This is a genomic window from Curtobacterium sp. MCBA15_007, from assembly GCF_001864905.1.
Taxonomy (GTDB): Bacteria; Actinomycetota; Actinomycetes; order Actinomycetales; family Microbacteriaceae; genus Curtobacterium; species Curtobacterium poinsettiae.
Genome location: NZ_MJGM01000078.1, coordinates 57,672 through 115,342 on the forward strand (window position 1 = coordinate 57,672; position 57,671 = coordinate 115,342).

The following is a 57,671-nucleotide window of genomic DNA, read 5'->3' on the forward strand; positions in this document are numbered from 1 at the left end:
AGCGAGTCGACCTGCCAGGCGAGCGGGTTCTCCTCGTCGTCCGCCTCGGGACGTCGGACCCCGGGGACGCCGAGCGCCACGGGATCGACGTGCCAGTCCTCCGGAACTCCGGCGTGGAACTCGGAACCGTTCACCCTGATCACCCCTGCCGCCTCGACAACGAACCCCAACTCTTGCGGCCGCTGCCTGTAATTACAGCGGTGTCATTCGCCTGAGTCAAGTCGCGGATCATAGAAGGCACTGACCGCTCCAGCGTGTCATGTCCCCCGTTTGGGCGTGTCGCGCCGCTCGGGTGGGCCTTCCGGGGGACAACTGACTCGTCCTCAGGCGCTCAGGAGGCGCTGCGGCGGGCCTCCCACGCGCTCGAGACCATCTCGTCTAGGGAGTGCCGCATCGCCCACTCGAGGTCTCGGGCGGCGGCTTCGCCGGTCGCGACGATGCGGGCCGGGTCGCCGGGGCGCCGCGGTGCGATCTCGGGGTCGAAGGCGATCCCGGTGCCGGCAGCCATCGCGTCCATGATCTGCCGGACGCTCACGCCGTCGCCGCTGCCGAGGTTGTAGGCGCGCTCGAGCGGCTCCCCGGCCTCGAGCTTCCGTGCGGCCACGGCGTGCGAGTGCGCCAGGTCGGCCACGTGCACGTAGTCGCGGACACAGGTGCCGTCCGGGGTGGCGTAGTCGTCGCCGTTGATCCGCGGGGTCCGGCCGGCGAGCAGCGCGTCGAAGACCAGCGGGAACAGGTTGTGCGGGCTGGCGTCGTACAGGTCGGGCTCCCCCGAGCCGACGACGTTGAAGTACCGGAGCGACGTGGTGGCGAAGCCGGCGGCGACCTCCATGTCGCGCAGCAGCCACTCGCCGATGAGCTTCGACTCGCCGTACGGCGACTCCGGGTTCTTCGGGGTGGACTCGACCACGGTCTCGACGTCCGGCGTGCCGTAGACCGCCGCGCTCGACGAGAAGACCGCCTTGGTGACGCCGGTCTCGGCCATCGCGCGGAGCAGGGTCGCCATGCCGGTGACGTTCTGCTCGTAGGTGTGGAGCGGGCGCTCGACGGAGACGCCGGCGTACTTGAACCCCGCGACGTGGACCACGCCGGTGACCTCGTGCTCGCGCAGGGTGCGCGCCACGAGCTCCCCGTCGAGGATCGTGCCCTCGACGAACGGCACGTCGTCCGGCACGAACGCGCGGAAGCCGCTCGAGAGGTCGTCGAACGCGACCGTGTCGATGCCGGCCGAGCGCAGTGCTCGGACGACGTGGGACCCGATGTACCCGGCACCGCCGGTGACCAGCCAACTCATGCTCGCCACGCTAGCGGACGTCGGCGACGCCACGGTGGCGGTGTGCGGGTCCGCGCCGCCGCGTGCGGTTCCGCGCCGGTTCCGCGACGGCGTCCCCGGCCAGGACGCCTGTCCTGGGCGCCGGTCCTAGGCGCCGGTGGCGATGAACACCGTCGACGTGATGCCGTCGGACGAGTCCGCCTCGACGGTCACGTCGCCCTCGTCCGGCGTGATGAAGCACGACTCGCCCTTGCGGAGCAGGGTGGCCGACTGCGCGCCGACGAGCGTGACGACGCCCTCGGTGCAGATCGCGATCGACGGTCCGACGAGCGGCGCGACCCCGCCCGTGCTCAGGCCGGCCGGGCGGCCGTCGCCGTCCACCCGCAGCAGCGCGAAGCCGACGCCGTCCGGTGCGAACCGGTCGACGCCGCCGGCGATGCGCTCCGGCTCGAGGACCGGGGCCGGGTACGCGGTGAAGTCGAGCACCCGCAGGAGCTCCGGCACGTCGACGTGCTTCGGCGTCAGCCCGCCGCGCAGCACGTTGTCCGACGGCGCCATCAGCTCGATGCCGAGCCCGTCGAGGTACGCGTGGATGTTACCGGCGGGCAGGTACATCGCCTGCCCCGCACCGAGCGTCACACGGTGCATGAGCAGGGAGACCACGATGCCGGGGTCGCCCGGCCAGCTGGTCGCCAGGTCGCGGACGGTCGCGGTGTTCGGGGTGAGCAGGTCGTCGTCGAGGGCGACGGCCAGGTCGCTCGCGGCCTGCACCACGGCGAGTGCGGACTCGTCGGCGGTCTCGAGCCAGCGGACGGTGTCCTCGAGCCCGTGCAGCAGGTGCACCTCGAGCGGACCGAGCCGTCCGGTGCCGGCGTCGAGCACGCGCACCTCGGCGAGGGTCTCCTCGACGGGGCGGAAGCCGCTCAGCGCCTCGAACCGCTCGCTCAGCGCGACGACGAGCTCGGGCTTCGGGAACGGGTCCTTGTAGTTGCGAGCCGGGTCGTCGAGCGGGATGCCCTCGCGCTCTTCACGGGCGAAGCCCTCCGCCGCCTGCTCCGGGGTGGGGTGCGCCTGCAGCGAGAGCGGTGCGGCCGCCGCGAGCACCTTGAGCAGGAACGGCAGGTCGGTGCGGTCCGGACCGAGGGCGGTCTCCGGCTCGTCGGCGATCCAGTCGCGGAGCGTGTCGGCTCCGCCCACCATGGCGGGGTTGACGACGACGCTGGGGCTGCCGGCGTGGGCGCCGAGCCAGAGCTCCGCCTGCGGGGCACCCGTGACGGTGCGGCCGAGGAGCTCCGGGATCGCGGTGACCGAGCCCCAGGCGTAGTCGCGGGGGGTGTTCGTGATGCCGAGGAACATGGGCCAGAGCCTACCGGCGCCGCCGAGGGAGTCCTGCGGACGGCGACCGGCCGGTACCCTGGCGTCGTGACGAACACCTGGCCGCTGGCGCGCGGGGCCGTACCGGAGCGCGAGGCGTTCGCCTTCGGGGCGACGACCCTGTTCGTGTTGTTCGCGGGCGACGCCGTGCCGAACACCCTCACCTGGGTCGGGGCCGGTGTCCTCTGGGCCCTCGTCGCCGCCTGGGGCACCACGATCCTGGTCCGGGCGAAGCCGCCGCTCGTCCGCACCCCCTGGGCGCTCTGGGCATTCCTCGGCTGGTGCCTGGTGACGCTGGTCTGGTCGCACTGGCGGTTCGCGACGATCTCGAGCCTGACCGTGCAGGTGATCTGCGCCGCGGTGGCGTTCACGATCGCCTCGACCCTGACGTGGCGGCGGATCACCGACGCCATGAGCCTCGCGCTCCGCTGGGTCCTGATGCTCTCGCTGCTGTTCGAAGCCGTCGTCGCGGTGTTCGTCCGCCACCCGATCGCGCCGATCTGGACCGACTACGGCGACCGCGACGTCCCCGACGCGTTCTACTTCTCGCGCGCCGAGCTCTTCACCGGTGGTCGGATCCAGGGCCTGCCGGGCAACGCGAACCTGCTCGCCATGGTCGCCCTGCTCGTCGCGATCGTGGTCGCCGTGCAGTTCGCCGAGGGCCGGATCCGCCGCAACCAAGCGATCGGCTGGCTCCTCGTCGCCGCACTCGGCTTCGTCCTCACCCGCTCGTCGACGGTCATCGCCGCTGCCCTCGTGGTCGCCGTGGTCGCCCTGGTCGCGGTGTGGATGCGCCGTGTGCCGACCGAGCGCCGCACCCCGCGCTACCTGCTGCTCGCGGTGGGTGCGATCGTCGTCGCCGTCGCCGCGGCCGTGCTGCGTGGTCCGGTCTCCGAGCTGCTCGGCAAGGGCTCGGACGCCACCGGTCGGGGCGAGATCTGGGGCAAGGTGCTCGGGCTGATCGACCAGCACCCCGTGGGCGGCTGGGGCTGGATCGGGTACTGGTGGCCCGGCATCCCGACGCTCGCCGACCTGGCGCACCGCAAGGGTGTCACCTACCTGCAGGCCCACGACGCCTACCTGGACGTCTGGATGCAGACCGGCATCATCGGCCTGGTGCTCTTCGCGATCTACGTGGTGACGACGCTGTCGCGCTCGTGGGCCTGCGCGACCCGCATCGGGTACGACGCCACGCTGCGTCCGCGGTCGTTCGACCCGGTGTCGCTCCTGCCGCTCCTGGTCGTCGTCGCGCTGCTCGTGCAGTCCGTCGCCGAGTCCCGCCTGCTCTACCAGGGGAACTGGGTGCTCTTCGCCCTGCTCGCGATCAAGACCCGCATCGTGCTGACCGGCGAGGAACCCGTGTCCACCGGCGACGGCCCCCGCACGCCGCTGGCCAAGCGCGAGTTCCGCTGGGCCGGCACGCGCTGACCCGGGCGCTCCCTCAGCGCGACAGCCAGGAGCACGCCACCGGGGACGACCACGGGTTCGACCGCACCCGGGCGACCTCGAGCGACGGGTCCTCGTCGCACGCCTCGACCGCCGCCGGCAACTGCCCGGCCCACACCGGGCCGTCGCTGCGCCGCGTGTCCGCCGGCGCGACGTGCAGCACGGCCGACGCGACGACGGCGGTGACCACGCACCAACCGGCCAGCGTGCCGACGAGGCGACCCGCGCCTCCTGTCCCTGCCGCCACACGCGACCAGCGGGGCGCGTCCACCAGCGCGGCGGCGGCGACCACCGCGGCGCTCACGAGCAGCAGGCCGGCAGCGGCGGCGTAGCGCTGCGGCGGCAGGGCGGCCATCGCGCTCACCGGCGCGGACCAGCGGACGCCGGCACCGTGGTTGGCGAGGACGGCCACCCACCACACCGCGACCGAACCGGCGGCGAGTGCCGTGACCATCCACCGGGTGCCTGTCGGCCCGACGACCACGGCCGCCACCAGGACGACCAGCAGCAGGGCGGCGGGGACCAGGACCACGGCCCAGCCGTGCTCCACCACCGCCGTCAGCGCGGCGCCGAGGTCCGGACCCCAGGCACCCGCCACGGGACGCAACAGGTACCCGGCGAGCACGTCCACGACCGCCGGCGACCCCGTGGCCAGGGCACGCGGGTTCGTCAGGGCCGTGACGCCCTGCGCGGCCAGGGCGACGACCACGACGACCGTGACGGGCAGCGCGGACCACCGACCGGATGCGCCGGGCGTTCGGCCTCGGGGCGTCCACGCGAGGAGCAGCAGGGGCGCGAACAGTGCGGTGAGGGGTTCGGTGAGCACGGCGACACCAGCGACCACGGCGAGCGCGCCAGCGCCCCACCAGGAGCGGCTGCGGAAGGTGAAGACCCACGGCACCAGGACGAGCAGGAACCAGTGCAGGTTCGCCGCGTTGCCGCTGATCTCGTACGGGGCGAGCGGCAGGACGACGGGGACGGCGGCGAGCACCAGCCGGAACGGCCACGGGCGGACGACGTCGCGGGACAGCACGAACACCAGGGCGCAGACCCCGCCGACCACCGCGCAGGACGCCAGTGCCACCACCTGCGCGTACCGTTCGGGCGGCAGCGCGTAGCCGAGGTCGACGATGAGCCGGGGCAGCAGGTGCAGGTAGCCGGCGTAGGGGTGCAGCAGCGTGTCGACGGGCCCCATCGCGATCCGTTCGCGCAGGAACACGCCGCCGTCCTCGGCCCAGACGGTGTTCCGCGTCACCGGACCGAGGCGGTACCAGGCCAGTGCGGTCGTGAGCAGGCCGACGAGGACCGCGACGAGCGGGACGCCGACGACCCTGCGCGCGACGTCCATTCGGTGAGGATAGATCGCTCATCGCGCATCGTCGATACAGCCACACCGCGATGTGGTGTGCTCGTCACAAGGTCGTGCGCCAAGATGGACGCGTGACGGACGGCCGGGTGAGCAGACAGGTGCTCGGGCGCCGGTACCTCTCCGCCTGGATCGGCTTCTCGGCCGGTGGACGGTTCAGCCAGGCGCTCGCGACGGTCATCGTGCTGTTCGGGTTCGGCCAGCCCACGGTGGAGACACTCGTCGGTCAGGCGGGGACCTGGGCGGTGCTCGTGACGCTGTTCGTGCTCGCGGGGCTGAGCCTGCTGGGACAGCGCTACCGGATCGAGTGGCACGGGGTCCTCCCCCTCTCGCTGTTGGCCTTCGTCGGCTACTGCGCGTTGAGCGTGCTGTGGAGCGAGTACTCCTGGTTCGCGCTCCGCGGGCTCGTGCAGACCGTGTGCTTCATCGGCCTCGGGCTGTACCTGGCGCTCGGCCGCGACCTGGTGCAGGTGATCCGGGCCTCGGGCGACGCCTTCCGGATCCTGCTCGTGACCGCCCTCGGGCTCGAGGTCCTGTCCGGCCTGGTGCTCGACGTCCCGTTCCCGGCGTTCGGCATCCGCGGTGACATCGCGTACGGCGGCCCGATCCAGGGCATCGGCGGCACACGCAACTTCATGGGCTTCATCGCCGCCATGGCACTGGTCACCTTCGTGGTCGAGTTCCTCACCCGGTCCGTCACGCTCTGGCGCGCGATCGCCTCGACCTCGCTCGCCGTCATCGCCCTGATGCTCGTGCAGTCCCCCATCACCGGCCTGGCGATGATCGCACTCGCCGTCACCGCTCTGGCGCTCTGGTCACTCCGGCACGCGCGACCGGCGACCAGACCGGTGGTCAACGGCGTCCTCGGCGCGGTCGTCCTGCTGACCCTGGCCGTCGGGGTGCTCGCGCGGCACCGGCTGCTCGCCGAGATCGGGGCGGCCGGCGGCACCGCGACGCGCACGGACCTGTGGTCCCAGATCCGGGTCCTGGTGGAGCGCTACCCGATCCAGGGCTGGGGCTGGGTGGGGACCTGGCCGACCGAGCCGGTGGTGCCGTACGTGACGCTCATCGACCCCGCCGGCGTCCGCTTCACCTCGGGCCTCAACGCCTTCGTGGACGCCTGGCTGCAGATCGGCTTCGCGGGTACGCTCATCCTCGGGATCACGGCGCTGCTCGCGTTCGCGCGGGCCTGGGTGACGGCGACGACGTTCCCCGGGGTGGCGTACGTGTGGCCGGCCGCGGTACTCGTGCTGCTCGCCGTCACCAGCACGGCGGAGAGCTACCTGCTGCACGGCGCGGGGCTGATGTTCTTCGTGACGGTGCTCGTGATCGCCGCGCGGCGGCGATCGTGGCGCCGGCACCTGCCGCGCGTGTAGCGCCGGACCGGAGGCCCGTGGCGGCCCCGCACCGCGCCTCCAGGCCGTCACGCCGAACGTTCCGGGCCCGCGCATCGTGAGCAGGAACGGTCGCCCCAGTAGACGCGACGCGACCGTTCCTGCGCACGAAGCGAGCGCACGCTCCGGGCCTCGCGCTACGGGCGCGTGCGGCGACCCAGACGGCGCTGCACACCCCACCGGGTGACACGGAGCATCGCCTCGACCACGATGGACCGGCTCATCTTGGAGACCCCGTGCACGCGGTCGCGGAACCGGATCGGCACCTCGACGATGCGGCCGCCGAGGGCGTCCACGCGCAGCGTCATGTCCACCTGGAAGCAGTACCCCTTCGAGTCCACCGACCCGAGGTCCATCCGCGCGATCGCCGACGAGCGGTACACGCGGTACCCGGCGGTGATGTCGCGCACGTCGAGGCCGAGCACCAGGCGGGCGTAGGTGTTCGCCCCGCGGCTGAGCGCCTGGCGTCGGAGCGGCCAGTCGACGACCGAGCCACCCGGCACCCAGCGGGACCCGATCGCGAGCAGGACGTCCTCGGACGCGGTCACGGCGTCGATCATGGCCGGCAACCGGTCGGCCGGGTGCGAGCCGTCGGCGTCCATCTCGACCAGCAGCGGGTAGCCGCGCTCCAGACCCCACCGGAAGCCGGCGACGTACGCCGTGCCGAGCCCGGCCTTGCCGGGGCGCTGCAGCAGGTGCACGCGGTCGTCAGCGGCGGCCAGCGACCGCACGATGTCCCCGGTGCCGTCCGGGCTGCCGTCGTCGACGACGAGCACGTGGGCACCGGGCACCGCCGCCAGCACGGCGGCCGTGATCGCGCGGATGTTCTCGGCCTCGTCGTAGGTCGGGACGATGACGAGGGCGGCGGTGTCCCCCGGGGTCACCGGTTCAGGCGCCGCTTCACCTTGCCTGCGACGCTGCGGGGGCCCTCGGTGCGCAGGTAGTGCACGGCGCGACCGAGGTCGTAGCGGACACCGGAGAGCTTCTTGCGCTCCGGCACGCGGACGCGCATCTTGTGCGGCTCGATCGAGGACGTCGTGTCGCGCACCGACTTGTCCGCAGCGCGGATCGGGTTCCGGCAGAACTCGACGAGCGGGGCGAGGACGTTCTCCCACGTGAACTGCTCGCGCACACGGTCGACGTTGCCGATGAACTCGGTGCGGGCCTTCTTGTCGAAGAGCGCCGTCTCGAGCGCGGTCGCCAGGCCGTCGACGTCCTGCTCGTGCACCGCGATGCCGAGCTTCTGCTCCGCGACGAGGTCACCGAACGAGTCGCCGGCCGTCGTGACGATCGGCAGACGTGCCCACAGGTAGTCGAGGATGCGGGTGCGGAACGAGAACGTCGTCTCGAGGTGCTCGTAGTGCGTCGAGACGCCGGCGTCGGCCTCGAGCAGGTAGGCGCCGCGCTCCTCGTACGGGATCCACTGGTCGTTGAAGAACACGTGCTTGCCGGTGAGCCCGAGGGCGTCCGCCTCGGCGCGGACCTTCGCCACGATGTCCATCTCGGGGACGTCGGGGTTCGGGTGCTGCACACCCATGAAGAAGAGCTTGACCGACGGACGGCGCTCGGCGAGCCGGGCGATCGAGCGGACCAGGGTGATCGGGTCGAACCAGTCGTAGATCCCCCCGCCCCAGACGACGAGCTTGTCGTTCTTGCCGATGCCCGGCACGACGCCCTTGACCCGCTGCTGGTCGTGCACCGGCGGGGTCGAGGACAGGCCGAACGGCACGACGCCGATGAGCGAGCGCAGGTCGGCGTCACGCGAGTACGTGCGGGCGTTCACGCGGCCGGAGCCGGCGAGCTGCCCGAGCCAGAACATCCGCTGACGCTCCGAGGCACAGATGAAGTAGTCGCCGAGCTCGAGCTGGTGGTTCAGCGTGTCCGAGGCGTCGAGGATCTGGCGGTTCCACTTGTCGACGTCGTCGCTGCGGCCCTGTTCGAGCTGCTCGAGGTGCAGCGGGTCGTAGACGTCGACGACCAGGATCTTGCTGGTCGACTCGAGCACGGGGAACAGCCGGAGCGCGTGGCCCTGCACGATGATGACGTCGGCCCAGCCCTCGTGCTCGACCATCTGGCGCGGGTGGCGGTGCGGGACCGTGACGACCTCGTACGAGGGGTCGATCGGCGACGAGCGGGTGAGGCTGACCACGCGGACGTCGTGCTCCGATGCCAGCTGCTTCGCCATCTGGGTGGCACGGATCGCCGGACCGGCCATCTTCGCGCCGATCGAGTCGCCCGTGATGATGAGGACGCGGCGACGGGTGCCGACCTCGAGCACGCCGAGGGAGTGCACGATCTTGTCGTAGCCGGCCAGGTAGTTCTCGATCGGGTACGCGGGCTCGTCGCGGTTGCCGAACAGGCGGAGGAGCTCGCGGTCGGACCGGACACGGGTCGCCTGGATCTGGCGGCGGGACTCGGTCATCGACGGCAGCTGCTCGACGAACTGGTCGACGCCGTAGATGCCCGCCATGCTCGTCTTCGGCACCGGGATGGTGGGGACGCTGTCGTCGCCGGGGTTGCGCAGGTCGAGCTCGGTGGAGTCGAGCTCCCCGCGGCCCACGGCACGGCGGACGGCGAGCGCCAGCGAACCGGGCAGCGCCGCGGCGAGCTGTTCGTCACCGAGGTTCTTGTAGAGCGTGAACAGTGCGTTGCGCTCGAGCAGGTAGGTCTCGCGGAAGTCGCCGAACTTGTTCATCGACGCGTGGTGCTTGTGGAACGCGACGGACTTCGGCTGGTACCGGAAGCGCCAGCCGAGCAGGTTGAGCCGCCAGCCGAGGTCGACGTCCTCGTAGAACATGAAGTAGCGGTCGTCGAAGCCGTCGAGCTGCTCGAAGAGCTCGGCGCGGATGAACATCGCGGCGCCGGTGCCGAACAGGACGTCGGTCTCGCTCTCCCACCGGCCGGTGTCCGGCGACCCGGCGAAGGGCTTGTAGCCCATGCCGTACCAGGTCATCGCGGCCTCGGTGAAGTCGACGTTGACGCCTTCCCAGTCGAGGACCTTCGAGGCGACGGCACCGATGTCGGCACCGGAGGCGAACGTGGCCATGGCCTCGCGCACCCAGCCGGTGTCCGGACGGGCGTCGTTGTTGAGGAACGCCACGACCTCGCCGGAGGACTTCTCGACGCCGAGGTTGCACCCGCCCGTGAACCCGAGGTTCGCACCAGCGTCGATCAGGGTGAAGTCGAGGGACGAGGCCTTCAGCCGACCGAGGTGCTCGGGGCCCGAACCGTTCTCGACGACGATCACCTCGAGCTTGTCCTGCGGCCAGTCCTGCTTGCGGAGCTCCGCGATGCTCGTCAGGGTGTCGTCCGTGCCCTTGTAGTTCACGAGGATGACGGAAACGACTCCCGGCTTGCGCTCTGTCACGCGAGTTCCTCCAGCAGCTGCCGCGCACCGGGCGCGGGTAGGTGGCTCGGCCAGCGGGGTGCCGCGGGCCGATGACACCCTACAAGGCGCGCCCACCGACTCCCTGCCGCCGCTGCGGATTCGTGCAGAATGGCGTGCGTGACCGCTGTGATCCCGAGCACCCCCATGCCCTCCCCCCTCCGCGAGGACTACGCGGCCCTCGCGGCCGACGAGCACGCCGAGGGCCCCCGCGGCACGATCCGCTTCGCGGTCTCGACCGCCGATCCGGCCGAGGGCAAGGGCGACCTGTTCGTCGCGCTCGGCCTCGCGCGGGCACTCCGGGCCGAGGGCTGGGGCGTGGCGATGTGGCCGTTGGCGCGCTGGGGCGAGGAGCTCCCCGCCGACACCGCCGTCGTGGTCAGCATGATCGAGTCCTTCGTGCCCGGCTACGTCCCCGCCGGCACCGCCCTGGTGGCGTGGGTGCGGAACTGGACCGCCAAGTGGGCAGCCCTGCCGTACCTGGACGAGTTCGACGCCGTCTGGACCTCGTCCGAGGCCGCCCGCGACGCGGTCGCCGCGGGCTACAGCGGCCCCGTCGAGGTCGTCCCGATCGGCGTGGACACCGAGCTGTTCACGACCGACGCCACCGCACCGCGCGAACGTACCGACCGCGCCGTCACCACCGTCAACTTCTGGGGTGTCCGCCGCCGCGTGCAGGACGTCCTGGCCGAGGTCGCCCCGACCGAACCGATCGTCTGGTTCGCCGCGAACGTCGACCACGTCGAGGCCTCGGCCGGCGTCGAGCTCCGCCCAGCGGTGTCCTACTTCGCGCTGCCCGAGGTCTACCGCGCAGCCGGTTTCGTCGTCGACGACGTGATCGAGCCGGCCGCCGAGTACGGCACCCTGAACTCCCGCCTGTACGAGTCGCTCGCGTCCGGCGCGCTGCCCGTCACCGACTGCGCGCTCGGGCTCGACGAGCTCGGGCTGTCCGACGTGCCGGTGTTCGACGACGCCGACTCGCTCGAGCGCGTGCTCGCGATGCCCCGCGACGAGCGCACGGCCCTGGTCGCCCGGCTCCGCGCCGTGGTGCTCGAGCGGCACTCGTTCCGCACCCGTGCCGAGCAGGTCGGCCCGTCGCTCGACGCCGCCGTCGCCGCCGCCTCGGGTCGGAGCGGCGAGCGTGGGGCGTTCCTGCGCTGGGCCACCGCCCAGCGCGAGACGCTCCGGCAGGCCGAGCACGACCGCGACGTCCACCTGTCCGGCGTGCACGACATCAACGCACGCCTGGTCGCGTCGGAGCAGCAGGTCGGCGCGTACGACACCGCACGCCGCCGGGCCGAGGCGGAGCGCGACCAGATCGCGGCCCGCTTCGAGGGCCTCACGCGCTCGCCCGAGTACCGGCTGCTGCACGGCGTCGGTCTGATGGCGCGGCGCGCACGCCGCTGACGGCGGTCGACGCGACCAACAGACGGACGGGAGGCCCGGTACCAGCTGGTACCAGGCCTCCCGTCCGTCGTGGTGACCGTCTACTGCACGGTGACGGTCTTGGTGCCGAAGCTCTTGTAGGTGCCGCTCGGCAGGTCCTGGAAGTAGACGCGCACGGTGTGCGTGCCCTTCTTCAGCCCGGTGAACTTCCGCGACAGTCCCACGTCCGACCCCCAGTCCGGGTGCGCGGCCTGCACGTCGGTCCGGGTCGCGTTCGCGGTGCCCGGCGAGACGGCCACGCCGTCCAGGTGGATCTTGTATCCGACCGGGTCCCAGACGTCCGGGTCGATGGCCCAGCCGGCGACCGTGATGGTGCCGACGCCGCCGGTGACCGACTCGTACAGGCCCTTGACCGAACCGGTCTTGCCCGTCTTGCCGGTGGTGGGCGGGTCGGTGACCCGCACGCTCTTCGTGCCGAAGCTCTTGTAGGTGCCGCTCGGCAGCTCCTGGAAGTACACCCGCACCGAGTGGGTGCCGGCGGTCAGCCCGGGGATCTTCAGGGACAGGCCGACGTCGGAACCCCAGGCGGGGTGCACGGCCTCGACGTCGGTCCGCTTCGCGTTCGCGGCTCCGGGGGCGATGGCGACACCGTCGACGTGGATCTTGTACTGCACCGGGTCCCAGACGTCGGGGTCGATCGCCCAGCCGCGCACCGTGGCGCTGTTCACGCCGCCGGTCACGGACTCGTACGCGCCCTTGACCGAACCCGTCTTGCCCGTCTTGCCCGTCGTCCCCGACGCGTCGGGTTCGGCGGACGATGCGGCGGTCACGGTCACGGACTTGGTGCCGAAGCTGACGTACTTGCCGCCCTGCAGGTCCTGGAAGTAGACGCGCACGGTGTGCTTGCCGGCCTTCAGTCCGGTGAGCCGGAGCGTCAGGCCGACGTCCGAGCCCCAGGTGGGGTGATCCGCCGCGACGTCGGTGCGCGTGGCGTCCGCGACACCGCTGTTCGTGCTCACGCCGTCGACGTGGATCTTGTACTTGACCGGGTCCCAGACGTCCGGGTCGATCGCCCAGCCCCGCACGGTGGCCGTGCCGACGCCGCCGGTGACGGAGTCGTACGAGCCGCGGACCTTGCCGGTCTTGCCGGTCTTGCCGGTGGTGGGGGCGTCGACGACGACGGACTTCGACGCGACCTTGACGTACTTCGTACCGGGCTTGTCCACCACGTAGAGCGTCACCGCGCGCTTGCCGGCGGACATCCCACCGATCGTCTTCGAGAAGCCGAGGGTGCTGCCGACGCCCGGGTAGACCTTCGCCACGTCGGTGCGGGTCGTGTCGGCCGTGCCGGTCGCCTTGCTCACGCCGTCGACCAGGATCTTCCACGAGCCGGGCTTCGACGAGTCGGGGTCGAGGACCCAGCCGCTCGCCGAGATCGTGCCGACGCCGCCGGTCACCGAGTCGAGGACGCCCTTCGGCGCTTCGCTCGTGACGGTGCGGGTGTAGCAGCCGAGCAGGGTGTTGCCGCCGCGGCCCTGGTTGATGGCGTACGTGCAGACGTTGTGCTTGCCGAGGCTCAGCCCGGTCAGGGTCGTCGAGAACCCGTGCCGGGTGTTGTTCGCCCCGAGGGTGCCCGCCAGGTCGCTGCGGTTCGCGTCGGCGGTGATGGTCTTCGCGCCGTCGCCGTCGACGTAGAACGCGACGCGCAGGGGGTTCGTCGTGTCGGGGTCGGCGGCCCATCCCCGGACCGTCAGGGTCGAGGTGGCGGTGGCGGTCACCGCGTCGACGTTGCCGACCGGGTTGCCGCTGCCGCTGGAGGCGCCGAACCAGTCGGTGTACATGCGCCAGAAGTTGCGGTTGCCGTAGGCCGAGCAGCCGTCGCCGCTGCCGTAGAGGTTCGACATCGCCGCGGCGTTCGGCGTGTACGGCGTGTAGATGTAGAGCGCCGCGGTGGCCTGGTTCTGGATGTAGACGGACTTGCGGCCGCACGCGGCGTTCGGGTTGAGCAGGATCGAGTTCGTCCGGCCCGCCTGGTACGCCCACGAGGTCGGCGTCGCCTGGTACCGCTTGAACTGCAGCGCGGCGGCGTAGACCTGCTGGCCGAAGCCGAAGTACGCCGGGTCGCACGGGGCGGTGTCCGGGCACGCGAAGCCGGTGGCGTGCAGGTACATGTAGGACGTCGGCGAGGACGTCGTCACGATGCCCTGCTCCTTCTGCAGGAGCACGAGCAGCACCTTCTGGCTGATGCCGCACGCGGCACCGACCTGGGCGATCATCGTCGCGGCGCTCTTGGTGCCGCCGGCGATGGCCTTGCACCGGCCGGAGACCGCGCCGATCGAGCTCATCTTCTGCGAGAAGTCCTTCAGGCAGGCGGGCCCACCCGAGGCCTTGCGGCAGTTCGGTGCGACGCTCGTCAGGAACGACTGCACGGCGGCGGCGCTCATGGCCGAGCCGTTGTAGAAGTTCGCGTCGCTGATGATGTTGCCCGGGTCGAAGTCCGAGGCGACGGCGGCCGACGCCGACCGGGTCGTGGTCTGCTCCGAGAGCACCGTGCCGAAGGTCAGACCGCTCACCGCGACGGCGAGGGACGCCACGAGCGCGAGGGAGCTGCGGAGGGACCGCCGGACGGGGCGGTCATCGCTGTCGGGACGGGGGGAACGGGTGGGGCGCATCACGGGACCTCGGCGGTCAGGGGGTCGGACGTCGTCGACGCGGAGCCGATGGCGTAGGTCAGGGTGACGGACCAGGTGCCGCTCGGCACCTTCGCCGCGGGGAACGACACCTGCGCGCAGTTCACCGACGAGGCACTCGCCTGCGCGGTGCTCGTGGCCTTCCGCGTGACGCCGTTCTTCGTCGCGGTGAAGGTGCACTTCCCGCTCGTGTCGGTGGTGCCGGAGACCAGGCCGCCGGCCTGGAGCGTCTTCGAGCCGGTGTCCCAGCCGGCGTAGGTCACGACGGCCGTGGCCGGGAACTCCGACGGGTCGGTGTCCGGCTGGTTCGTCGCGCCGCTGCCCGGGAACGGACCGGGGGTGTCGTCGTCGCCGGCGCCGGAGTCGGTGCCGCCGTCGCCGGACGCACCGTCGGTCGGCGACGGGGCCGCTCCGGTGGGTGCCGCGGTCGCCGAGGCGTCGCCGGTCGGGGTCGCACTCGGGGTGCGCGTGGCGGAGTCCGACGGCGACGGGGTGGCGTCGTCGCCACCGCCGGAACAACCGGCCACGAGGAGACTGAGTGCACCGACCACCGCGAACGCAGCGATCGGCCTGGATGCGAGGAGCATGCTGACGGGCCGTCCTGAGGATGTTGACAAGGGTCCGGGTTGCAACAACGGTAACTCGAAAGTGAAGGTTGAGGGTTGGATCGGCCGGAATCACCCCCACTCGGGGTGCACGACGGCCGTCGCCCAACCCCGCCACGCGGGCCCGGTGAGTATGCTGTTCCGGTCCTGCCCCCACGAACGAAGAGACGTATGGTCGACCAAGCCCGCATGACCGCGCTCGCGAAGGAACCCCTCGTCGTGATCGGCGCTCCGACGAGCGCCTTCCGCGGAACCTTCCGCGAGCTGCGCGACGTCTTCCGGCAGCGCGAGATGCTCGGCATGCTCGTCCGACGTGACCTGAAGGCCCGGTACAAGGACTCGGCACTCGGGTTCGTCTGGACGCTCGTGCGCCCGCTGACCCAGCTGCTCATCTACTACTTCGTCATCGGCAAGGTCCTCGGCGCCGCCAACGGCATCGACAACTTCGCCATCTACGTCTTCACCGGCCTGACCGCCTACACGCTCTTCAGCGAGATCGTCGCCGGGTCGACGGGCTCGATCGTCGGCAACTCCGGGCTGATCAAGAAGGTCTACGTCCCGCGCGAGGTCTTCCCGCTCGCCAGTGTGGGCGCGGCCCTGGTGAACTTCACCATCCAGTTCGCGATCCTGCTCGCCGCGACGGTCGTGATCGGGGTCTTCCCCTGGCACGAGGGCCTGGTCTACCTGATCCCCTCGCTCGCCGTCATCCTGGTCTACGGCGCGGCCATCGGTCTCGTGCTGTCCGCGCTCAACGTGTACCTGCGCGACGTGCAGTTCGTCATCGACGTCGGCCTGATGGTCCTGCTCTGGGCCTCGCCGATCGTCTACTCCTACGCGCGCGTGGTCGCCACGGTGAACGCCGACTGGCTCATCACCGCGTACACGAACAACCCGCTGACGCTGGCGGTGCTCGGCCTGCAGAACGCGATCTGGCTGCACGACCCGGCCGACGTCACGTACCCGGAACACCTGATGCTGCGGCTGGGGATCGCCTTCGTGATCGGGCTCTTCTGCCTCATCGGTGCGCAGCGGATCTTCTCCCGCCTGCAGGGCAACTTCGCGCAGGAGCTCTAGACCATGGCCATCAGCACCCCCGTCGCCCCGACGACCACCGGCGACACCGCCGACCGTCCCGACGTCATCGTCATCGACCACGTGCGCAAGCGCTTCACGGTGCGCAAGGACAACACCCTGCGCGAGCGCATCGTCACCCTCGGTCGCGCCGGCCGCAAGCACCGCCAGGACTTCTGGGCCCTCGACGACGTCACCGTGTCGATCCAGGCCGGCTCGACCGTCGGACTGATCGGTCAGAACGGCTCCGGCAAGTCGACCCTGCTCAAGGCGATCGGCGGCATCATCCAGCCGACGTCCGGCACGGTGTCCCGCCGCGGTCGCCTCGCCGCGCTGCTCGAGCTCGGCGCCGGGTTCCACCCCGACCTGTCCGGCCGCGAGAACGTGTACCTCAACGCGAGCCTGCTCGGCCTCAGCCGCAAGCAGACCGACGAGAAGTTCGACGACATCCTGGCGTTCTCGGGCATCGGGGACTTCATCGACACCCAGGTGAAGTTCTACTCATCGGGCATGTACGTGCGGCTCGCCTTCGCCGTCGCCGTGCACACCGACCCCGACGTGCTGCTCGTCGACGAGGTCCTGGCGGTCGGTGACGAGGCCTTCCAGCGCAAGTGCCTCGACCGCATCCGCACCTTCCAGGAAGCCGGCAAGACGATCATCATCGTCACGCACTCGCTCAGCCAGGTGCAGGAGATGTGCGACCGCGTCGTCCTGCTCAACAAGGGCAAGGTGCTGCACGACGGCGACCCCGTGCAGGCCGTGAGCATGTTCCGCGAGGTGCTCGAGGAACGCCGCCAGGGCGAGCTCAGCACCGACGTCGCCGTCGGCCGCGGCAAGGTCCTCGGTGCGAGCGTGCACGTCGACGGCAAGGAGCCCCGCGCGGACGTCATGCCCGGCGACGACCTCGTCGTGGACATGGAGTTCGAGCACCTGGACGGCATCGCCGACTGGGAGGCCGCAGTGCAGATCAACAACGCCGGCGGCCAGGTCGTCTACGGCACCACCACCGGCATCATGGGCCTCGAACTGCACCCGCTGCACGGCCGCCGGAAGCTCCGTCTCCGCATCGCGGACACCGCCTTCGGCACCGGCAAGTACTTCATCAACGTGTCGATGATGGACTCCGCGGGCCGCCACCTGCACGACATGCCGGAGTGCGACTCGTTCGAGGTCCCCTCGTTCGGCAACGCCGTCGGCACCGTCTACGCGCAGCCCACGGTCGAGGAGCTCGACTGACCCCGGTCGACGGCGACACCGGGGCCCGTGCCGTCGGCGCTCCCCGAGCTGACGACACGTTGCGCACCGCCGTCGTCGTCGTCAACTGGAACCGCGCCGACCTGACCACCGCGGCCGTCCGCGCCGTGCTCGACGAGGGCACCGCCGAGGACGTCATCGTCGTCGACAACGGGTCGTCGGACGACTCGGTCGCCGTGCTCCGCCAGGCACTGCCGGACGCGACCGTCGTCGCGCGGGACGACAACGGCGGGTTCGCGGCCGGCGCGAACACCGGCATCCGGCACACGGACGCCGACGTCGTCGTGCTCCTGAACAACGACGCCGTGCCCGCGCCGGGCTTCGTCGCGGCGCTCCGCGACCACCTGGCGCACGCCGGGCCCGAGGTCGCGGCGGTGACGGGCCGCATCGTGCTCGCCGGACGCTGGACGGTCCTCCCGGCCGGTGCGGAACCAGCACCCGATGCGCGCGTGCTGCGCGACCACGACGGGCGGCGCTGGACGCCGTCGGCGGACGGCGAGGTCCGGCTCAACTCGACCGGCGTCCGTGTCGACCGCGACGGCAACGGCATGGACCGCGACTGGTTCGCCCCCGTGGACCGGGTCGCCGACGTCGACGTCTTCGGGTTCTCCGGCGGCGCCTCCGCGCTGCGGCGCACGGCCCTGGACGACGTCGGCCTGCTCGACGAGTCGCTCTTCATGTACTACGAGGACACCGAGCTCGCCTGGCGGCTCCGCCGCCGCGGATGGCGCGTCGAGCACGCCGCCGACGCGGTCGTCGAGCACGACCACTCGGCGTCGTCCGGCGTGCAGAGCGACTTGTTCGTCTTCCGGAACGCCCGCAACCGCATCGTCGTCGCCCTCTGGCACGCCCCCTGGCCGACCATCGCGCGGGCGACCGTCCGGACCCTGGTGCGCGGCCTGCGCGGGCTGGCCTCCGGTCGCACCCGCCGGGAGGCGCGGCTCGTCCTGGCGGCGTTCGCGGACGTCGCGGGGACCCTGCCGGTCCACCTCGCGCGCCGGCTGCGCGAGACCCGGCGCGCGTCCGTCCCGCGCCGCCGCGTGGACCCGGGCGCATGAGCGCAGCGGGCTATCCTGGACACTCCCCCGTCGACGGCCACGGCCACGACGCCCCCGCCCGGAAGGAACCACGCGTGCCGCAGCTCACCGTCCTCGTCGACGGGACCGCGGTACCGCAGGCGCTCGGCGGCGTCGGACGCTACGTCGAAGGGGTCGTGTCGCACCTGACTGACCCGTCGCTCGACGTCCACCTGGTCGTCCGTCCCGTGCACGCCGCGCACTTCCGCTCGCTCGCGCCGAACGCCACCGTGCACACGGCGCCGGCGTGGACCGACTCGGTGCCGCTGCGGTTCCTGTGGGAGCAGACCGGACTGCCGGCACTCGGCCGTCGGCTCGGGGCGCGGGTGCTGCACTCCCCGCACTACACGTTCCCGTTCGGCTGGCGCGGTGGGTCCGTCGTCACGCTGCACGACGCCACGTTCTTCTCGAACCCCGAGTGGCACTCGCGCCTGAAGCGCACCTTCTTCACGTGGTGGAGCCGTCGCTCGCTGCGCACCCGGCCCGTCGTCATCGTGCCGAGCGCGGCCACCGCGACCGAGGCCGCCCGGGTCGTCCGCGGCATCCGTGCCGACGTCCGGGTCGCCCCGCTCGGCGTCGACCGCACGGTGTTCCACGAGCCCGACGTCGCCGCGGTCGAGGACGCCCGGATCGCCGCCACCCTGCCCGAGGGCGCTCCGTGGATCGCGTTCCTCGGCACCATCGAACCGCGGAAGAACGTCACCGCGCTGCTCGACGCGTACGCCGCGGTGCGGTCCGCGCGTGCGGCCGGCGGCGCGGACACGCCGTGGCTGGTCCTGTCGGGGGCGCGCGGCTGGGACGAGACCGCGATCGCACGCCTCGACGCCCTGCAGCCCACCGACCACGTCATCGAGGCGGGGTACCTGCCGTTCGAGGACCTCGCCGGCTTCCTCGGCGGTGCGGACTTCGTCGTCTACCCGTCCCTGGGCGAGGGCTTCGGCCTGCCCGTGGTCGAGGCGATGGCCTCCGGCGCCTGCGTCCTGACCACCCGGCGGTTGTCGCTGCCCGAGGTCGGTGGCGACGCGGCCGTCTACACCGAGCCCGACGCGACGGCACTGGCCGCCGCGATGACGGCGCTGCTCGACGACCCGGCGCTCGTGGCCTCGCACCGTGCGGCGGCGCTGGCGCGGGCGGACGAGTTCACCTGGGACGCCACCGCCGCCGTGCACGTCGAGGCGTACGAGTCCGTCGGTGGGGGGACGCGGTGATCCGGGTCGCGGTGCTCACGGTCACCTACAACACCGGTGAGACCATCCGGCCGTTCCTGGCGAGCGTCGCCGGCGCCTCGAAGGACCCGGTCGCCGTCGTCATCGCGGACAACGGCTCGGCCGACATCGACGCGCTCCGGGCGATCGGTGAGTCCTACGGCGCCGTCGTGGTGTCCTCCGGCGGCAACCGCGGGTACGGCGGCGGGATCGACGCAGCCCTGAGCGCCCTCGACGACGTACTGCCCGACGTGCGACCGGAGTTCCTGCTCGTGACGAACCCCGACGTCGTGCTCGGCGAGGGCTCGATCGACGAGCTCGTGGCCGCGGCCGACCGGATGCCGTCCGGTGGGTCGTTCGGCCCCCGGATCCTCGACGACCAGGGCGAGACCTACCCGTCCGCCCGGCAGCTCCCCTCGCTGCGCACCGGCCTCGGCCACGCGGCGTTCTCGCGGTTCTGGCCCGCGAACCCGTGGAGCCAGCGGTACTGGTCCACCACGAAGGTCGTCGAACGCGAGGCCGGCTGGCTCTCGGGTGCGTGCTTCCTCATCCGCACCGACCTGTTCCGCCAGCTCGGGGGCTTCGACGAGTCGTACTTCATGTACTTCGAGGACGTCGACCTCGGGCAGCGCGTCGGTCGTGCCGGCCGGGCGAACGTGTACGTGCCGTCGTCGGTCGTCACCCACACCGGTGCCCACTCGACGTCGTCCAACCGCCGCCGCATGGAGATCGAGCACCACCGGAGCGCGTACCGGTTCCTGTCGCGGAAGTACCGGGCGTGGTGGCTCTGGCCCCTGCGGGTCGCTCTGCACGCAGGCCTGTCGCTCCGCGCCCGCTGGGTGACGCGCAAGTAGCCCCCGCCCACCGGTACCCCGGTCGCCCAGGTCGCCCAGGTCGCCCAGGTCGCCCAGGTCGCAAAACACCGGTGTCCACGTGTTACACCGCGATCTGGGAGTGTTCGACGTGCGAACACCGGTGTCTTGCGGGTACCCGGCGCCACTAGGCTCGGCGCCGTGCAACGTGATCCCGGACCCTGGCTCGGCTGCGGCCCGATCCACTCCGCCCGCCGCTACTGGACCGGAGCCTTCACGTTCCGCAGCGGCCGTGCGAGCCGCGCCGAGTTCTGGTGGGCACGCGGGGCCGACCTGCTCGTGGTCTGGCTCGTGCTCACCCTCGTGCCGATGATCACCGGTGTCCGGGGCGCCGACGACTCGATGACCGACTTCCAGAACACCCCCGGGTTCCTCGGGATCGGACAGTCCGTCCTGACCCTCGAGGGCAGCGACCACGGATGGCGCATCCTCGCCGAGGGCTCCCCGTCGCAGTGGGTGCTCTTCGCGTGGTGCATCGTCACCGCGATCCCGAACCTGGCACTCGGCGCACGGCGGCTCCGTGACATCGGGACCCCGGCGTGGATGGCGTTCTTCGGCGCCTTCCCGGTCATCGACTGGTTCCTCCTCCTCGGCGCGCTCCGACGTAGTTGGCGCCCGACGCTCCCACCGGAACCGGACCCGTCAGGCGCCGAACTCCCTGTCGCCCACCGCGCCGCCTGACCCGCCTGAGCCGAACCCCGCCCGCGCCGGAACCTGGTTCGCGAGGAGTCGGGTCAGGAGCGGAGGCGGGTGCGTTCGGTTCGAGCTGCCTCGAGCAGGACGGCGGCACGGGCGTCGAAGGAGTGCTCGGCGGCGATGTACTCGGCCACGACGGCCCGCTCGGCAGCAGTCGGCCAGGCGTACGACGGGTCCAGCAGCGCGGCGAGTTCGTCGCGGGAGCGCGCGACCGCGAGCGTCGGCACGTCGAGCACGTCGGACAGCCCGGCGACCTCGTCGGTGACGACGACTCCCCCGGACGCCAGCACGTCGAACACCCGGTTCGACACGAAGCCGCCCGCCGCCATGTCCGGCCAGTGGTCGTTGAGCACCACACGCGCCGAGGCGTAGGCCGCCGCGACCTCGGGCCGGGTCAGCGACGATTCGCCGAGCGACTCCGCGGGGACGACCTCGTCCCACCCCGGACCGTGCACGCGCAGGTCGGCACCGAGCCCGACCGCGTCGGACACGATGGGGCGCGCGGCGCCGCGGGTCGAGCCGACGAACACCACGCGGTCGGCATCGGGGCTCGTCGCCGCCCGCGAGCCCGGGTGGAACACCGCGGGGTCGGTCGCCTGCAGCAGCGTCCGGACCGGCACGCCCGAACGATCGGCCGCGGCAGCCGCCCACACCGGACCGGCCGCGAAGGCGACGTCGAACGACCGCAGCTCGGTGTCGGCGACGTCATCAGGGTGGCTGATCACCCAGAGCAGGTTCACCGAGGCGGGGTTCGGCGGCACCCGATCCAGCCCGCGGATCACCAGCGTCACGTCGTCCGCAGCATCGTCGTCGCGCACGTGGGCGTCTCGCCGGTCGATCCGGACGCGCTGCCCGAACCGTTTGAGGGCACCGGCCAGCTCGGCGGCGAAGTGCACGTCGCCCCACCCGTCGCCCTCCGGCCCGGCAGGCGCGGCGATCTTCAGCGACCAGGCGAGCGTATCGCTGGCGCGACGAGGCGTCTGACGGACCGGGGTCACCGGGCGCGCCCCCCACGGTGGCAACGGCGGCCCGGCGGAGACTGCAGCACCCCGGCCGTCGACCGAGTCCCGTCTCGCGTCCCGCCAGGCCGAGAACGCGTCCACGGTGGCGGCGTCGATCGTCCGCCCGGGTTCAGTGAGTCGGACGGTCTCACCGACGTCCTCCACCAGGATCGTGGGACCCGACTGCGGTCGCTGGCGCACAGCGCACGCGTGCGTCCACCCGACGAGCGTCGTCGGCTCGTCCGTGAGCACGGGCACAGGGACGATCGCGGCCCGGGGCACAGCGAGCACGGGCTGATCGGCACCGAACACCGAGTCCCCCGTGCCGAACGGACGGTCGTCCGACCACGGGAGTGCGCCGGGACGGATGAGCAGTGCACCGTTCCTCGCCGAACCGTCCGCCGTGCGCACCGAGGCCTGCACCAGGCGGTGGACTCCGGTCTCGGCGAGTGCCAGGAGACCGCCGGCATCGATCGTCACCGAGGTGTCGACCAGCAGGAGGACCCGTCCGACCCCGGCGGCGAGGCCGGCGTTGATCGCGGACCCCAGGCCGTCCACGGGCACGGTCCGCACCCACGGCAGGCGACGCCCGAACGGGTCGACCGGCGACGCATCGGCGACGTAGCTCACGGCCCGGACGTCAGCGCCACGACCGAAGGCATCGTGGGCGACCGACACCAGCCGGGCAACCTCGGCGTGCCGGTCCGAGCGGGTCGTCACGAGCACCGTGACGTCGTGGTCCAGCCGCGGCAGCGGGTCCGGGAACCCGGCCACGCGGACGACCTCAGCCGTCGTCGCGGGCGCGGGACGGGCCTCCCGGTCGGGGTGGTCGGCCGCCGTCGCGTCGCGACGACGGCGACCGAACCACCCGGAACCGGAGGCCACGGGCGGTGCTAGACGCCGAGGAGTCGCTGGAGGTAGACGCCGTAGCCGCCCTTGACCAGCGGCGCGGCGAGCTCGGCGAGCTGCGCGTCGTCGATCCAGCCGTTGCGCCAGGCGATCTCCTCGATGCACCCGATCTTGAAGCCCTGACGGTCCTCGATGACCTTCACGTACTCCGACGCCTGCATCATCGACTCGAACGTGCCGGTGTCGAGCCACGCCGTGCCGCGGTCGAGGACCTGGACGCCGAGCTCACCGGCCTCGAGGTAGCGCTCGTTGACCGTCGAGATCTCGAGTTCCCCGCGGGCGCTCGGCTCGATGGTCTTGGCGATCTCGATGACCTTGTTGTCGTAGAAGTACAGGCCGGGGACGGCGTAGTTCGACTTCGGCTCGGCCGGCTTCTCCTCGATGGAGACGGCGGTGAAGTCGTCGTCGAACTCCACGACGCCGTACGCCTTCGGGTCGGCCACGTGGTAGGCGAAGATCGTCGCGCCGTCGACCTCGGTGTTCTTCCGCAGGTTCGTGCCGAGGCCGGTGCCGTGGAAGATGTTGTCGCCGAGGACGAGCGCGACGCTGTCGTCGCCGATGAACTCCTCACCGATGACGAAGGCCTGGGCGAGACCGTCCGGGGACGGCTGGACGGCGTACTCGATCTCCATGCCGAACGCCGAGCCGTCGCCGAGCAGGGCCCGGAACTGGTCGTTGTACTCCGGGGTCGTGATGACCAGCACCTGTCGGATGCCCGCCATCATCAGGGTCGACAGCGGGTAGTAGACCATCGGCTTGTCGTAGATCGGCATGAGCTGCTTGCTGATGCCCTTGGTGATCGGCCAGAGGCGCGTGCCGGAACCGCCGGCGAGGATGATGCCCTTCATCGCTTTCCCCTTACTTCTTCGTCCGGAGCGATTCGGTGTACGCGACGCACTCCTCGTACGTCGGCAGCAGCCCCTGGGCCGCGGCTTCTTCGAGGGTGGGGGCGCTGGTGTCCTTCTCGGACAGCACCAGCTCGCCGAGACCCTCGGGCAGGTCGAGCCCGACCGTCGGGTCGAGGATGGTGATCCCCTTCTCGCGCTCGGGGTCGTAGTGCGCGCTGACCAGGTAGTTCACCGTCGACTGGTCCTCGAGCGCGACGATCGCGTGGCCGAGCCCCTCGGACAGGTAGACGGCCTTGCGGTCGACGTCGTCGATGCGGACCGAGTCCCACTGGCCGAACGTCGGGGACCCGACGCGGATGTCGACGATGTAGTCGATGAACGCCCCGCGCACGGCGGTGACGTACTTCGCCTGGCTCGGTGCGACGAGGGCGTAGTGGATGCCGCGGGCGACACCGGCCGCGGAGATCGACATGTTCACCTGGCGGAGGTCGAGCGGGTGACCGACGGTCTCCTCGAGGACGTCGGCGCGGTACGCCTCGAGGAATGCTCCTCGTGCGTCGCCGTGCTGGACGGGCGTGAACTCCCACGCGCCAGGGATCTTCAGTTCGCGGATCTGCACCGGGGAAGCCTAGCAAGCCGTGAGTTCGCATAGGCTGTCATGGTTCTGCGCATTGCCGACTCCCGAAACGAGACCAAGCGAGCCCGTGAAGCTATTCGTCCAGATCCCCTGCCTCAACGAGGAGAACACCCTCGCCAGCGTCATCGACTCCATCCCACGGGAGATCGACGGCATCGACGAGATCGAGATCCTGGTGATCAACGACGGCAGCACCGACCGCACCGTCGAGGTCGCCAAGGAGCACGGCGTCAAGCACTTCGTGCACCACACCACGAACATGGGCCTCGCCCGCTCGTTCCGTGACGGCGTCGACTACGCGCTGCTCCACGGTGCCGACATCGTCGTGAACACCGACGGGGACAACCAGTACCCGCAGGCACAGATCGCCGAACTCGTGCAGCCGATCCTGCGGAAGGAAGCCGAGATCGTCATCGGCGACCGGCAGACGCGCACCATCGAGCACTTCTCCGGCTTCAAGAAGGCCATGCAGCGCTTCGGCTCGTGGGTCGCGAGCCGTGCGGCCGGGCTCGACCTGCCCGACGCGGCGAGCGGGTTCCGCGCGTACTCGAAGTACTCGCTCATCCGCCTGAACATCGTGACGCGCTTCAGCTACTGCATGGAGACCATCGTGCAGGCCGGGTACAAGCGCCTGGCGATCGCGTCGGTGCCGATCACGACGAACCCGAAGACCCGCGAGTCGCGGCTCTTCAACAACATCTTCCAGCACATGTTCGAGTCCGGCTCGGCGATCGCCCGCGTCTACCTGATGTACCGGCCGATGGCGCTGTTCCTCTGGGTCGCGGCGGTGCTCGGAGCACTCGGACTCTGGCCGCTCATCCGGTACCTGGTGCTCCTGGCGATGCACACCGGCGGCAACCACCTGCAGTCGATCATCCTCGGTGTCGTCCTGCTCATCACCGCGCTCCTGTCGATCGTCATCGGCGTCGTGGCCGACCTCACCCGCCTGAACCGCACGCTGGCCGAGGAGCAGCTCGACCTGCAGAAACTGCAGCGGTATGGCGACTGACCCGGCGTCGGCGATGCTGAAGGGCCGAACGCGGTTCGCGCTCTGGCTCCGTCGCCCTTCGTCCTGGGTCGAGATCGTCGCCTGGGCCGCGCTCGTGGCGTTCATCGCCTGCACCATCGGGCCCGCACTGATCGGTCAGGGCACGTTCCTGAACACCGGCATGCTCAGCCGGTACACCCCGTGGGGTGAGTCGCTCGAGACCCTGCGGAACTCGACGAACATCCTGAGCAGTGACACCCTCGACAGCGTCACACCCCAGACGACGCTCCTGGTCAAGCTCGCGCACGAAGGCGTGTTCGGGTCATGGAACCCGTACGTCGCCGGGGGCGTCGAACTCGGCGGCGTGCCGAACTCCGGGGCGTGGTCCCCGCTGTCGCTCCCCTGGTGGATCCTGCCGTTCTCGGCCGCGGCCGGCGCGGTGAAACTCCTCGAGATCGTCGCGATCACGGCCGGCATGTCCCTGCTGCTGCGTCGGTGGGGCGTCCCGCGGGCCGCGTGGCCGATCGCCTCGCTCGTCTTCGCGTCGTCCGGCTTCATGGTCGCGTGGTCGAACTGGCCGCAGACCCGGGTGGCCGCCTTCCTGCCGCTGCTGTTCTGGGCCATCGACCGGGCCGCCGTCGAGCTCCGTGCACGCGACCTGTTCAGCGTCGGCCTCGTCGTCACCGCGATGCTGCTCGGGGGCTTCCCGGCGATCGTCGGCTACGGGCTCTTCGTCGGTGGCCTCTTCTTCCTGGCCCGCACGATCGTGGCCCACCGCGCACTCCGCCAGGTGCTCGTCAGTGCGGGGATCGCCCTCGGCGGGATCGTCCTCGGTGTCCTGCTCGCCGCCTGGCAACTCGTGCCGTTCGCGATCAGCGCCGCGAACGTCGTCGACTTCGGCGGTCGCGGTCAGCGCGGCGGTGCCGGCATCGGGTCCGCGCCCCTGGTGAGTTCCTGGATCCCGGACATCACGTCGCTGGCGAGCACCGGCCGCGCGTGGGGCCTCCGCAACCCGGTCGAGGAGTACTCGTACATCGGCATCGCTGCGGTGGTGCTCATCGCCGCCGCCGTCCTGATCCGCCCGGGTCGACGCGACGCAGCGTCCGCCGGCGGAGCAGCGCCCGCCGTCGACGCAGCGCCCACCGTCGACGCTGCGCCCGCCACCGCACCGGCGCGCGACGCCGACGCGGCTCGGGTCCGGCGTCGGCAGCGCGGTGTCGTGCCGATCCTCGCGTCGCTGCTGGCGTTCAGCGTCGTGCTGGTGTTCCTCGGCGGCCCGCTCCTGGCCGCGGTCCGGGAACTCCCGGTGTTCGACTCGAGTCCGATCGGTCGAGCGCGTGTCGTCGTGGGCTTCTTCGCCGCGGTGCTCGCCGGCATCGGGTTCGGACGCGTCGTCGAGCCCGAGACGCTGCGCGACGAACTCGCACGGTTCCGCCGTGCCACGCCGCTCCGGCGCGCGGGCCGGATCGCGACGGTCGTCCTCGTCGTGCTGTTCACCGCGTCGGTCGGGCTGCAGACGGCGCTGGCGCTCGACACGGTGCCGGCCGACGTGCTGCACCGGACCAAGCTCCTCGTCCTCGTCACCGGGGTCGTCGGCGCCGGGACGGCCGTCCTCGTCCTCGTTCCGTGGCTCGTGCGGATCCGTGCGCTCCGGATCGCCGCCGCGATGGGCATCGTCGCTGCGGTCTGCGTGCCCGCCGTCGCCGCGACGGTCCGCTGGTGGCCCATCGCGCCGAACTCGACGTTCTACCCGTCGTCGCCGGCGATCGACTACCTGCAGGAGCACGTGTCCGCCCAGGACCGCTTCGCCACCGCCGGCACCGCCACGTTGCCCGGGTCGGCCTCGTACTACGGCATCCGCTCGACCACCGGGCACGCGTTCCAGACGCGGGAGTGGAAGCAGCTCATGCGGACCGTCGACCCGACGACGTACCCGACGGCCACGTACCTGACGTTCGCGCCCGACGAGATGACCCACTTGGTCGACTCCGCCGTCCTCGACCGCGTCGCCACGAAGTACGTCGTCGCCGACCCCTCCGCCCCGATCGCCGGGACCCCCGAGGCCGGCGCCCGCCGTACGGGGTGGACCGACCTGACGACGAGGCGACCGTCCGTCGACGGGCCGAGCAACTCCGGCCCCGTGAACGGTGTGACCCTCACCGGCCCGCCGCAGCTCACGACGTCGGCTCGGGGCATGACCCTCACCGTCGCGATCGTCGCGGACGGCACCGGGAAGACCCTCGCCGAGACCGAGAGCTGGGTGCCCGCCCTCGGCGGCCCCCGCAACGTCGCCGTCGCGGGGTCGAGCATCCCGTCGCGTGTGCAGTGGCACGCCGAGATCACCGTCACCGGGCAGTCACAGCCGGTCGCGATCGGAACGGGCACCGGCGGGAAGGCCGTCCTGGACACCGTCCGGCCGGTCGCCGGCCAGGGCGTGTCGGTCGTGCACACCGGCGACGCCACGATCTACCAGCGCAGCTCGGCGCTCGACCGGGTGCGGTGGGCGTCCGACCAGCGGGTGCTCGCATCGACGGACAACCGGCTCGCGGCACTCGCCGGGCACGCGCTCTCCGACGACACCGTCGTCCTCAGCACGTCCACCGACCACCGGGCCGACCGGACGGGTGACGCCGTGGTCCGGCTACGGCCGAGTGCCCCGAGCGAGACCGTCGCCGACGTCGATGCGACCGGTGGCGGCTGGCTCGTGGTCGCGGACTCGCTCCGGCGTCCGGGCTGGCACGCCACGGTGGACGGCGAGCCGACCGACCTCGTCGCCGCGGACAACGCCGGTGGCGCGGTCTGGGTCCCGCGGGGCTCGCACACCGTCCGGCTGTCCTACTCGGTGCCCGGGCTCACCGCCGGGTGGCTCGTCACGGGCGGGACCGTCGGGATCGCCGTGCTCACGACCGTGACCGTGCTCGTCGTCGGCCGTCGTCGACGTCGACGTGCCCGCACGGCCGACTGAGCCTCGGCCCCGTACAATCGGCTTTCGATCCGACGACCCCGCCGGTGCCGCCATCCGCGTCGCCGTCGACAACGCAAAGGAAGAGACCTCGTGAAGATCCTCGTCACCGGAGGAGCCGGCTTCATCGGCTCGAACTTCGTCCGCCGCACGCTGGAGGACGCGTACCCCGGCCTCGAGGGCGCCGAGGTCGTCGTCTACGACGCGCTGACCTACTCCGGCAACGAAGCGAACCTCGCCCCGGTCGCCGACTCCCCCCGCTACACCTTCGTTCACGGTGACATCCGCGACGCCGCGAAGCTCGACGAGGTCGTCCCGACCGTCGACGCGATCGTGCACTTCGCCGCCGAGTCCCACGTCGACCGCTCGGTCCGCGACTCCGGCATCTTCGTCGAGACCAACGTCGTCGGCACCCAGCGTCTGCTCGACGCGGCACTCCGCCACGGCACCGAGCGCTTCGTGCACGTCTCCACCGACGAGGTCTACGGCTCCATCAGCGAGGGTTCGTGGGACGAGGAACGCCCGCTCGAGCCGAACTCGCCGTACTCGGCGTCGAAGGCCGGCAGCGACCTGCTCGCCCGCAGCTACCACCGCACGCACGGGCTGAACCTCTCGATCACGCGCTGCTCGAACAACTACGGCCCGTACCACTTCCCCGAGAAGGTCATCCCGCTGTTCGTCACCAACCTGATCGACGACGTGCACGTCCCGCTGTACGGCGAGGGCAACAACATCCGCGACTGGCTGCACGTCGACGACCACACCCGCGGCATCGCGATGGTCCTGACCCGCGGCCGCGCCGGCGAGATCTACAACATCGGCGGCGGCACCGAGCTGACCAACATGGAGCTCACGCAGCTGCTCCTCGACGCGACCGGCAAGGACTGGTCGTACGTCGACCGCGTCGCCGACCGACTCGGGCACGACCTGCGCTACTCGGTCGACATCTCGAAGATCCAGGCCGAGCTCGGCTACGAGCCGCAGGTCCCGTTCGAGCAGGGCCTGACAGACGTCGTGCAGTGGTACCGCGAGAACCGCGCCTGGTGGGAGCCGCTCAAGCAGCGTGCGGCCCTGAGCTGAACCGGCACACCGTGACCAGGTACCTCATCACCGGAGCGGCCGGCATGCTCGGCCAGGACCTCCAGGCCGCGCTCGCGGGCCGCGACGTCACCGCGCTGTCGCGGGCCGACCTCGACATCACCGACCCGGCCGCGGTGGACGCCGCCGTGGCCGGGCACGACGTCGTGGTCAACTCGGCCGCGTACACCAAGGTCGACGACGCGGAAGACCACGAGGACGACGCCCACGCGGTGAACGCGACCGGGCCGAAGCTCCTCGCCGAGGCCGCCGTCCGCCACGGCGCGAAGCTCGTCACCGTGTCGACCGACTACGTGTTCGACGGCAACGGCACGGCGCCCTACGCCGAGGACGCCCCGACCGACCCGATCAACGCCTACGGCCGCACGAAGGCCGCCGGCGAGGCCTTGGTGCGCGCGATCGCCCCGGACACCTCGTACGTCGTCCGCACCGCGTGGATCTACGGCGCACACGGGCCGAACTTCGCCGCGACGATGCTCCGGCTCGCCGGCTCGCACGACACCGTCAGCGTCGTCACCGACCAGGTCGGCCAGCCGACGTGGACCGGCGACCTCGCCGCCCGGATCGTCGAACTCGTCGACGGGGACGCCCCGGCCGGCATCTACCACGGCACGAACGCGGGCCAGGGGTCCTGGTTCGACTTCACGCAGGCCATCTACCGCGAGCTCGGGCTCGACCCGGAGCGCGTCCTGCCCACGGACAGTGCGGCGTTCGTCCGTCCGGCACCGCGTCCGGCGTACAGCGTGCTCGGCCACGACGGCTGGTCGCGCGCCGGCCTCGCGCCGATGCGCGACTGGCGCGAGGCGCTGCACGCCGCCGTCGCGGCGGGTGCGCTGACCGCGTAGGCGCGGCTCTCGGCCAGGAGGCGCGGGTCGGTCCCGGGACGTCGGGAACCCGACCCGCGCCTCCAGACCGCCCACCGACCGCGCCCAGGGGGCGCCGGGACCACCCTGGTAGTGTCGGGCAGCCGAGCGCGGGGCCGGCTCTCGGCCCCTGACCAGGGGTCCACGGACCACCGGTCCACGAACCACGACGAGGAGCACAGCACCATGACCACCCTCCACGTCATCGTCGACCAGATCGTCGCTCCCGTGCCGGGCGGCATCGGGCGCTACGCCGAGGAACTGGCGCGGCACCTCGTCGAGCACGCGCCGAGCGGCTGCGAGGTCGCGGGCGTGGTCTCCGCCGTCGGGTCCGACGAGATGGCGCACCTGCGGACGCTCCTGCCGGGGCTGTCCGACCTGCAGCGGCTCCCGCTGCCGCGTCGCGAGCTGTCGCTCGCCTGGCAGGGCGGGTTCGTCGGCGGTATCGCGAAGGGCATGGTGCACGCGCCGAGCGTGCTCGCACCACTGGTCAAGCACGACCGTTTCCAGGACCCGGGTCGGCAGACCGTGGTCACCGTGCACGACGTCGTGCCGTGGACCAACCCCGAGACCCTGACGCCGCGCGGCGTCCACTTCCACAAGGCGATGGTGAAGCGGGCGTGGAAGCACGCCGACGCCGTCGTGGTGCCGACCCACGCCGTCGCGGGGGCCCTGAACGAGATCCACCGCTTCGACGACCGGCTCCGCGTCATCGGCGGCGCCCCGAGCGGACGCCTCCGGCTGCCCGTCGACGCCGACCTGCGCGCGGAACGTCTCGGCCTGCCCGACCGCTACGTGCTCGCGGTCGGCACGCTCGAGCCCCGCAAGGCCCTGGCCTCCCTGATCGAGGCGATGGCCCACCCGGACGCTCCGGCCGACATCCCCCTCGTCATCTCGGGCCCGGACGGCTGGGGTGACGTCGACGTGTACGGCACCGCGGAGCGTGCGGGCCTGTCACGCGACCGGGTGAAGGTCCTCGGCCGCATCGACGACGCGGACCTCGCGGTGGTCTACGACCGTGCGACGGTGTTCGTGTTCCCGAGCCTCGCCGAGGGGTTCGGCCTGCCCGTGATCGAGGCGATGAGCTTCGGTACCCCGGTGATCCACTCCGACGACCCCGCCGTGGCCGAGGTCGCGTCGGACGCCGGGGTCACCGTCGCCCGGTCCCCGCGGGAGTCCTACCCGGCACGGCTCGCCCAGGCGGTCTACCAGGTCGTGCACGACCCGAACCTGGCCAGCCGACTGGCGGTGGCGGGTCCGGACCGAGCACGCATGTACGACTGGTCGGACTCCGCTGCGGAGACCTGGCAGCTGCACGCCGACCTCTGACGGTCGGACCGCGTCAGCCCTTGTACGTGTAGGTGCTGACCCAGTCGATGTACAGGTGCCCCGCGTCGCCCCAGTCCCCGACCTGGAACATGTAGCGGTGCGCCGTCTTGGGCACGTGGCTGGTGACCGTCTTGATCACCTTGCCGTCGAGGCGGTACCGCACGGACTTCCCGGGCACCCACTCGATCGAGTACGTGTGCCACGACCGCCACGAGACGCCGGTGCCCACGCTCACCGCGTTCGCCTCCTGTCCCGCGATCATCGAGTGGTGGTGCAGCATCGGCTGCTGGTCGAAGTTGGCTTCGGGGTAGTCGATCTCCCCGTCGGCCCAGCGGTCGGACGACGGCCAGAGCATGAAGGCCGCGCCGTTGCCGGCACCACCGGTCGCCTTGGCGCGGACGATGAACTTCCCGCCCTTGTGGCCCCAGGCGCCCGTCGGCGTGCCGAAGGTGCCGGCGGCGCCGTGCTTGCCGTCGAGCTTGACGTCCATGTACCCGTGGTGCGAGCTGATCTGCGACCCCGAGTAGTACATGCCGCCGGTGCCGTCCGGGTACGGCTGCCACGACCTCGCGTACTGCTTCGCGAAGGCCCCCTTGGCGCTGGCCGGGGTGCTGAACTGCTCGCGGAAGGTCTGCTTGAACTTCCCGACGTCGCCGAGCGGTGCCGAGCTGGCGGTCGCTGCGGTCCCCTGGCCGAGCGGGCCGGCGACGAGTGCTGCTCCGAGGAGCACGACGGCGAGTGCGGCTCTCCTGGTGGCGCGTTCCTGCATGGGCTCGGTCACTCCCTGACGTGACGGTTCGCACCCGTTCGGTGTGGGTGCCGGGCGACCGGATCTCGGCTGCCCGGCGTTCACGGTAGTTGCTGTCCACGATGTGCGTCCGGGGGTTGACACAGCTGCGTACCCCCAGTAAGCGGGCCTTGCACGATGACCGAACCGTCGGCTGGAAGTCCTGGTCAGAGCGCGTGGCGCGACCGGGAGCCCCGTCGACTCGAGCAGGGGTCGTCGTCTGCGCCGTCCGATCAGGGCCGGGCGCGACGACGACGCGTGACGAGCGCGACCACGACGGCTGCCAGCACCGCGACGACGACGACCACGGCCGCGACCTCGGCGACGTGCACCGAGGTGAGCATCGAGTCGTACTGCGACTTCGTCGAGACGAAGCCCCGTTCAGCAGGGCCGAACCAGCCGGACACCGGGTTCAACGGACCGGCGGCGTGCAGGGCGAACCCGCAGACCACCGCGGCGACCACGGCGATCACGGCGAGGACGAGGACGGGGACGGCGCGGCGCATCCCGCTACCGTAGCGCGGCCCAGGACCCGATCGCGGCCCAGCCCAGCCCTGCCCCGCCGCGTCAGAGTGCGTCGCGGAGGCGCGCGGCCTTCTCCTCGACCAGGCGCTCGAGCCCGTGGGCGTACTCCGTCAGCCGAGCGGCGACGGCCGGCTCCGAGGAACCGATGATGCGCGCCGCCAACAGACCGGCGTTGGCGGCTCCGTTGATCGCCATCGTCGCCACCGGGATGCCCGCCGGCATCTGCACGATCGAGAGCAGCGAGTCGAGGCCGTCCAGGCGCGCGAGCTGCACCGGGACGCCGATCACCGGCAGCGTGGTCATCGAGGCCACCATGCCGGGCAGGTGTGCTGCGCCGCCGGCCCCGGCGATGACGACCCGGATGCCGCGCTCGGCGGCGGCGCGGGCGAAGCGGGTCATCTTGTCCGGGGTGCGGTGCGCCGACACGACGTCCGCCTCGAACGGGATGCCGAGTTCGGAGAGGATCTCCGCCGCGGCCCGCATGGTCGGCCAGTCGGAGTCCGACCCCATGATGATCGAGACGAGCGGCTGTGCGGGTGCGGCGGTGTCGGTCACGCGACGAGCCTAGCCGAGCAGGACCCGCCGCCAGGTGTCGCCGTCGTGGCCGATCGTGCGGTCCTCGGCGACCCAGCGCGCAGCGCGCTCGTCCGGTCGGCCACGTTCGACAGCGGTCCGCACGGCGTCCCGCCACGCTCCGACGTCATCCGTGACGGCCACGGCGCCGTGCGCCCGTGCCACCGCGTACGACGGCCGGTCCGAGACCACGGCGGGCAGTCCGAGCGCGGTGTACTCCAGGAACTTCAGGTCGCTCTTCGCGCGGTTGAACTCCTCGTCGCGCAGGGGTGCGACACCCGCTCGCCAGCGCTCCCGGTGCGCCACGAGCCAGCGGGAGAAGGCCGGGTAGTGCCCGTCGGGGACGTCGACCCGGCGGAACCAGTCCGCGCCGCCCTCGTCCGTCACGCCGATGACCTCGAGCCGGATCGGGGTGCCGTCCGCAGTGGCGAGGTCGGCGAAGACGTCACGGAGCAGTTCGAGGTCGGCGGCGTGGGTGAGCGTGCCCATGTACAGCACCCGGTGCTCCCCCTCGGGGCGCTCGTCGTCATCGTCGTCCGTCGGGCCGGCGGTCCAGATCTCCGGGTCGAGGGCGTTCGGCACGACGACGACGTCCCGCGCGACCGGACGGACGACGTCGGCGAGTTCGGGCGTGCTCACGACGACGGTGTCGGCACCCCGCACCAGGGCGTCGATCGAGGCGAGCCGGTCGGGGTCGTACTCGGCACGGGCCAGTCGTTCGCGCCCGGAATCGGTGAAGAAGTCGTCGTCGACCTCGGCCACGACGCGGATCCCCCGGGCCGCGGCGGCCGCCAGGAAGGGCTGCACGTCGTCACGCGGCAGGATGTCACGCTGCACCAGGAGTGCGGCGTACGGCGTCGTGTCGGAGCCGTCGACGAACGCGGCCGGGTCCACCTGACGGGCCTCGGCGGTGCCGCTCGACGCCAGGTGCTCGGTGCGCCGGACCACACGGACGTGTGCCGAGGCCGGGTGCGCGCCCCCACCGCCGGCAACGACGTACCCGAGCACGGGCAGGGGCACCGGCTGCGGTGGGGCCCCGACGACCACACGGCGCAGGCGTCGGGCGGCCCGGCGGACGAGATCACGCGGCATGCGTCCATCCTCTCGCACCCGGAACCTCGCACCGGACGCCGAACGCCGCACGCCGCCTCAGCGCACCCGCACCGTCCGGCACGTTGACGCCGTGCGGTCCGCTCCGGTCCCGGTGTTGTGCGCGACCGCGCAGACCGTGTGCTTGCCGGCCGCCACCCGGACCGTGCCCGCGAAGCCGTGCGAACGGCCGGAGCCCCAGGTCGCGTCCACGTCGGCGCGCTTCCGGCCGGCGTCCAGTGACGTCACCCGTCTGCCGTCGACCGTGATCGCCACCCGGGTCGCCGCGGTCACCGCGTCGCCGTCGAACGCCCAGCCGCGCACGGCGATGCCGCGGGCCACGGCCGTGACGGACTCGAGCCCGGCGTAGGGGTCGTGCCGGTAGGCGCGGACGGTCGAGCAGCCGAGCGCGGTGTCCGATCCGGCGCCGATGTTCACCGCGGTGACGCAGACACGGCGAGCGCCGGCCGCGGTGGGCAGCACGACGTCGAAGCCGTGGGTCGCGCCGACACCGGCGCGGGCGTCGACGTCGGGACGGTCGAGCCCGGCGGTGGCGACGCCGGCCGCGGCCCCGTCCACGGTGGCACGGACCCGCACGGGCTGCGTGGGGTCGTCCTCGTCGTAGGCCCACCCGGACACGCGGACGCCGCCGCCGGTGCCGGCGACGGCCTCGAGCGCCCCACGGGGTGTCATGTCGGCAGCGGGTGCCCCCAGGCGTGCGTTCGCGACGAGGGCCTGCGCGTAGGCCGAGAACCACTTGCCGGCGGCCGGGGCACCGTTGCAGGTGCCGTCGCTCGCGCCGGGGGTCTTCACCCACAGCAGGGCGTCGAGCGCCGTGCCGTCGGACACCACCCGGGGCGAGGTACCGAGTCCGGCGCCGGGTCCGTTGCACCACGTGCCGCGCCAGCCCTGCCCGTTGCGCGAGGTGTCGATCACGTAGTGGGAACCCCCGGTCGCGGCGGACACCTTCTGCGCGTACGCCTGCTCCTGGGCGGTCGGGTAGTAGTTCGCGACGTTCGTGAAGAAGCCGCGGGCCTGCTGCACCCCCGCGCTGTTCAGTCGCGACGCCATCAGTGCGGGCTGCACCCAGTTCGAGTTGCCGGCGTCAAGGTACGCGGGGACCCCGGCAGCGGTCAGGCCGGCGACGGTGCGGGAGAGGATCCGGTAGCGCTGCTCGTCGAGCGCCGTGCTGCACTTGGCGTTGCTGAGCATCGCGAGCGAGTCCGGTTCGACGACGACGGCTGCACGGTGCCCGGTGAGCGCCGCGGTGACCTGGTCGACCCAGTCGTCGTAGGAACGCTCGTCGAACCCGCCGGCCGAGTACCCGCCGCAGTCACGGTCGGGGATCGCGTAGAGCACGAACACGGGGGTGGTGCCGGACTGCTCGGCCCCGGTCAGGGCGGTGCTGATGGTCTTGGTCAGCTGTGTCCCCTGCGTCCAGTCGCCGAGCCAGGTGGCGACGGGGTAGCGGGCGATGGTCCCGGCCGCCGCGGCACCGGCCGGGTCGGTGGCTGCGAGGGCGGTCTGGGCCTTCGCCGCCTCGCTCGTGGGCGACCGGTACGGCCCGGCGCCGTAGAGCGACGCGGACGTCGCCGAGCGGATGGCGGAAGCCGAGGTCGCTGCCGACGCGGTCGCGGTCGGCAGCAGGCCGGCGACGGCAGCGACGAGGGCGACTGCGGCTGCGCAGACGGCGGTACGGCGCGGACGGCGGCGCATGGAGACTCCCCTGGACGTGTGTTCCCTGACTGCTCCAGGAGAACACGCGTTCCCGTCCCCCACCAGCCTCCCGAGCGGGTGCCACCCGAGGGGGTGTCCGCAGACCGGCCGACAAGTGCGTCCCGCGCCGACACGACACGGGAGGCCCGTGGCGGCGTCACCACGGGCCTCCCGTGTCGTCATCCGGTCACGTCGAGGACGCGACCTCAGTCGTCGAAGTGGGCAGCGGCCGCGCGAGCGCGGTAGACGACGTCGTCGACGTCGTCGCCGAGCACCGTGACGTGCCCGATCTTCCGCCCGGCCCGGGGTGCCTTGCCGTAGAAGTGGTACTTGGCCTCGGGGAAGGCCTGGAGTGCGGCTGGGTACCGGGCGGCGAGGTCGCCGTCGGCGGGTCCGCCGAGCACGTTGACCATGACGGACGCCGGGGCGAACGAGCCGGTGGCACCGAGCGGCAGGTCGAGGACGGCACGCAGGTGCTGCTCGAACTGGCTCGTGGTGGCGCCGTCGATGGTCCAGTGCCCGGTGTTGTGCGGACGCATCGCGAGCTCGTTGATGAGGATGCGCTCGTCGTCGGTCTGGAACAGCTCGACGGCGAGCACACCGGTGACCCCGAGTTCCTCGGCGATGCGGACGGCGATCGACTCGGTCAGGTCGGCGATCCGGCCGGCGCTGTCCGGGGCCGGAGCGATGACCTCGGCGCAGACGCCGTCGCGCTGCACGGTCTCGACGAGCGGCCAGGCGACGACCTGCCCGGAGGGGCGGCGTGCCACGGACTGCGCGAGTTCGCGGGTGAAGGGGACGAGCTCCTCGACCAGGAGGGCCTGGTCGCCGCCGGCCTCGGCCACGGCGATGAACCAGTCGTCGACCTCGGCGGCGTCGGAGACGACCCGGACACCCTTGCCGTCGTACCCGCCCCGCGGGGTCTTGACGACGGCTCGGCCACCGTGGTCGGCCAGGAACCCGCGGAGCTCGTCGGGGTCGTGCACGGCCGCCCAGTCGGGCACCGGCAGGCCGAGGTCGCTCAGCCGGCGACGCATCGTGATCTTGTCCTGCGCGACGGCCAGCGCGTCGGGGCCGGGGTGGACCGCCACGCCCGCGTCGACCAGCGTGCGCAGAACGTCCTGGGGCACGTGTTCGTGGTCGAAGGTGACGACGTCGACCTGTCGGGCGAACTCGAGCACCGTGGCGGCGTCGTGGTAGTCGCCCTCGGCGGTGGCGGCGATGCTCGCCGACATGCCCGGCCCCTCGGCGAGCACCCGGATGTCGATCCCGAGTTCGACCGCGGCCGGCACCATCATCCGTGCCAGCTGTCCCCCACCGATGACCCCGACGCGCAACGCCATGCTGTGTGATCCTTCCGGCGCTCCCACCGCGCGGTGGGAACGCGTTGTCTACAATCGCTGTTCGGGTCGTGCTCTGGACGACCGGTCACAACTCTACGGATCCTGGAGGGCTCGTGCGGCGCCTCATCGCCCAGCTGGCACGCTTCGGCGTCGTCGGTGCCGTCGGCTTCGTCGTGGACACCACGGTGTTCAACGTGCTGCGCATCACCGTCCTGAACCCCGAGGACGTCCACTCGGGCCCGTTCTGGGCGAAGGTCATCTCCACCGTCGTGGCGATCTTCGTCAACTGGATGGGCAACCGGTACTGGACGTTCCGTGAGCAGCGTCGCGCCGTGGCCACCCGCGAGGGTGTCGAGTTCGTCGTCGTCTCGCTCGGCGGCATGGTCATCGCCCTCGCCTGCCTCGGGGTCTCGCACTACGCCATGGGGCTCACCTCGGTGCTCGCCGACAACGTCGCGAACATCGTCGGGCTCGTGCTCGGCACGGTCTTCCGGTTCTGGCTCTACAAGGTCTGGGTCTACCACCCCGAGCGCACCGCCACGCAGCCGGCCACCGCCGACGAGTCGGTGTCCGACGGGCCGCGGGTCCCCCACGACGCCTGACCTAGGATCGGTGGGGTGACGGCCGAGACGACCACCACCCCTGCTCCACCCCGCACCGCGCGCTGGGAACGTGTCGCGATCGCGGTGATCACGGCGACCTTCGGGCTGTGGCTCGTGGCGTGGGCGTTGATCGTCCCGGTGTTCGAAGCGCCCGACGAGACCGCGCACATCGACGCCTCGGTGCACCTCGCCCTCGGCGACGCGTGGGCGGCCCCCGGCGAGCTGTTCGTCACCAACGCCGTGCAGGCCGCCAAGGTCGAGCAGGCGACGAAGCCGTCCGACGAGTGGTCGACGGTGGGCGAGTTGCTGCAGAACGCCCCCGGCCCCTCGGGGACGGTCAACCAGATGACCCAGCACCCGCCGACCGCCTACCTGGCCGGAGCCGCCGTGCTCCGTGCCGTCGACTTCGGGGAACTCCGCTGGGACCACGCGTTCATCGCCCTCCGCCTGGCCGACGTGCTGGCCGTGACCGCGCTGCCGCTGCTCGCCTGGGCGTCGGTGCGCCGGATGACCCGCAGCCCCCGCGCCGCGCTGATCGGCGCCCTCGCCGTGTTCGCGACGCCCGAGCTCGCGTCCATCGGTTCGTCGTTCTCCAACGACGCCCCCGTCCTGCTCGTCGCCGGGATCGTCGTCTGGCTCGCCACGCGTCTGCTCACCGGGGACATCCGCTGGCGCACCACGATCGCACTGGCGGCGGTCCTCGGGGCCCTGGTCTGGATCAAGGGCACGGGGTTGCCGGCGGTGCCGTTCGTCGCGGTGGTGGTGCTGTTCGCCGGCGCCGGGGTGCTGTCCCTGCGGCAACGGATCGTGCGCACGGTCGTCGCGATGGCGGTCTCCGGCGGCATCGGCGCGTGGTGGTGGCTGCACAACCTGGTGTCGTACGGCCGGATCCAGCCGAACGGCTACACGGCCATGCGGCCCCCGAAGGACTTCCCGCCGGGTGAGAGCCCCACGCTCGGGCACTTCCTCGACGTCAGCTGGGGCACCCTCGCCCGCACGTTCTGGGGCAGCTTCGGCGGCCGGGCACAGGTCACGATCGGCGATCTGCTCACCGCCGTCCTCACCCTGGTCGCCCTCGTGGTGCTCGTCGGCTGGGCGTTCCGCCGCGGCCCGGACCTGCGGACGGCGCTCTGCCTCGCGGTGTTCCCGGCGCTCCTGATCGGCATCCAGAACCGCACGAGCGCGCACTCGTACCTGACCACCACCGAGGTCGCCGCCACCCAGGGCCGGTACTACTTCCCCGCGATCGTCTGCCTGATCGTGCTGAGCGCGCTCGCGTGGCGGCGGCTGGTACCGGCCGGACGGGCACGCGCCTGGGGCGCCGTGGCACTGGCGGTCGTGCTGCCCGCCGTGGGCGTGTACGGCTTCGCGGTGGCGTCCGCCTGGTTCTGGAACGCGGCGGTGTTCCCGGTGACGGGGCGTGGGCTGCTGCGCTACTCCGAGATCGGCCCGGTGCCACCCGCGGTGCTCGTGGTCGTCGTGGCGCTGGTCGCGGTGGGCCTCGTCGCCTCGGTCGTGCAGGTCGCGCGCGCCGACCGTCGCGCCCTGTCGACGACGGTTCCCGTCCGCTGACACGCCCGGCCGCGGAGCGCCGGGCGGGCACGACGTGCCGCAGGCGCGGCCCCGAGGGGTCGCGAACCATCGTCTGGAGCGTCTCCAGGCGACACTTCGTGACCACTCGGCGGACGGCGCACGGCGCGGGTTGGACGCCCCTGCGAGACGGACGGGAGGCCCGGTGCCAGCTGGCACGGGCCTCCCGTCCGTCGCCAGGCGCGCCACGGCCGCCCAGTGAGCAGAAGACGTCGGGTCCCGACACGGGACCCGACGTCTTCTGCACACTCGCTGCCGCGTCAGGCGGCGGGGACGCCACCCTCGACCGCGGAGGGGTCGTCCGTCGGCCGGTCGCGCCGGAACCACGTGGGGGCCGCGGCGCAGAGCAGGAAGAGCCCGTCGACGGCGAGGCTCCAGACACGGGTGACGACGACGACCACCAGGGCGATCGGCACCGGCATCACGAGGGCCAGCAGGAGGGCCTGGACGCCCTCGCGGACACCGAGCCCGCCGGGGGCGAAGACGGCAAGCATGCTGATCGCCGAGGCCATGCTCGCGGCACCGATCACGAAGGCCGCGTCGGTGATCTTGAGCGACGGGTACACCCCGAGGGTGATGAAGTAGTACGCCGTGCCGGACAGCACCGCTCCGGCGACGTAGAGACCGGCCCCGCCGAGGACGGTGCCGAGGTTCGGGCGGACGTCGGCTTCGAGCGGCTTGCGGCGCAGGATCTTCAGCGCGATCCCGATCAGGAACACGAAGACCCGCGGGATCAGGCAGACGACACAACCGACGAACGCCGCGATCATCAGGACGATGAGCCACGGGTCGAGGTTGTGGGTGCGCGGGTCGATGAGCAGCAGCACGAGCGCCAGGGCCAGGGTCGCGGCGATCTGCAGGGCTCCCTCGAGCAGGCCGCTCACACCGAGACGGGCCTTCGAGACGCCGTGCTTCGAGGCGAAGTAGACCTTGCCGATGATCCAGGTGGCAGCACCCGGGATGTAGCGGCCCATCCAGGACTTCGCGTACACGTAGGTCAGGGTGACGCCACTGCCCTTCAGCCCGGTCGCACCGAGTCGTCGCAGCAGGTAGAACCAGATGCCGACACCCCAGTAGCGGAACCCGAGGCTGATCACCGTCGCGAGGGCCACCCACGACCACTGCCAGTCGAGTCCGGCGAGCTGCCCCCAGTCGACGCCGCGCACGTACAGCACGAGGAACACCGCGAGCAGGACGTAGAAGACGATCGGGATCGCCTTGCCGAGGAACCGTCGTCGCTTCGACGGACGCTTCCCCTCGGGCGCGGGGGTGTCGCTGGTGCTGACGGACAAACGGGTCTCCTGCTCAGGTCTCGGGCTCAGGTCATGGTAGACGGTGGGGCGGGCCGCTCCCTGCGGTGCCGCTGCGGCCCTCGCTCGCCCCGTCGCTCGCGCTACCGGGCGAGCTTGATGACCTGGACGCGGCAGGGGACCTCGGGGTCGGTCGACCGGTCGGTGCTGCACGAGATCGTCGCGTTGTACGTGCCGACGACCTTGCCGGCCGCCGAGTAGTCGCGCGCCGGGGCAGTGGCCGCGTCGAACTGCACGAAGTACTGCACGCCCTGGTCGAGGAACAGCTTGCGCATCGCGTCCGACTGGTAGGTGTACCCCTGACCTGAGCGACCGTACACACGCGTGTCGGTCAGGAAGGCGAGCGACGCCAGCGACCGGTAGTTCGACCCGATGACGGTGGCGTCCTCGGGGAGCGCGCCGCTCGCCCGGATCTGGTCGGCGAGCCGGACGATCTCCGGCACCCGGGTCGGGCCGAGGACGCGCAGCGGCTCGGTCCGGTTCACCGACGGGTAGAACGGCGCCGGCGACCCGAGCCAGTTCTGCGTGTACGACGCCAGGGGCACCACGGCGATCGCCAGGCACGCGACGATCGTCCGCACCACGCCACGACGGCGCACCAGTCGCCAGACCGCCGGCAGCATGAGCGCACCGATCATCGCGGTCAGGTAGAAGAGCGGCCAGTAGTAGCGCGCGTTGCCGCCGCCGCTCGACGACGACGTGATCATGCCGTAGCCGACGAAGTAGACCAGGGTCGTCGCGGCGACGATGCAGGTGAAGGCGTAGCGGCGGAAGCGCACGACACCGATGACGAGTGCGGCGGCGAAGAGCAGCGCGATCGGTGCCGCGAACGGGGCGAACGTGCTGATCTTCTGCAGGTAGTACGGCAGGGCGAGCATGCGCTCGTGCAGGTAGTAGCCGGCGCGGGCGGCGATGCCGGACTCCTTCGTGACCTTCGGCGCGGTGTCGTCGCTGGACGACGAGGTGGCCGGCGGCACCACGGCGGGGTCCGGGTTGTCCATCGGGCCCTGCTTGTAGACCGACGGGGTGAAGTCCTCGTTCGGCGAGAAGGCGTGGTCGTTGGGCGGGACCGGCAGGAACGGCCAGTCCGTGGCTCGACCGCCGTCGTCGAACTTCGATCCGATGTTGACCGACAGTGACGACCCGAGCGTCACGGTGTCGTACTTGGCGGTCAGGGCACCGACCCAGGGGGCGATGACGACGACGAACACGACGATCGTCGCGACGGGCGCCGTCCACCAGTGCCGCACGGGCTCGTGGCGACGGCGGGCGGACCAGACGCGCAGCAGCAGCCAGAGGATCACGGCACCGATGGCCACCGGCAGCAGGAACAGCTTGGTGAAGTAGCCGAGGGCTGCGACGGCACCGAGCACGGCCCCGGAGACGACCCGCGCCCGCGTCGATCCGTGCAGCGCCTGGTCGGCCCACCGGAGTGCCCAGAGGAACCCGACGACCCACGCGACGACGAGCAGGTCCGGGGTCTGCACCGGCACGGCGCTCATCAGCGCGGGGATCGCCGTGACCATGAAGACCAGGGCCGGGACGATGCGGTGGTTCTGCGACCAGACGAGCCACCCGCCGATGCCGAGCACCACGGCCGCGGCGAAGCAGTTGACGATCGCGAAGGCCGTCTGCAGGCCGAGGCCGAGCGCGACGAACGGCGCCATCATCCACGAGACCAGCGGCGACCAGTACGCGTTGATCGCATCGGGCAGCCAGCCGTTCGCGTACTCGCGCGCGATGCCCATGTAGGAGATGCCGTCGACGTTGGTGACGCCGAGACGGTTGTGGTAGGCCACGGCGGCGCAGAGGACGACGCCGACCACCGTGAGGACCGCGAGGAGCAGGGGTGCGACCAGGTGCCGGTACCGTCGGGAAGCCGTCCCCGAACGGCCTCGAACGGGCTCGTGGGCGGACTGCGGTGCTGCGGGCGTCGTCACGGTCACGTGCTTCATCATGACATCCGATCGCTTGTCGGACCGCACCGGGCCGGATCGCGAGGGACGCTCGGCGTGTGGGAGACTGCCGGGGACCCCGCTCCGACCACCACGAGGACGTTCGTTGGCCACCGAAACCCGCGCAGCCGAAACCGCAGCCGAACCGAGGGCCGCCGCTCCCCGAGCCGGGGGCCGTCTCGAGTTCCCGTACCTGGACGGTCTCCGCGGACTCGCCGCCCTCGCCGTGGTGTTCTACCACGCGTACCTCTTCACGGGGATGCGGGGCACCGGTCCGACCGAGCTGCCGTGGCTCCGTCCGTTCATCGGGTGGGGCTACCTCGGCGTCCCGCTGTTCATCGTGCTGTCCGGCTACGTGCTGATGCTCCCCGTCGTGACCCGGTTCGACCGCTACCGGTTGCCGGGCGGCTTCTGGAAGTTCATCTGGCGCCGCGCACGACGGATCATCCCGCCGTACTGGGCGTCGCTCGTCGTCTTCGCGCTCATCATCCTGTTCGTCCCCGTGATGGGGCAGCCGGGTGGCACGCAGTGGGACACGAAGTTGCCGATGGGTTGGGGAACCTTCCTCACGCACTTCTTCCTGGTGCACGACTTCTTCCCGCAGTACATCGGCAAGATCAACGGCCCGATGTGGACGGTCGCCGTCGAGTGGCAGATCTACTTCCTCATGCCGCTGCTGATCCTGCCGCTCTGGAAGGTCTTCGGCGGCTGGGCTACCGCGTCCTCGCTGGTCCTGATCGGCATGTGGATGGGCTCCGAGAGCCGCTACTCGTGGATGCACCCGTGGTTCGTCGGCCTCTTCGCGGTCGGCATGCTGGCCGCCGAACTCACCGTGAAGGCCCGTGACGAGCACCTGACCGGCAAGCTGAACGCCTCGAAGCTCGGCGGCCCGCGGTGGCAGGGCGGCGTGTTCGTCGCCGCGATGTTCGTCGGGATGCTCCTCGTCTTCTTCCGCAACCGCGACTACTGGCAGCACCAGACCTGGCCGTCCGAGGTCGTCCTCGGCATCTTCGCCGGCATCCTGCTGACCTGGATGGGACGCCGAGCCGTGTCCGGGCAGCACACCTGGCTGGCACGGTTCTTCGCCTGGAAGCCGTTCGTGCTCGCCGGCCTCGTGTCGTACTCGGTCTACCTCTTCCACAGCCCGCTGCTCGGACTCGGCAACCTGCTGCTCCTGCCGATGGGCCTGTACCCGAAGTGGCAGTTCCTGCTGATGGTCTTCGTGGTGATCCCGGTCACCCTGGCCATCTGCGTCGGGATGTGGTGGCTCGTCGAGCGCAACTTCCTCAACCGCCGGCAGAAGCACGCCACGCGCGAGGTCGCCTCGCGCGGGCGCCTGCCGGAGGTCGAGACCGACGACACCGACACAGCGCCGCGCCGTCGGCGGTAGCCCACCGCGGCGGGTGCCGCCCGTGTGCGCCTGACGGACATGTGTCGCCGAGGCCGGGTAGCATCACTCGGACCTCGGCGTGGGAGATCAGGCCCACGGCATCTCGACAGGGAAGACGAGACCACATGCGCGCACCGATCAGCAGACTCCTCGGACTCGGCACCGCCGCCGTCGTCGCCGGGGCCATCACCTTCGCCAGCGGCCCGGCCGTCGGCGTCACCACGACCGCCCCCGCGACCGCGGCACCGGCCCCCACGGCGGGTACGTCGGCAGCGGCGCCGGCGGCAGAGGCACCCACCGAGCAGCTGTCCATCGCCGAGATGGACCGCACCGGCAACCACACCATGGGTGCCGGCATCGCCGCGCACGCCGGCGAGTCCCACGTCACGACCGCCTCGCCCGACGCCCTGTCCGGCGGCGTGAGCGCGCAGGCCCTCAGCTCCTCCGCCGCTGCCGCCTCCGCCGGCGGTCCGCCCCCGGGCCGGGTGCAGGGCTTCGACATCAGCGCGTGGCAGCCGAGCGTGAACTTCCGGCAGGCGTACGGCAACGGCGCCCGGTTCGTGTACGTCAAGGCGACCGAGGGCACCTCGTACGTCAGCTCGACGTACAAGCAGCAGTACGCGACCGCGAAGCAGCGCAACCTGTACCGCGGTGGCTACGTCTACGCCCAGCCGAGCCAGGCGAGCGGCGCCGCGACGGCGAACTACTTCTTCGCGCACGGCGGCCAGTGGAGCAAGGACGGCAAGACCCTGCCGCCGCTGCTCGACATCGAGTACGGCAGCGCCGCCCAGGGCACCTGCTACGGCAAGTCGTGGTCGTCGATGCGCAGCTGGATCAAGGACTTCAACCGGACGGTCGTCGCCAAGACGGGTCGGTACCCCGCGATCTACACCACGACCGACTGGTGGAAGCGCTGCACGAACAACAGCAACCAGTTCTCGAAGAACCCGTTGTTCGTCGCGATCTACCCGGTGAAGGACTTCACCACGCCCGGCACCCTCGGCCGCAGCTGGTCGAAGTGGACCTTCTGGCAGTGGGCGTCCAGCGGCACGCTCCCCGGCGACCAGGACGTCTACCGCAACGACATCACCTACCTGAAGCGCTTCGCCTCCCGGACGAGCTGACGTCCGTCAGGCACGCGGCTGCACCGTGCGCACCTGGTCAGTCCGTGCGCCGTTGCTCGCTCCGAGCGAGCATGCAAGCGCGCACGGAGCGGACGGCCCAGCACCGGACAGCGCAGCCCGCACCGTGCGCACGACGGACAGGAGGCCCGTGGCGGTGTCGCCACGGGCCTCCTGTCCGTCACGGGCGCGCGTTCGCGCCCGTCGTGTCAGCGGACGTCGCGCGTCGCCTCGGCGAAGTCGGCGTCGAGTGCGGTCGCCATGCGGGCCACGCCCTCGGCGAGCTGCGCACGGACCGCGTCGCGGTCCGCGTCGAGCGCCTCGAGCTGCGCCGTGACGTCGTCGACGAACGTGGACTCGAGCGCGGCCTCGATCGGCTTCGAGTACGCCTGCTGTCCCATCTGCTCGAAGAACAGCCGGCCCTTGTCGACGTAGTAGAGCACCGCGGCCGGCACCCCGGCGATGGTCGCCACGATCGCCGAGTGCAGGCGGCTCGCCAGGAACAGGCGGCTGCGGGACATCAGCCCGGCGTACTCGGACGGCGAGAACTCGTCGGCCTCGACCACGTGGGTGCGGTCGGCGTGCCGCATCAGCGCGATGACCTCGCGGGCGAACGCGGCGTCACCCTCGGACGCCTCCATGTGCATCGGGTAGAACACCACGTCGGCGTCCCAGCGGTCGATGACGCGGTCGGCCAGGTCGGCGACGGCCTGGCGGTAGGTCACGAGTTTGTCGCTGTCGACACCGGTCTGGCGGAAACGCTTCGGCAGGAACCGGAACGGGATCCAGCCGCTGCGCTTGTAGTGGAACCAGCGGCGGACGCCGAAGCCGATCGAGCCGTCGAGCTGCTCGGCGGTCAGGCCGGTGGTGCGCTCGAGCCGCTCGAGCACCTCGGCGTCGGGCGGGGTGACCGTCCCGACGACGGCGGGGTCGAAGGACGACACGATCGGCGTCGTCACGCCCCAGGACAGGAGCTTCTCGCGGGACTCGTCGTCACGGACGGCGAACGCGCTGCACAGGTCGACGGTGGCGCGGATCAGGCGCTTGCTGACCCCGGCGGTGGTCGGGCCGATGCCCTGGAACGCCCCGACGAGGTTCTTGTTGACCGCACGGACGAGCAGCATCTTGCCGAACCAGTACACGAGGCCGAGCTTGTTCGTGTAGTCCTTCAGGATCTCGCCGCCACCCCAGAGCACCACGTCGGCGCCGCGGGCGGCACGCAGCAGGGCGAACAGGTCGCCGATGCCCGTGCTGTACGGGGAGACCGGCAGGAACCGGATCCCGAACCACGCGGCGTCCCGCTCGGGGTACTGGGACAGGGACACGATCTCGGCGTCGGGCCACCGGCGGCGGACGAGCTCGACGTTGCCGGCGAGGATCGCCCGGTCCCCGCGGTTGTGGGGCGAATCGCTATTGTGGATCAGTACGCGCACGGGGTGAGAGCCTACCGGACCGTCCCCCGCCACCCCCGGAAAGGCACGATGTCCCGCACCACTCGCTCCGCCCGCTCCCCCCAGGGACGCCCCCGCCTGCTCGTCCTGGGCTCGACGTTCCCGGCCCGACCGGACGACGGGGTGCCGGCGTTCGTGCTCGACCTCGCCCACCAAGAGGCGACCGAGTTCGACACCCTCGTCCTCACGCCCCGCGTGCCCGGCGGTGCCACGAAGGAGCGCATCGGCGAGGTCGCGGTCCGTCGCTACCCGTACTTCCCGCGTCGCTTCGAGGACCTGGCCGACGGCGCGATCCTCGACAACCTCAAGGAACGCCGCTCCCGCATCGTGCAGGTGCCCGCCCTGGTGCTCGCGCAGTACCTGGCCGTGCGGCGCGTGGTGCGTTCCGCGAGGCCCGACGTCATCCACGCGCACTGGGCCATCCCCCAGGCCCTCGTCGCGACCCTGGCCGCTCCGGGCGTGCCCGTCGTCGTGACCACCCACGGCGGGGACATCTACGCGCTCCGTGCGGCTCCCCTCGTCCGCCTCAAGCGGTGGATCTTCGGGCGGTCAGCGCACGTCACCACCGTCAACTCCGAGATGCGTGATCGGCTGACCGAGTGGGGCGTGCCCGAGTCACGCTCGACCGTGATCCCGATGGGTGTCGACCTGGGCCCGGCCCGCGACACCCGCGCGCGCGTCGCGCCACAGGAGCACCACGTGGTCGCCGTCGGGCGGTTGGTCGAGAAGAAGGGCTTCGGCAACCTGATCGAGTCGCTCCGCGGCCTGGGCGACGACGTGCCGTGGCGGCTCACCGTCGTCGGAGACGGCCCGTACCGGACCCAGCTCGAGCAGCAGGCCGCAGGGCTGCCGGTGTCGTTCCTCGGCCAGCGTGGCCGCACCGAGGTCCTCGAGACCCTGGCCTCGGCGACCGTCGTCGCCGTTCCGTCGATCCCGGCGGCGAACGGCGACCAGGAGGGCCTGCCGGTGACCCTGCTCGAGGCCGCGGCGGTCGGCGCCGCGATCGTGGCGAGCGACCTGCCCGGCATCCGGGACGTCGTGCAGGACGACGTGTCCGGCGTGCTCGTACCCCCGGGCGACGTCCCGGCACTCCGCGCGGCACTGCAGCGCGTGCTCACCGACGACACGGCGCGGACGCGCTACCAGGAGCAGGCCGTCGTCTCGGCGGCGGAGTTCTCCACCGAACGGATCGGCGAGCGGTACCGCGCGGTGCTGCGCGCAGCCATCGGCTGACGACGCGATGAACGCACAGGAGGCCCGGTGCCGGTCCCACGGACCGGCATCGGGCCTCCTGTCGGTCGCGGCTAGCGCCCCATGCCGCGGTACGTGAAGCCGGCGGCGGTCCACGCCTCGCGGTCGAGGCAGTTGCGGCCGTCGATGACGACGGGCGACGCCACGAGCGCGGCAGCGGCCGTCGCGTCGAGCTCGCGGAACTCGGTCCACTCGGTCAGCACGAGCACGAGCTCCGCTCCACCCAGCGCCTCGGCAGCGCTCTCGACGTAGTCGAGCTCGGGGTGCACGCGGCGCGCGGTGACGACGGCCTCGGGGTCGTACGCCGAGACGACGGCGCCGAGTTCGTGCAGGCGAGCAGCGATGTCGAGTGCCGGCGAGTCGCGGACGTCGTCGGAGTTCGGCTTGAAGGCCAGGCCGAGCACGGCGACGCGCTTGCCGCTGACGACCCCACCGAGCAGCTCCTGCGCCAGCTCGACGACGTGCGCGCGACGGCGCAGGTTCGTGGCGTCGACGTCGGCCAGGAACGCCAGGGACTCCCCGACGCCCAGCTCGTTCGCCCGCGCCTGGAACGCGCGGATGTCCTTCGGCAGGCATCCGCCACCGAAGCCGAGACCGGCGTTCAGGAACTTGCGGCCGATGCGGGCGTCGTGGCCGATCGCGTCGGCGAGCGCCGTGACGTCGGCACCGGCGACCTCGGCGATCTCGGCCATCGAGTTGATGAAGGAGATCTTCGTGGCGAGGAACGCGTTGGCGCTGATCTTCACGAGCTCGGCGGTGGGCAGGTTGACGACGAGTCGGGGCGTGCCGGTGGACAGTGCCTCGGCGTAGACCTCGTCGAGGGCGGCGACGGCCTGCTCGCCGGCCGCACCGTCGGGCACGCCGTACACGAAGCGGTCCGGCGCGATGGTGTCCTGCACCGCGAAGCCCTCACGCAGGAACTCGGGGTTCCAGACGAGCGTGGCACCGGGGACGGCCTCGCTGACCTCGGCGGCCAGGCGCGCCGCGGTGCCGACGGGCACGGTCGACTTGCCGACGACGAACTCGCCGGCGGCCAAGTGCGGGGTGAGCGCGGCGACGGCGGCGTTCACGTAGGTCAGGTCCGCGGCGCCGGTGGGGCCCTGCGGGGTGCCGACGGCGAGGAAGTGCACGCGGGCACCGGCGACCTCGGCCATGTCGGTGGTGAAGCGGATCCGACCGGACTCGAGGGCCTCGGTCAGGATCTCGGGCAGGCCGGGCTCGAAGAAGGGGGCCTCGCCGGCAGCGAGCCGCTCGATCTTGGTGGGGTCGACGTCCACAGCGACGACCTCGTGTCCGAGTTTGGCCATGGAGGCGGCGTGCACGGCACCGAGGTAGCCGCAGCCGATGACAGAGATACGCACGTCGAAGACGGTACCGGTTTCTCGCCGAAGTCTCACCACTGCTCCCCAGGGGGTGTCGCGGCGTCCGCGGTCAGGCCCGCACGTCGCCCCACGGCGGACGGTCCGGACCGCCGACGATCTCGTCCCAGTCCGGCTCACGGTGCCGACGCCTGGCCTCGTACGCCTCCACCAGGTCGTGCAGCACGGCGACGACGAGGTCGGCGTGCGGCACGTCGGCGAGGACCACCGCCGGGTCGTCCCCGGGGAACACCAGCACGTCACCGGAGCGGAACAGGCCCTGCAGGCCCCGACGCCGCACCGTGACGTCGTAGCCGCGGGAGTGCAGGAGCTCCCGCCGCGTCCGGGTGCCGAGGCCACCCACGACGACCAGACGACGGGTGGTGACCACGTACCGCTCCGACATCCACCGGAACAGCGGGACCGCGCCGCCGAACACGACGAGCACCAGGACGACGAGCGCGACGACGACGTTCAGCCACGCCAGCTGGGCCTGGAACACGCCGAAGCCGAACCCGCCGGCCGCGGTGACGAGCACGACGAACACCGCCGGGCGCACCAGCCGACGGGCGTGCGGTCGCAGGCGTGCGACGACACGTTCGGGCGGGGGCTCGGCGGTCATGCCGTCATGCATACCGCAGGTGGGTGACGTCCCCCACCGCGACGCCCCTGGTGCGCCCCGCCTGGTCCCGGATCGTGATGCGACCGGCGTCGTCGATGCCGGTCGCGTCGGCTTCCTCGACGCTGCCGTCCGGCAGCTCGAGACGGATGCGGCGACCGATCGTGCCGCACGCGGCGCGGACGTGGGTCCGGACCGTCTCGGCGGCGTGACCACCCGCGACCAGGCCGGCCACCGCCTCCAGGACGGAGCGCAGGAACGCGGACAGGACCGCGTCGGCCAGGGCGGGTGCGTCGTCGGCCGCGCCCGCGAGCAGGAGCGAGGTGGACGTGGGGGTGGGCAGCCGGTCGGCCGGGATCGTCAGGTTGACGCCGGCGCCGACCACGACGCTGCCGTCGGCGGCGACCTGGCAGAGGATCCCGCACACCTTGTGCCCGCCGACCTGCACGTCGTTCGGCCACTTCACGACGACGTCCGCGCCGGCGGGGAGCACCGACGCGATCGCGTCGCGCATCGCCGCACCGGCGACCAGGGGCAGCCAGCCGCGGTCGTGGTCGTCGAGGTCGGCGCGGACGAGCACGCTGGCGGCGAGCGTCTCACCGGCCGGAGCGGTCCAGGTGCGGTCGAGCCGGCCCCGCCCCGCGGTCTGGTGCAGGGTCGCGACGACGCTGCCGTGCTGCTGCTCGGGCGCTGCGGCGAGCAGGTCCGCGTTGGTGGACCCGGTCTCGGCGGGGGCGGTGATGGTCGCGCCCGTCGACCGGACCGCCTCGCTGGTGGCGGGGAACGACGGCGACGGGGATGTGGACATGCACGCAAATGTACGGGCAGGAACCGTGGGGGTCCTCCAACCGGCAGCGTCCCACCCGCCGGTAGGGTGAGCGGGTGACTTCAGGAGACACCCCCGATCTGTCGACGACGGCCGGCCGGCTGGCCGACCTCCGCGACCGGTACCACGAGGCCGTGACCGCCGCGGGCGAATCCGCCATCGCCAAGCAGCACGCGAAGGGAAAGGGCACCGCTCGCGAACGCATCGAGCAGCTGCTCGATCCGAACTCCTTCGTGGAGTTCGACGAGTTCGTGCGGCACCGCACCACGTCGTTCGGCATGGACGCCAAGCGCCCCTACGGTGACGCGGTCGTCACCGGCGTCGGCACGATCCACGGCCGGAACGTCGCCGTGTACGCGCAGGACTTCACGGTCTTCGGCGGGTCGCTCGGCGAGGTCGCCGGCGAGAAGATCATCAAGGTCATGCAGCACGCGCTCAAGACGGGCGTGCCGATCATCGGCATCCTCGACTCCGGCGGCGCCCGCATCCAGGAAGGCGTCGTCGCGCTCGGCAAGTACGGCGAGATCTTCCGCCTCAACACCCAGGCCTCCGGCGTCATCCCGCAGCTCTCCATCGTGATGGGCCCGGCGGCCGGCGGTGCGGTGTACTCCCCCGCCCTCACCGACTTCGTGATCATGGTCGACAAGACCAGCCACATGTTCGTCACCGGTCCGGACGTCATCAAGACCGTCACCGGCGAGGACGTCGGCTTCGAGGAGCTCGGCGGCGCCCAGACGCACAACGCGGTCTCCGGTGTGGCCCACTACATGGCCGAGGACGAGACCGACGCGCTCGACTACGCCCGCTCGCTGATCGGGTTCCTGCCGGACAACAACCTGTCCGACCCGCCCGCGTACGACGTCGCCCCGGAGCTCGAGACCACGGACGCCGACCACGAGCTCGACGTCGTGATCCCGGACTCCACGAACCAGCCGTACGACGTCACCACGATCATCGAGCACATCGTCGACGACGGTGAGTTCCTCGAGGTCCAGCCGCTCTTCGCGCCGAACATCCTGATCGGCTTCGGCCGGGTCGAGGGCCGCACGGTCGGCATCATCGCGAACCAGCCGCAGGCGATGGCCGGCACGCTGAACATCGACGCCGGCGAGAAGGCCGCCCGCTTCGTGCGGTTCTGCGACGCCTTCGGCATCCCGATCCTGACCCTGGTCGACGTGCCCGGCTACCTGCCCGGCACCGACCAGGAGTGGACCGGCGTCATCCGCCGCGGCGCGAAGTTGCTCTACGCCTACGCCGAGGCCACCGTCCCGCTCGTCACCGTCATCACCCGCAAGGCCTACGGCGGCGCGTACATCGTGATGGGCTCGAAGCAGCTCGGCGCCGACATCAACCTCGCGTGGCCGACCGCCGAGATCGCCGTGATGGGCGGTCAGGGCGCCGTCAACATCCTGTACCGCGCCGAGATCAAGCGGGCCGAGGAGTCCGGCGAGGACGTCGCCGCGGTCCGGACGAAGCTCGCCAACGAGTACACGTACAACGTGGCGTCGCCGTACCTGGCGGCCGAGCGTGGTGAGCTCGACGGCATCATCCAGCCGCACGCCACCCGCGTGTCGGTCATCAAGGCCCTCCGGTCGCTGCGGGGCAAGCGTGCAACGCTGCCGCCGAAGAAGCACGGGAACATCCCGCTCTGATGGGACGCCACGCAGCACCCGTGCCCTCGGACGAGCCCGCTTCGGTGGCGGACGTCCGGGTGGTCTCCGGCGAACCCACCCCCGAGGAGCTCGCCGCCGTCGTGGCCGTCCTGCAGCGGCAGGCCGACGAGGCCGCGGCGGCCGGACGCGCTGCCGTCGTCGTCGAACCGCGCACCGGCTGGGACGTGGCGGCTCGGGGGCTCCGCCGCCCGCTCGAGGACGGACCGGGCGCCTGGGGCCGATCGCTGCGCTGATGTACCCCTCGGTGCGCGGCCGATCATGACGGTCACGGGGCGCACTTCCCGGTCGGTATCCCCTCGCTCGGGGGACACGATCTGCGGATGCGGACCGGAAATGCCGAAATTGTCCCCCATAATGACGACTGACATGCAGCTGGTGCGTGGGCATAGTAGTTGGTGTTCGGTGTCCTTCAACGAAAGACATCGCTGGTCGGTGGCCGACTAGGGTACGAAGCCACCGCCCGCTGCGGGGCAGGGCGACATTCGGGTTGTCGCTCAGCCTCGGGTCGCGAACGGGCCGGTCGGTATCCGACCGGCCCGTTCCCCGTTTCCGGGGCGTCCGGCGCAGGCCGGCGGGCGTCGGTGCGGCTCGCGGGGCCGATGCGGAACGACAGCGTCGACGTCGTACGACAGCGACGTGGTCGCTTCCACGCACGCGCCAGCCCGGCGCACCCACGTGACGGCCGGGAGGCTCGTGCCGGGGCCGCCGCGCGCCTCCCGGCTGTCCCCCATCACGTCCAGGGCAGCGCGCGCGTCCGTACCACGTTCGCGACGATCCACGCGTCGATCACGTGGTGCATCGTCGCGACACGCGCGCGGCCGCGTGGCCGCGCGCTACGCCGGCTCGTGCCGCGGGATCTCGAGCCAGAGCGCGACGGAGTCGTCCTCGTCGCCGTCGTCGTCGTCCAGCCCCGCTCCGAGCGCGGCCGACTCGCTCGCCGCCACGTCGAGGCGGAGCCCGACGACGGTCACCGCGGAGTCGGAGCCCTCGCCGACGGTCCGGACGATGACGTTGTCGGCGTCGCGGGCCTGCCGCAGCGCCTCGGCGACGCGGGCGTGGATGCGACGGATGTCCGGAGCATCCAGGTCGTCGAGCCCGCCGTCGTCGTGCAGCTGGACGGTCGCTCCACGGCGACGCAGGCGCATCACCTCGTCGCGGACGTCGTCCGACAGCAGCGACCGGCCGCGGATCTCGTCACGGATGGCCTGCTCGAGGTGCAGGCACTCGGCACGGTCGGCCTCGTCCAGGTCCCCGCAGGAGTCGATGATGCGCTGGAGCATCGGCAGGGCCATCCGGGTGGTCTGGCTCAGCCGGAACTGCCGCTCGAACACGTGGGCGTCCTGCGCGGCTTGCCAGTCGGCGGTCTCCTGCTCGGCGAGGACGAGCTCACGGGTGTTGCGGATGGCGCGGCTCATCGCGGCCGCGAAGACGGTGGCGATCGCGACCCAGGCGACACTGCCGACCACGCCCAGACCGCCGAGCGAGCCGAGGCCGGCCCAGGCGACGGTGTACACGGTCAGGAACAGCACGCCGGCCCACGCGAACGGACCCCGGCCGCGCACGACGAGCACGACCATGAGCGTGCCGATCGCCGCGATCCACCAGGTGGCGGAGCCGGGTCCGCGACCCTCGACGACGACCGGGGCGGCGATCACCGGCATCACGATCGCGGTGGCGAGGGAGAAGCAGGCCGTCCAGACCGGCAGGACCTTGCCGGGGACGAACAGTGCGAGGCCGGTGGCCGCGGCGTAGAGCGCCATGCAGGCGATGATCGGGGCGACCTGGTCGACCCGCGGGAGCGTGGCCGCAGCGAGGACCAGGTGGTAGACGGAGAACAGCGACGCGAGTCCGAGGGCGATGCTCGCCGGCAGGGAGACCTTCATGCGGTCGTCCTCGCAGCCGGCGACCACGTGAGCACGATGCGGGTGCCCTCGCCCGGCGCGGTGTGCACCTCGGCGTGCCCGTCGACGGTCGCGATCCGCTCGACGATGGAGCGGCGGACCCCCAGGCGTTCAGCGGGGATGGCCGCGACGTCGAACCCGCGGCCGTCGTCGCCGACCTCGACGCGCACGCCCTGCCCCTGCTGCTCGATGCTGACCCAGCGGGAGACGTCGCAGTCGCCGGCGTGCTGCACGCTGTTCACCGCGGCCTGCAGCGCCGCCGAGGCCAGCGCGTCCGCGACCGACGCGGGCAGGCGGACCGACCCGGTCGTCGTCGGGACGAGGCGGACAGGCGCGGGGAGGGCGCCGATCCCCTCGCGGATGCGCGCCCGGAGTTCCCCGAGCGCGACCGGTTCGACGTCACCCGGGCCGTCGGTGGCCGCGGCCTCGAGGTGGTCGATCGCGTTCCGGGCCATCCTCGCCGCGAGGGTCTTGGCCTCGAGCGTGTCGGCACGTGCAGCGGAGAGCAGCGTCGTCAGGACGCTGTCGTGCACGATCGCGTCCACCTGGACCCGTTCGACCTCCGTCGCGTGCTCCCGGATGGCGAGCGAGTACCGCCGCACGGCCGTGGACTGCGCCGTGTCGACCGCCGTGGCCGCGCGGCGCAGCACCACCGCGATGACGAGCACCGCGCCGCTGAGGAGCGCCGTGTAGACCCCGTCGAGCAGCACCGCGAGGACGCCGACGTCGCCGCCGAGCGGGCTGAGCCGGACGACGACGTACACCGCCGGCACGAGCGCGGTGTAGACCGTCGCACGCCACGTGGCGAAGCCCATCGCTGCCGCCGTGCAGCCGACCGTGCAGAACCACCACGGCCACGGCTGCTGCGACGACGGGATGGGCTCCTGCACGGTCGCCGTCCACGTCACGAGCGCGACGAGGAACAGCAGCGCGCAGATGATCTGCGCCATCTGGGCGACCCGCTGCACGAAGGCCGCTACGCCGATGAGCACGAACGACGCCGCGAGCGCGAGCATCAGCGTCGGCCCCCAGAACGGGTCGAGGTACGGCAGCTGCTGCACGACCGCCGGCGCGTCGACGATGCCGAGCCCGATCGCGGCCATCGCCAGGAGGATCGCGAACGCCCGCTCCACCGATGCCTGCGTGATCGAGGCGCGGACGCTGCGCGCCGGATCGGCACCGAACGGTGCCGGTTCGACGGCCGTCCGCCCCGGCTCAGCCGCGGTGACCATCCGTGTCAGCGACCGTCGCCGTCGGGGTCGATGCCCGAGTCGAGCCCCGGGAGGATCCCGTCCTCGACGGCCCGACGCAGCAGGTCGACCTTCGTCGGGGCCGGACGGCCGACCTCGACGTACTTCACCCGGATCCGGTCGAGGTACTCACGCGCCGTCGAGTAGCCGATGCCGAGCTGCTGGGCGGCGAGCTTGAGCGGGAGCCCCGAGGCGTAGAGGTGCAGGATCTCGCGCTCGCGGCGGCCGAGCTGCGCCTTCGCGAAGTCACGGTCGGCGTCGATGGCGCTCGCCCACTCGAGGTTGTTGAGCACGTCGCCCCGAGCGACGGTGGCGACCGCGGCCATCACCGTCTTGGTGGCGGAGGACTTCGGGATGACGCCGGCAGCCCCTGCTGCGAGCGCCTCACGCACGTTGGCGACCCGGTCCGCGATGGAGTGCACGAGCACCGCCGATCCCGTCCCCTGCACGCCCTTGACGTTCTCGGTGACGGTCGAGCCGTCACCGAGGGACAGGTCGAGGACGACGACGTCGACCTCTCGCCCGTCGAGGTTCTGGACGTACTCGGGGACACTGGCGGCGGTGAGCACCACCTCGAACCCCTCGTTCTGGCACGCCGCCTGGATCCCGAGTCGGACGGACTCGTGGTCGTCGACGATCGCGACCCGGACCGGCCTGGTGGCCGCCCCTGACGTCTCGGTGCTGGTGGTTGTCGTTCCTGCTGCCACTGTGGCCTCTCGTTCCGATGCGCGACGCCGGCCCCTGAAACCGGAGTGCCATCAACGACCCAGGATACCCAGCCCGGACTCAGGTGCGGGGCTTCTCGGCCGCGCCACGCTGGTCGGTCCGCCTATTGGTGGACACCCCGACACGCAAGGAACGGCGGTCGAACGAGCCCCGGCCCTCAGCGCGTGGGGACCAGGCGCGCGACGGCTTCCAGGTGGTGGGTGTGCGGGAACAGGTCGAAGGCCCGCAGGGCCTCGAGCCGGTACCCCAGGTCGGCGAACGTCGCGACGTCGCGTGCCAGTGCCACCGGGTCGCACGCCACGTAGACGACCTGCTCCGGCTGGAGCGCGGCGATCTGCACGACCACGTCCCGCCCGGCGCCGGAGCGCGGCGGGTCGAGCACGACCGTGCCGGCGCGGAAGCGGTCCTTCTCGGCGCGCGAGGCGTTGGCCACGGTGTTCGTCAGCCAGCGGTCGACCCGGCCGGTCTCGGCACGTGCGCCGAGCCACTCGGACAGGTTCTCCTGCGCGTGCTCGGTGGCACGGGCGGCACTCTCGACGCTCGTGATGCGCGCCTTCGGGCCGACCAGGTCGCCGAGTGCGGCGGCGAGCAGACCGACACCGCCGTACAGGTCGAGGTGGGTGCCCTCGGGGTCGAGGCGGCCGCGGTCGACCAGGTCCTGCACGGCCTCGGTCAGCACGGAAGCGGCGGCACGGTGCACCTGCCAGAACCCGTTGTCGTCGACCTGGAAGGTGCGCTCCCCCACGACCTCGGTCACCACGGTGGGCTTCTGGTCGTCGATGACGAGCCGTGCCCCCTCGGAACCGCTCGGCGCGAGGACGTCGATGACCGACGAGCCCGGCAGCGCACCACGGCCGAGCGGGGCGCTCTGCTGCACGACGGCGGTC

Annotated in this window: 48 protein-coding genes (2 of these 48 cut by a window edge); 21 read left to right on the forward strand and 27 right to left on the reverse strand. The window is 71.8% G+C overall.

Annotated features, from left to right (window positions below):
• The 3 genes from BIU95_RS15905 to manA all read right to left on the reverse strand — a co-directional run.
• Window positions 1-134, reverse strand: partial view of a WhiB family transcriptional regulator gene (locus tag BIU95_RS15905; RefSeq protein ID WP_139179876.1) — the 5' end (the start) only. It extends 190 nt beyond the left edge of the window; 134 of the gene's 324 nt are visible here — the first part of the coding sequence; the start codon lies at window positions 132-134; its stop codon lies off the left edge, out of view.
• Window positions 135-331: 197 nt separating this feature from the next.
• On the reverse strand, window positions 332-1,294 hold the full coding sequence (gene galE / locus BIU95_RS15910) for a UDP-glucose 4-epimerase GalE (protein WP_031260600.1): 963 nt from the start codon (window positions 1,292-1,294) through the stop codon (window positions 332-334).
• A 126-nt stretch (window positions 1,295-1,420) separates the two neighbouring features.
• On the reverse strand, window positions 1,421-2,629 hold the full coding sequence (manA, locus tag BIU95_RS15915) for a mannose-6-phosphate isomerase, class I (protein ID WP_071252171.1): 1,209 nt from the start codon (window positions 2,627-2,629) through the stop codon (window positions 1,421-1,423).
• Between the two features lie 66 nt (window positions 2,630-2,695).
• Between manA and BIU95_RS15920 the strand changes: the two genes are divergently transcribed.
• Complete coding sequence (locus tag BIU95_RS15920) at window positions 2,696-4,075, forward strand: O-antigen ligase (protein WP_017888797.1); 1,380 nt, start codon at window positions 2,696-2,698, stop codon at window positions 4,073-4,075.
• Between the two features lie 13 nt (window positions 4,076-4,088).
• Here the strand turns inward: BIU95_RS15920 and BIU95_RS15925 are convergent, their stop codons facing one another.
• Entirely contained in the window at window positions 4,089-5,441 is a 1,353-nt protein-coding gene (locus BIU95_RS15925; RefSeq protein WP_071252173.1) for a hypothetical protein, read from the reverse strand.
• Window positions 5,442-5,548: 107 nt separating this feature from the next.
• On the opposite strand from BIU95_RS15925, the gene BIU95_RS15930 reads away from it, so the two are divergent.
• The gene (locus BIU95_RS15930) at window positions 5,549-6,835 is read left to right on the forward strand and encodes an O-antigen ligase (protein WP_139179871.1); all 1,287 of its coding nucleotides are present in this window, start codon (window positions 5,549-5,551) and stop codon (window positions 6,833-6,835) included.
• A 155-nt stretch (window positions 6,836-6,990) separates the two neighbouring features.
• Here the strand turns inward: BIU95_RS15930 and BIU95_RS15935 are convergent, their stop codons facing one another.
• Window positions 6,991-7,737 carry a polyprenol monophosphomannose synthase gene (locus BIU95_RS15935; protein WP_017888795.1) on the reverse strand — a complete coding sequence of 249 codons (747 nt, stop codon included), beginning with the start codon at window positions 7,735-7,737 and terminating at the stop codon, window positions 6,991-6,993.
• A complete protein-coding gene (locus BIU95_RS15940) occupies window positions 7,734-10,220 on the reverse strand; it encodes a glycosyltransferase (protein ID WP_042538799.1) in 2,487 nt (828 codons plus the stop codon). The genes BIU95_RS15935 and BIU95_RS15940 overlap by 4 nt, the downstream gene beginning before the upstream one ends.
• Before the next feature lie 138 nt (window positions 10,221-10,358).
• On the opposite strand from BIU95_RS15940, the gene BIU95_RS15945 reads away from it, so the two are divergent.
• Complete coding sequence (locus BIU95_RS15945; protein ID WP_175470785.1) at window positions 10,359-11,645, forward strand: glycosyltransferase; 1,287 nt, start codon at window positions 10,359-10,361, stop codon at window positions 11,643-11,645.
• Between the two features lie 80 nt (window positions 11,646-11,725).
• Here BIU95_RS15945 and BIU95_RS15950 read toward each other — a convergent pair whose 3' ends face one another.
• Entirely contained in the window at window positions 11,726-14,218 is a 2,493-nt protein-coding gene (locus tag BIU95_RS15950; protein WP_052481761.1) for a hypothetical protein, read from the reverse strand.
• Window positions 14,219-14,295: 77 nt separating this feature from the next.
• Window positions 14,296-14,901 (reverse strand): hypothetical protein, encoded by a 606-nt coding sequence (locus BIU95_RS15955; RefSeq protein WP_071252176.1) that lies wholly within the window; start codon window positions 14,899-14,901, stop codon window positions 14,296-14,298.
• A gap of 189 nt (window positions 14,902-15,090) precedes the next feature.
• Between BIU95_RS15955 and BIU95_RS15960 the strand changes: the two genes are divergently transcribed.
• The 6 genes from BIU95_RS15960 to BIU95_RS15985 all read left to right on the forward strand — a co-directional run bounded on the left by BIU95_RS15960 (window position 15,091) and on the right by BIU95_RS15985 (window position 21,078).
• The gene (locus BIU95_RS15960; protein ID WP_017888790.1) at window positions 15,091-15,993 is read left to right on the forward strand and encodes an ABC transporter permease; all 903 of its coding nucleotides are present in this window, start codon (window positions 15,091-15,093) and stop codon (window positions 15,991-15,993) included.
• 3 nt (window positions 15,994-15,996) lie between these two features.
• Window positions 15,997-17,226 carry an ABC transporter ATP-binding protein gene (locus BIU95_RS15965; RefSeq protein ID WP_017888789.1) on the forward strand — a complete coding sequence of 410 codons (1,230 nt, stop codon included), beginning with the start codon at window positions 15,997-15,999 and terminating at the stop codon, window positions 17,224-17,226.
• A 59-nt stretch (window positions 17,227-17,285) separates the two neighbouring features.
• Complete coding sequence (locus BIU95_RS15970; protein WP_071252179.1) at window positions 17,286-18,302, forward strand: glycosyltransferase family 2 protein; 1,017 nt, start codon at window positions 17,286-17,288, stop codon at window positions 18,300-18,302.
• 74 nt (window positions 18,303-18,376) lie between these two features.
• Window positions 18,377-19,528, forward strand: coding sequence for a glycosyltransferase family 1 protein (locus BIU95_RS15975; RefSeq protein ID WP_071252181.1), 1,152 nt, complete (start codon window positions 18,377-18,379; stop codon window positions 19,526-19,528).
• On the forward strand, window positions 19,525-20,379 hold the full coding sequence (locus BIU95_RS15980; protein ID WP_071252183.1) for a glycosyltransferase family 2 protein: 855 nt from the start codon (window positions 19,525-19,527) through the stop codon (window positions 20,377-20,379). The genes BIU95_RS15975 and BIU95_RS15980 overlap by 4 nt, the downstream gene beginning before the upstream one ends.
• A 159-nt stretch (window positions 20,380-20,538) precedes the next feature.
• Window positions 20,539-21,078 (forward strand): DUF805 domain-containing protein, encoded by a 540-nt coding sequence (locus tag BIU95_RS15985; RefSeq protein ID WP_071252185.1) that lies wholly within the window; start codon window positions 20,539-20,541, stop codon window positions 21,076-21,078.
• Window positions 21,079-21,131: 53 nt separating this feature from the next.
• On the opposite strand, the gene BIU95_RS15990 is transcribed toward BIU95_RS15985, so the two are convergent.
• The 3 genes from BIU95_RS15990 to BIU95_RS16000 are packed head-to-tail and all read right to left on the reverse strand — an operon-like array spanning window position 21,132 to window position 24,470.
• Window positions 21,132-22,979: a glycosyltransferase gene (locus BIU95_RS15990; protein ID WP_071252187.1), complete on the reverse strand. Its 1,848-nt coding sequence runs from the start codon at window positions 22,977-22,979 to the stop codon at window positions 21,132-21,134.
• A gap of 8 nt (window positions 22,980-22,987) precedes the next feature.
• Window positions 22,988-23,851 carry a glucose-1-phosphate thymidylyltransferase RfbA gene (gene rfbA / locus BIU95_RS15995; RefSeq protein WP_017888783.1) on the reverse strand — a complete coding sequence of 288 codons (864 nt, stop codon included), beginning with the start codon at window positions 23,849-23,851 and terminating at the stop codon, window positions 22,988-22,990.
• A 10-nt stretch (window positions 23,852-23,861) separates the two neighbouring features.
• Window positions 23,862-24,470 (reverse strand): dTDP-4-dehydrorhamnose 3,5-epimerase family protein, encoded by a 609-nt coding sequence (locus tag BIU95_RS16000; protein ID WP_017888782.1) that lies wholly within the window; start codon window positions 24,468-24,470, stop codon window positions 23,862-23,864.
• Window positions 24,471-24,555: 85 nt separating this feature from the next.
• Here BIU95_RS16000 and BIU95_RS16005 point away from each other — a divergent pair, with 85 nt between their 5' ends.
• The 5 genes from BIU95_RS16005 (at window position 24,556) to BIU95_RS16025 (ending at window position 31,728) form a co-directional block, all read left to right on the forward strand.
• A complete protein-coding gene (locus tag BIU95_RS16005) occupies window positions 24,556-25,497 on the forward strand; it encodes a glycosyltransferase family 2 protein (RefSeq protein ID WP_017888781.1) in 942 nt (313 codons plus the stop codon).
• Window positions 25,487-28,441 (forward strand): hypothetical protein, encoded by a 2,955-nt coding sequence (locus BIU95_RS16010; protein WP_071252189.1) that lies wholly within the window; start codon window positions 25,487-25,489, stop codon window positions 28,439-28,441. Before BIU95_RS16005 ends, BIU95_RS16010 begins: the two co-directional genes overlap by 11 nt.
• A 90-nt stretch (window positions 28,442-28,531) precedes the next feature.
• Window positions 28,532-29,518: a dTDP-glucose 4,6-dehydratase gene (rfbB, locus tag BIU95_RS16015; RefSeq protein WP_071252191.1), complete on the forward strand. Its 987-nt coding sequence runs from the start codon at window positions 28,532-28,534 to the stop codon at window positions 29,516-29,518.
• 11 nt (window positions 29,519-29,529) lie between these two features.
• Window positions 29,530-30,381 (forward strand): dTDP-4-dehydrorhamnose reductase, encoded by an 852-nt coding sequence (rfbD, locus tag BIU95_RS16020; protein ID WP_017888778.1) that lies wholly within the window; start codon window positions 29,530-29,532, stop codon window positions 30,379-30,381.
• Window positions 30,382-30,585: 204 nt separating this feature from the next.
• Window positions 30,586-31,728 carry a glycosyltransferase family 1 protein gene (locus BIU95_RS16025; protein WP_017888777.1) on the forward strand — a complete coding sequence of 381 codons (1,143 nt, stop codon included), beginning with the start codon at window positions 30,586-30,588 and terminating at the stop codon, window positions 31,726-31,728.
• Between the two features lie 13 nt (window positions 31,729-31,741).
• On the opposite strand, the gene BIU95_RS16030 is transcribed toward BIU95_RS16025, so the two are convergent.
• From BIU95_RS16030 to BIU95_RS16055, 6 genes are all read right to left on the reverse strand, one after another.
• On the reverse strand, window positions 31,742-32,509 hold the full coding sequence (locus BIU95_RS16030; protein WP_071252193.1) for a family 16 glycosylhydrolase: 768 nt from the start codon (window positions 32,507-32,509) through the stop codon (window positions 31,742-31,744).
• A 239-nt stretch (window positions 32,510-32,748) separates the two neighbouring features.
• Window positions 32,749-33,021: a hypothetical protein gene (locus BIU95_RS16035; RefSeq protein ID WP_042538813.1), complete on the reverse strand. Its 273-nt coding sequence runs from the start codon at window positions 33,019-33,021 to the stop codon at window positions 32,749-32,751.
• 61 nt (window positions 33,022-33,082) lie between these two features.
• The gene (purE, locus tag BIU95_RS16040) at window positions 33,083-33,550 is read right to left on the reverse strand and encodes a 5-(carboxyamino)imidazole ribonucleotide mutase (RefSeq protein WP_139179877.1); all 468 of its coding nucleotides are present in this window, start codon (window positions 33,548-33,550) and stop codon (window positions 33,083-33,085) included.
• Window positions 33,551-33,604: 54 nt separating this feature from the next.
• Window positions 33,605-34,705 carry a hypothetical protein gene (locus BIU95_RS16045; protein WP_071252196.1) on the reverse strand — a complete coding sequence of 367 codons (1,101 nt, stop codon included), beginning with the start codon at window positions 34,703-34,705 and terminating at the stop codon, window positions 33,605-33,607.
• A 57-nt stretch (window positions 34,706-34,762) separates the two neighbouring features.
• The gene (locus BIU95_RS18840; RefSeq protein WP_071252198.1) at window positions 34,763-36,418 is read right to left on the reverse strand and encodes a glycoside hydrolase family 6 protein; all 1,656 of its coding nucleotides are present in this window, start codon (window positions 36,416-36,418) and stop codon (window positions 34,763-34,765) included.
• A 206-nt stretch (window positions 36,419-36,624) separates the two neighbouring features.
• Window positions 36,625-37,761, reverse strand: coding sequence for a 5-(carboxyamino)imidazole ribonucleotide synthase (locus BIU95_RS16055; RefSeq protein WP_017888772.1), 1,137 nt, complete (start codon window positions 37,759-37,761; stop codon window positions 36,625-36,627).
• 113 nt (window positions 37,762-37,874) lie between these two features.
• Between BIU95_RS16055 and BIU95_RS16060 the strand changes: the two genes are divergently transcribed.
• Window positions 37,875-38,363, forward strand: coding sequence for a GtrA family protein (locus tag BIU95_RS16060; RefSeq protein ID WP_017888771.1), 489 nt, complete (start codon window positions 37,875-37,877; stop codon window positions 38,361-38,363).
• 15 nt (window positions 38,364-38,378) lie between these two features.
• Window positions 38,379-39,935 carry a DUF2142 domain-containing protein gene (locus tag BIU95_RS16065; RefSeq protein ID WP_071252200.1) on the forward strand — a complete coding sequence of 519 codons (1,557 nt, stop codon included), beginning with the start codon at window positions 38,379-38,381 and terminating at the stop codon, window positions 39,933-39,935.
• A gap of 278 nt (window positions 39,936-40,213) precedes the next feature.
• Here BIU95_RS16065 and BIU95_RS18430 read toward each other — a convergent pair whose 3' ends face one another.
• Both BIU95_RS18430 and BIU95_RS18435 read right to left on the reverse strand, forming a co-directional pair.
• A complete protein-coding gene (locus BIU95_RS18430) occupies window positions 40,214-41,245 on the reverse strand; it encodes a lysylphosphatidylglycerol synthase domain-containing protein (RefSeq protein ID WP_017888770.1) in 1,032 nt (343 codons plus the stop codon).
• Between the two features lie 101 nt (window positions 41,246-41,346).
• A complete protein-coding gene (locus BIU95_RS18435; protein ID WP_139179874.1) occupies window positions 41,347-43,218 on the reverse strand; it encodes a hypothetical protein in 1,872 nt (623 codons plus the stop codon).
• A 106-nt stretch (window positions 43,219-43,324) separates the two neighbouring features.
• Here BIU95_RS18435 and BIU95_RS16080 point away from each other — a divergent pair, with 106 nt between their 5' ends.
• Both BIU95_RS16080 and BIU95_RS16085 read left to right on the forward strand, forming a co-directional pair.
• Window positions 43,325-44,608 carry an acyltransferase gene (locus tag BIU95_RS16080; protein ID WP_017888768.1) on the forward strand — a complete coding sequence of 428 codons (1,284 nt, stop codon included), beginning with the start codon at window positions 43,325-43,327 and terminating at the stop codon, window positions 44,606-44,608.
• A gap of 125 nt (window positions 44,609-44,733) precedes the next feature.
• On the forward strand, window positions 44,734-45,732 hold the full coding sequence (locus BIU95_RS16085) for a GH25 family lysozyme (RefSeq protein ID WP_214584919.1): 999 nt from the start codon (window positions 44,734-44,736) through the stop codon (window positions 45,730-45,732).
• Window positions 45,733-45,938: 206 nt separating this feature from the next.
• On the opposite strand, the gene BIU95_RS16090 is transcribed toward BIU95_RS16085, so the two are convergent.
• Window positions 45,939-47,162 (reverse strand): polysaccharide pyruvyl transferase family protein, encoded by a 1,224-nt coding sequence (locus BIU95_RS16090; RefSeq protein WP_071252204.1) that lies wholly within the window; start codon window positions 47,160-47,162, stop codon window positions 45,939-45,941.
• A gap of 48 nt (window positions 47,163-47,210) precedes the next feature.
• Here BIU95_RS16090 and BIU95_RS16095 point away from each other — a divergent pair, with 48 nt between their 5' ends.
• Complete coding sequence (locus BIU95_RS16095; RefSeq protein ID WP_071252205.1) at window positions 47,211-48,413, forward strand: glycosyltransferase; 1,203 nt, start codon at window positions 47,211-47,213, stop codon at window positions 48,411-48,413.
• A gap of 71 nt (window positions 48,414-48,484) precedes the next feature.
• Here BIU95_RS16095 and BIU95_RS16100 read toward each other — a convergent pair whose 3' ends face one another.
• The 3 genes from BIU95_RS16100 to BIU95_RS16110 form a co-directional block, all read right to left on the reverse strand.
• Complete coding sequence (locus tag BIU95_RS16100) at window positions 48,485-49,792, reverse strand: UDP-glucose/GDP-mannose dehydrogenase family protein (RefSeq protein ID WP_042538819.1); 1,308 nt, start codon at window positions 49,790-49,792, stop codon at window positions 48,485-48,487.
• Window positions 49,793-49,862: 70 nt separating this feature from the next.
• A complete protein-coding gene (locus tag BIU95_RS16105; protein ID WP_071252207.1) occupies window positions 49,863-50,411 on the reverse strand; it encodes a PH domain-containing protein in 549 nt (182 codons plus the stop codon).
• Between the two features lie 4 nt (window positions 50,412-50,415).
• Window positions 50,416-51,216 carry a biotin--[acetyl-CoA-carboxylase] ligase gene (locus BIU95_RS16110; RefSeq protein WP_056070837.1) on the reverse strand — a complete coding sequence of 267 codons (801 nt, stop codon included), beginning with the start codon at window positions 51,214-51,216 and terminating at the stop codon, window positions 50,416-50,418.
• A gap of 74 nt (window positions 51,217-51,290) precedes the next feature.
• Here BIU95_RS16110 and BIU95_RS16115 point away from each other — a divergent pair, with 74 nt between their 5' ends.
• Both BIU95_RS16115 and BIU95_RS16120 read left to right on the forward strand, forming a co-directional pair.
• Window positions 51,291-52,886, forward strand: coding sequence for an acyl-CoA carboxylase subunit beta (locus tag BIU95_RS16115; protein ID WP_017888761.1), 1,596 nt, complete (start codon window positions 51,291-51,293; stop codon window positions 52,884-52,886).
• Complete coding sequence (locus tag BIU95_RS16120) at window positions 52,886-53,140, forward strand: acyl-CoA carboxylase subunit epsilon (protein WP_017888760.1); 255 nt, start codon at window positions 52,886-52,888, stop codon at window positions 53,138-53,140. The genes BIU95_RS16115 and BIU95_RS16120 overlap by 1 nt, the downstream gene beginning before the upstream one ends.
• Window positions 53,141-53,740: 600 nt before the next feature.
• Here BIU95_RS16120 and BIU95_RS16125 read toward each other — a convergent pair.
• From BIU95_RS16125 to BIU95_RS16140, 4 genes are all read right to left on the reverse strand, one after another.
• Window positions 53,741-54,790, reverse strand: a complete 1,050-nt coding sequence (locus BIU95_RS16125; protein ID WP_071252227.1) for a hypothetical protein — start codon at window positions 54,788-54,790, stop codon at window positions 53,741-53,743.
• A complete protein-coding gene (locus tag BIU95_RS16130) occupies window positions 54,787-56,040 on the reverse strand; it encodes a sensor histidine kinase (protein ID WP_017888758.1) in 1,254 nt (417 codons plus the stop codon). The genes BIU95_RS16125 and BIU95_RS16130 overlap by 4 nt, the downstream gene beginning before the upstream one ends.
• Window positions 56,041-56,045: 5 nt before the next feature.
• Window positions 56,046-56,765 (reverse strand): response regulator transcription factor, encoded by a 720-nt coding sequence (locus BIU95_RS16135; RefSeq protein WP_017888757.1) that lies wholly within the window; start codon window positions 56,763-56,765, stop codon window positions 56,046-56,048.
• A 176-nt stretch (window positions 56,766-56,941) separates the two neighbouring features.
• Window positions 56,942-57,671 carry the 3' portion of a class I SAM-dependent RNA methyltransferase gene (locus BIU95_RS16140; RefSeq protein WP_071252209.1) on the reverse strand. 530 nt of this gene lie beyond the right edge of the window, so 730 of the gene's 1,260 nt are visible here — the last part of the coding sequence; its start codon lies beyond the right edge, outside the window — the gene reads right to left on this strand; its stop codon occupies window positions 56,942-56,944.

Excerpts from the sequence above, each read along its gene's own strand:
- BIU95_RS16095 (WP_071252205.1), top strand. The coding sequence starts at position 47,211 with ATGTCCCGCACCACTCGCTCCGCCCGCTCCCCCCAGGGACGCCCCCGC.
- rfbA (WP_017888783.1), bottom strand. The coding sequence starts at position 23,851 with ATGAAGGGCATCATCCTCGCCGGCGGTTCCGGCACGCGCCTCTGGCCG.
- manA (WP_071252171.1), bottom strand. The coding sequence starts at position 2,629 with ATGTTCCTCGGCATCACGAACACCCCCCGCGACTACGCCTGGGGCTCG.
- BIU95_RS15955 (WP_071252176.1), bottom strand. The coding sequence starts at position 14,901 with ATGCTCCTCGCATCCAGGCCGATCGCTGCGTTCGCGGTGGTCGGTGCA.
- BIU95_RS18840 (WP_071252198.1), bottom strand. The coding sequence starts at position 36,418 with ATGCGCCGCCGTCCGCGCCGTACCGCCGTCTGCGCAGCCGCAGTCGCC.
- purE (WP_139179877.1), bottom strand. The coding sequence starts at position 33,550 with ATGGGGTCGGACTCCGACTGGCCGACCATGCGGGCCGCGGCGGAGATC.
- BIU95_RS16035 (WP_042538813.1), bottom strand. The coding sequence starts at position 33,021 with ATGCGCCGCGCCGTCCCCGTCCTCGTCCTCGCCGTGATCGCCGTGGTC.
- galE (WP_031260600.1), bottom strand. The coding sequence starts at position 1,294 with ATGAGTTGGCTGGTCACCGGCGGTGCCGGGTACATCGGGTCCCACGTC.
- BIU95_RS16125 (WP_071252227.1), bottom strand. The coding sequence starts at position 54,790 with ATGAAGGTCTCCCTGCCGGCGAGCATCGCCCTCGGACTCGCGTCGCTG.
- BIU95_RS16045 (WP_071252196.1), bottom strand. The coding sequence starts at position 34,705 with ATGCCGCGTGATCTCGTCCGCCGGGCCGCCCGACGCCTGCGCCGTGTG.
- BIU95_RS16110 (WP_056070837.1), bottom strand. The coding sequence starts at position 51,216 with ATGTCCACATCCCCGTCGCCGTCGTTCCCCGCCACCAGCGAGGCGGTC.
- BIU95_RS16010 (WP_071252189.1), top strand. The coding sequence starts at position 25,487 with ATGGCGACTGACCCGGCGTCGGCGATGCTGAAGGGCCGAACGCGGTTC.
- BIU95_RS15960 (WP_017888790.1), top strand. The coding sequence starts at position 15,091 with ATGGTCGACCAAGCCCGCATGACCGCGCTCGCGAAGGAACCCCTCGTC.
- BIU95_RS16130 (WP_017888758.1), bottom strand. The coding sequence starts at position 56,040 with ATGGTCACCGCGGCTGAGCCGGGGCGGACGGCCGTCGAACCGGCACCG.
- BIU95_RS16025 (WP_017888777.1), top strand. The coding sequence starts at position 30,586 with ATGACCACCCTCCACGTCATCGTCGACCAGATCGTCGCTCCCGTGCCG.
- BIU95_RS15925 (WP_071252173.1), bottom strand. The coding sequence starts at position 5,441 with ATGGACGTCGCGCGCAGGGTCGTCGGCGTCCCGCTCGTCGCGGTCCTC.
- BIU95_RS16085 (WP_214584919.1), top strand. The coding sequence starts at position 44,734 with ATGCGCGCACCGATCAGCAGACTCCTCGGACTCGGCACCGCCGCCGTC.
- BIU95_RS18435 (WP_139179874.1), bottom strand. The coding sequence starts at position 43,218 with ATGAAGCACGTGACCGTGACGACGCCCGCAGCACCGCAGTCCGCCCAC.
- BIU95_RS16055 (WP_017888772.1), bottom strand. The coding sequence starts at position 37,761 with ATGGCGTTGCGCGTCGGGGTCATCGGTGGGGGACAGCTGGCACGGATG.
- BIU95_RS16105 (WP_071252207.1), bottom strand. The coding sequence starts at position 50,411 with ATGACCGCCGAGCCCCCGCCCGAACGTGTCGTCGCACGCCTGCGACCG.
- BIU95_RS16120 (WP_017888760.1), top strand. The coding sequence starts at position 52,886 with ATGGGACGCCACGCAGCACCCGTGCCCTCGGACGAGCCCGCTTCGGTG.
- BIU95_RS15965 (WP_017888789.1), top strand. The coding sequence starts at position 15,997 with ATGGCCATCAGCACCCCCGTCGCCCCGACGACCACCGGCGACACCGCC.